The sequence below is a fragment of the Microbulbifer donghaiensis genome (assembly GCF_900129095.1).
GTDB lineage: Bacteria > Pseudomonadota > Gammaproteobacteria > Pseudomonadales > Cellvibrionaceae > Microbulbifer > Microbulbifer donghaiensis.
Window position 1 is genome coordinate 115,343 of record NZ_FQVA01000003.1, and the last position, 57,671, is coordinate 173,013.

A 57,671-nucleotide genomic window follows, 5' to 3' on the forward strand; every position below is an offset into this window, starting at 1 on the left:
GGGTCCGTGCCGGCTCTCGACCTCTTTTTCCCAGGCCGCAACGAAATAGTATTGAATCTCGCTGTCCGCAGGCTTCAGCACCAGGACCTGGTTGTGCTCGTCGCTGGTCACCTCGTCGATGGCCTTGCGCTTCACCAGCACGCCCATGCCCAGGTTGCTGCCCTCCAGCGACTGGGCACCGTAAGTGCCGATATAGGTCCAGGCGTGACCGGTAATATCCATATCACCAACAATCAGTTCGGTTCCCGGGTGGTCGACGATACCGGCCACCAGGTTTTCCAGCTCCGTGCTGGTTTTCGCATTCACTTCAACCAGACGGCTGCCGGCGTGCATGGACAGCACGGCACGCAAGTCCGTCTGCTTGTCTGCGGTCGGCTGCCACCCCTGATAATCCAGCACAAAGGACGAATAGAGGCCGCCATTATTGGCAACCTGTACGGACCAGTTCTGCACGTCACTGACGCGCACGACTTGTTCACCATCCCAGAAGCCGTAGCCGCCGACGCCCAGCGCACTGCCCACCTTCAGGATATCCATGCCCCAGTCGGACATTTCGTGGTAGGAGTCAAAGCCGTCCTGGCCAACGCCCTGCAACACCGGCGCCTGGGTGCGCTTGCCGAAAATATCGAAACCGTTGCGCCAGTCGAGATACACGCGGTAAGCGACCAGATCCGATTCGATCCCGGGTCCCTCGTAGCGGATAAAGAAAGAGTGGTCGGTGTGTTCGGCCGGCACTTCCAGTTTTTTTACGTTCTGGAAGCTGCCACCTTCATACTTTCTTTCCACCCACTGGCCACCGACCTTGTGGGAAATTTCCGCCTGCGTGCGCTTGTCCACCTCGGTAGCCAAGTCTGTTTCGACAAGACGTAAATTCAGGGTTTCGTCGACCCCCACGTCGACAGTAAACAGTATCCCGTCATTGCTGCCATCGGCATCCTTATCGATCGCCTGCACCGGGATCTGCTGCGCTTGGTTCCATATCGCAATCGGCACTGAAAAATTGCGCTCGAGACCGAGTTCGTAGTAGCTGAGATAGACCGCTTCGTCCAGGCGCGGGAAATCCGATGGGTTCGACAGTTCGAGGGTTGCGATGAAATCAGATTCCACCGGCGCAGACACCGCCTGTGGCGCACCGGACTCTGCAGTTGGTGCCGTTTTTTCTCCACAGGCAAGCAGGGTTGCTGCGGCGAGGGAAAACGCGAGCGCGTTGGCACCATATTTCAAAGCTGGCTTGCGAATCAGTTTCACTGACGTCTCCACGAATTCGGTTATTGTTCTGTATTTCTGACCCATGCATTTACGGACCAGATTGAAAAAACGGCCGCGTGCGATCTCGAACCCACCCTGTCCAGGGTGATTGGCTGATTCCCGCACTCGGCCGTTTCAGGTACCACTTTAAATGTGAGCCCGACGATACGCCGGGCTACAGTCTGCTCGGTGACAAGTTCCGATTAGAACTTGTACTGAGCACCTACGTAGTACTGACGACCGTAAGTGTGATCCACCACAATGCGGCCGGAACTATCGATCATCTGGCGATTGGGCTCGTCGGTGAGGTTGATACCCTCGAAGCTCAACTTCCAGTTATCGTTCAGGTGATAGCTGGCGACAAAGTCGATATTGGCGGTGCCTTCGGTGTACTCGGTGTCATTGCCGTTGCGAACACCAGCCGGAGATTGAGTCAGGTAGTCATCGCGCATCGCATAGGAAACCCGAGCACTAAAGTCATCCTTCTCGTAATAGACGGTGGCGTTGTAGGCATTTTCGGACATTCCCACCAATACGTCGTACAGCGGATCTTCCTTGGTGCCGTAGTTCATCTCTGAGTCTACATAGGTGTAGTTCAGGATCAGGCCGAAATTGTCGAAGAACACCTGCTGATATTGCAGCTCGATACCGGAAATCTCGCCGCCCTCGCCGTTGACGTTGCGGCTGATTGCCCAGGGGCTGTTCTCATCGTAGGTACCTTCGTCGCGCAGCAGAGAAGCGTCAAAGCCGGTATCCGCCCAGCTTCCCTCGTCAGTGGTGCGGGTAATAAAGGAATCCACATCTTTGTAGAAGTAGGCCGCGGCGAACACCGCCTCATCGGCGAAGTACCACTCGTAAGAGAGATCGAAGGCGCGAGCGCGGAACGGATCCAGTTTCGGGTTGCCGTAGCTCACGGTACCGTTGAACTGATCGATACTACCGCCCGGCGTCAGCTGACCGAGTTCCGGCCTGGCCATTACATCCGCAGCGGAGAAGCGCACCACCATGTCTTCGTGTACGTCCAGCGCCAGATTCAAAGACGGCAGGGTGTCGGTGTACTCGTTGTCTACACTCACCTGTATCAGTTCGTCGTTCAAATCCGTAAAGCCGGTGGAGTCCACTTCGGTCGTTACGTGGCGCACACCGAAGTTTCCGCGCAGGGGCAGGCCGGCCAGTTCGGCGTTCCAGCCCAACTGGAGGTAAACACCGGTGTCATCCTCTTTAACGTTGCGGATGTCCTGCGCGCGGGGCGCCATGCCGGCGGCGACCTGGGCGCTGTAAGTGCTGAGGGTAGAGTGCACGTCCGGCGAGAACCAGGTAACGCCGTTCATGCTGGTACTGCCACCCTTCAGAGTGGATGCGGAAATGTTGTCACTGCCAAACTTCGGTCCGGAACGGTTTTCTTCCACATCGAACTCGAAGCTCTTGCTGGAGACGCCACCCTTCAGGCTCATCTGATCATTCAGATCGAACTCCAGGTTGAAAGCGAGGGTGTCAAAGCTGTTGTCGACGCTCTGCGGGCGGTGGCGCAGCTCGACAAACTGGAAGTTATCCGGATTGGACGTATCGAAACCGCCGAAGTCGATACTGCCCTTCGAAGTGGTCGCGTTGTAGCTAAAGCTGTCCTGCACGTCGATGGCATCCACGATCGCGGTGGTCTGCATCGGGTTGTCAAAGCTGGACTCGGAGGCACCCCACAGCATATCGCCGCGCAGGCGATCACTAAAGTCGTGCGAGGCACGGATGGAGAATTGATCGAACTGGGTCTCCAGTTCGTCGTAGCGGTGCTCCACGCGCAGATCGTAATTGTCTACGGTCATCGAGGTAATGGTGCCGTTGCCGTCGATGGTGTAGTCGGTAACATCGAACTCCGGGTAGTTACCGCCGTCTTTGAGGCTCACGGAGACGAATTCTTCTTCGCGCGTGGCATCAAAACGGGAAGTCAGGTAATCCACCAGAATTTCGGTGCTGTCCGAGGGGCGGAACTGCAGGGTACCGGTAAAGCCCTGGCGCTCCTGCTCGTGGGTAAACTTGCCGTAGCGCGGAATACGCGGGAAAAAGCCTTCATTCAGCGCATCCAGTTCGCCCTGGTCGGCACAGGCGGAACAGTTGGCGATTTCTTCGCTGGCGGTCCAGCGCACGCTGGAGAAGCCCTGCTCCAGGGTATTGCGATTGGACTGCGAGTAAGTTGCCAGCCAGCCGATGGTGCCCGCTTCGTTTTTGCCGGCAACCAGGAAGGAGGTGCGCGGGTCGATTTCTTCGGACTGATCGTTGTAACCCATCTGGCCGTTAGCGGCGAAGGTGAAATTATCGGCGTAGTCCAGCGGTCTTCCGGTATTCAGGTCTACCGTGGCACCCAGGGAACCCTCATCCAGGTCGGCAGAAGACGTCTTGTGCACGGTCAGGTTGGAGAAGAGCTCGGAAGCGAAGGTGTTGAAATCAAACGAACGGCTGCGGTTGGCACCGCCGGAGGAGTCTGCGCCACCGGTGGTGGAGACGGCTTCCAGGCCGTTGATACGCACACGGGTAAACTGGGCGCCCAGGCCGCGCACGGAAATATTGCGGCCTTCACCGGCGTCGCGGGTAATGGCTACACCCGGAATCCGCTGCAGGGATTCCGCCAGGTTCAGATCGGGGAAATCCGCAATGTCCTCGGCCAGGATTGCATCCTTACTGCCTACAGCATCGCGCTTCTGATCGAGGGCTTTGGACAGACTGTCGCGGTAACTGGCGGTTACTTCTATTTCTTCCAGTAACTCACCGCTTTGCGATTGCGCCAGAGCCGGTACCGCGATGACGGTCATGGCCAGGGCAAGGGGTTTGAATTGGAACGTCTTCATGACTCTCATCTCCGCTTCTCTCTTTATTTTGGCAACCCGTTTGGTAATACCACTTATTATTAAAGCGAGCCGATAATGGCATATGGATGACCAACTGACAACTATTTGGCTGACCAATTATCATTTATTGCGTTTTCACAGTCCGACCAGTTGAAATGAGCGCCACCGCCGCCTCTGCTGGCTCTTCAGCCCGGCCGGAACAGCTCCCCGTTGATGGTTACACCCTCGGTGGTCAGGCCGCTTACCTGCTCGATCACACCGAGCGATGCCGCCCGGCGGATGTCACTGCGGGAGATATGCAGGCCGCGAATCGGCGCGCGGGCGAAGCCGCGAATATGGAAGGCGCGCTGTGCCTGCTCGCAGCGCAGGTTGTCGACATAGATGTTGTAGACCTGCGGGTCGAACTGCCCCTGATCGCCCTCCTCATAGAAGAAGTTGATCACAATGACGTCCTTGACCTCGCCGATACTGACGTTGCGCACATGGATATCGTGGATCTCGCCACCGCGCATGGCGTTGGTCTTGATGCGCAGGCCCCGCTCCAGGTTCGGGCTGCTCATCACGCAGTTTTCCAGGAATACGTTGCGCACGCCGCCGGAGATCTCACTGCCCAGCACCAGGCCACCGTGACCGTCGCGCATGCGGCAGTTGCGGATGACGATGTTCTCGCTCGGCGTGGCCAGGCGGCGGCCGTCGGCGTTGCGGCCGGACTTGATCGCGATGCAGTCGTCGCCGTTGTCGAACAGGCAGTCCTCGATCAGTACGTTGCGACAGGACTCCGGGTCGCAGCCGTCGGAATTGGGGCCGTGGCTGCGCGCGGTGACACCGCGCACGGTGACGCTGTCGCAGAGTACCGGGTGCATTACCCAGAAAGGCGAGTTCTCCAGCGTGACGCCCTCGATCAGCACATTGCTGCACTCGTAGAACTGCACCAGCGGTGGGCGCAGGTAGGCGCCTTCGGCGTAGTTGCGCTCGGAAACCGGCAGTCCCCTTTCCGCATCCTCGAACAGCGCCGTGCGCGCGGCGTGCTGGGTAGCCCCCTCATTCGAACTCTGCTCGCATTTGGTGTTCGCGCCTTTCCACGGCCACCAGGTAGCGCAGTCGGCACCACCGTCGATCACCCCTTCGCCGGTCAGCGCGACATTTTGGCAGCGGTGGGCGTAGATCAGTGGCGAATATCCCATCAGCTCCATGCCCTCCCAGCGGGTTTTCACCGCCGGCAGATAGCGCTCGGGCTCGGGGATAAAGGACAGGAGTGCGCCTTCCTGCAGGTGCAGTTCGGTGTTGGAAACCAGGTGAATGGGACCGCTGCGGTACTTGCCCGGCGGCACCACGATGCGGCCACCGCCGACTTCGCGGCAGGCCGCGATTGCCGCCGCAAAGGCGCGACTGTCGTCACCGGTGCCATCACCGCTGGCGCCAAACTCCTTCAGATTGAAATCTCGCGCGGGGATTTTGGGAACCTGGATAGCCGCGAGAATCTTCGGTACGGCGCTCCAGGCGCCGCTGTAATCGGCCTGCGGCCGGCTCATGGCGCGCGGCAATGCCGGTAATGCCGCAAGGGCCAGGGTCGACTGCAGAAAGCCACGTCTGCTCTGTCTCATCGTTCGCTTCCCCAAATTTATTCTTGTACTGGGAATTCCAACCCTGCCAAAGCGGCAAGACCAGAACGGGATTGCGCACCAGTTTGTCATACCAATTTGGCAGGGGCAATAACAATGGCCAGCGAAAGGGTAAAGGCGGGGAAAAGGGAAAGGAGGGCCGGTGACGATTGCAATCACCGGCCACGCAGTGGATCAGGGCAGCGCGAAGCGCTGGCGGGCGGCATTGACTTCGCGGCGCGCGGCCTCCAGGGCCTCGGCTTCGGTGGCATCCAGCAGCTGCTGCACTACCCGCTGCAAATGATCGCGCATCGCGTTGCGCGCGCCTTCGGCGTCGCGGTTCTTGATCGCATTCAGGATCTTGCGGTGCTCTTCGATGCGCGGCTTGGAACCCGCCTGGCGCACCTTCTCGAGGATGCGCGCGGATATCGACGAGTTGTTGCGCAGCTGCCACAGGTGCTCACACACGGAGACCACAGCGTCATTGTGGGTGCCGCGGGCAACCTGCAGGTGGAACTTCTCGTCCGCCACTTCGGCCGTTGCCTCGGTGGCGTTCTCGGCGATCATTTCCTGCAGAATCTGCTCCAGTTCGGCGATTTCCTCAGCGCTCATCTGGCGCGCGGCCAGGCCAGCGGCCTCACCCTCGAACATGATGCGCGCCTGCAGAATCTCAAAGGGGCCGATATCGGAATCGGTAGCCGTGAAGCTACCGGCATCGGCATCCACCACGTAGACACCGGAACCACCCTTCACCTCGACGCAGCCGGCAATCTCGAGCGCGATGATTGCCTCGCGTATCGTCGGCCGGCTGACCTCAAAACGCTCCGCCAGCTTGCGCTCCGCCGGCAGGCGGGTGCCGGGCGGGTAGTCGCCGGCGGCAATGGCGGCGGCCAGTTGCTCCGCCACCTGTTGATACAGTCGCGCACCCTGCATGCGGTGTGTCTCCAATTGGTCAATTTAGGCTGTCGCGCAGTTTAGCAGATGGGGCTTAACCGCAACAACAGATCTTCTGCCACAACAGTCTTACCAAAATTCAAAATATTCAGATTGCGGCCTTACCAATATAGTGCTAGATTGCAACCAATCAAAGTACATAGATCGACAACAATAATATTTCTGGCCGCGAAAGGCGTTGCGGAGTCAGTGTACCGATGGACCTTATTCATATTCACGAAGACGACAATGTCGCCCTGTGCCGCGCGCAACTGCCCGCCGGCAGCCTGGTGAACTGGCGCGGTTCCATGCTGGAACTGCAAACCGCCGTACCGGCCATGCACAAAGTGGCGGTACGCGACATCGCCTGCGGCAGTCCGGTACTGAAGTACGGCCAGATTATCGGCTTCGCCAGTCGCGATATCGCCGCCGGTGAGCACGTGCACGAACACAATATGGGGGTCGGCACACACAAGCCCGACTACGCTTTCTGCAGCCAGATACCGCCCACCGATTACGTCGATGGCGATGCCCGGGCCAGCTTTCAGGGCTATCGCCGCGCCAGCGGCCGAACCGGCACGCGCAATTTTCTCGCCATCGTCTCGACCGTCAATTGCTCTGTCACCGTCGGCCGCGCTATCGCCGCACATTTTCACAACAGCGGCATGCTGCGCGATTTCCCCAATGTCGACGGCGTTGTGGCGCTGGGCCATGACAGCGGCTGCGGTATGTCCACCAATGACGAGGGCTACCGCCTGTTGATGCGAACCCTGCACGGCTATATCGGCCACCCGAATTTTGCCGGCGTGCTGCTGATCGGGCTTGGCTGCGAGGCGATGCAGGTAGGCAGTTTGCTGCGCGAGTGCGGCCTGGAAACTGGTCCACTGTTCCAGACGCTGACCATTCAGGGGGCCGGTGGCACCCGTGCCGCGGTGGAAGCCGGTGTGGAAAAACTCACCGCAATGCTGCCCGCCGCCAATGCCTGTGTGCGCGAGGCGGTGCCCGCATCCGAACTGACGCTGGCAGTGCAGTGCGGCGGCAGCGATGCCTATTCCGGCATTACCGCGAACTCGGCACTGGGCGCGGCAGCGGACCTGCTGGTGCGACACGGCGGCACCGTAATCTATTCGGAAACACCGGAAATCTACGGTGCCGAACACCTGCTGACCCGCCGCGCAGTGTCACCGCAGGTGGCGCAGAAGCTGGTAGATCGGGTTCACTGGTGGGAGCACTACACGGAGATCAATGGGGTAGCGCTGAACAACAATCCGTCACCCGGCAACAAAGCCGGCGGCCTGACGACGATCGCGGAGAAGTCCCTGGGCGCGCAAGCCAAGGGGGGCACCACGGCGCTGCAGGATGTCTACCTGTATGCAGAGCGCGTGCGCAGTAAAGGCCTGGTCTTTATGGACAGCCCCGGCTTCGACCCGGTATCGGTTACCGGCCAGATCGCCTCCGGCGCCAGCGTGGTGTGCTTTACCACCGGGCGCGGTTCGGCCTTCGGCTCCAAGCCGGTGCCCTGCATCAAGCTCGCCAGTAATTCACAGCTGTTCGAACGCATGCGCGAGGATATGGATATCGACTGCGGCGGTATTCTCGACGGGGACTATTCTGTCGCCGAGTGCGGGGAAATGATTTTTCAGCGTATCCTCGCCATCGCCTCCGGCGAACGCAGTGCGAGCGAACAGCTCGACTATGGTGATAATGAATTCGCACCCTGGCGTATCGGGGCGGTGATTTGAATATTTTCGGTCACGCGGGGTGGCGCCCCGCCCCGGCACGCGTTTATTTCATTGCCCTAGTGGAGGCATGTCGCTACGGCGGGATGAATTAAGCGCAGATTGGCAGCACTGACAAACAGCGCCCCCGCCCACCCTTTCGAAATCTAATCTCCTGAACAACCAACTTTCTTTCCGCCTTTGCAGGCTGCCACGGCCGATGGAACTATTCGTGCTTGTATTGCGGGTCATTGTGGGTATCTTGTCTATTTCTTGATCTGCACGCGGTTCACCCGGATTTGCGCACGTTAGAATAGCTAGACTTCTATTCAGGAAAGGAGATTGCACCTATGAGAAGGTCTATTGCCCTGATTGCACTGCTGGCCTCCACGGCAGTTTTCGCCGCCGGTGACCCCGCCGCTGGCAAGGGAAAGGCGACATTGTGCGCCAGCTGCCACGGTGCCGACGGCATCAGCCCCAACGACCTGTGGCCGAACCTGGCCGGTCAGAAAGAGGCTTACCTGGTCAAGCAGATGAAGGCATTCCGCGATGGCACCCGCAACGACCCGATGATGGCGCCGATGGCAAAAAATCTGAGCGACGAAGATATCGCCGACCTGTCCGCCTACTACGCCAGCCTGAAGTAACCACAGCCCCACAGCGTCAGTCGGGCAAACACGCTGGCGCTGTTCTCACCAGCTCCATCACGAATAAAAAAACCGGCGCCACAGGCGCCGGTTTTGATTTGCGGAGCCAAACACTCAGTAAATATCGTGCTTGGTGTTATACACATTGAATTTTCCGGTGGGCGTCTTGATGCGTGGATCCTTGATGACCTTCTTGAGCTTGCGTGTCTTGTCGTCCACTACCACGATCGCCGATGGCTGATCGAGGCCGCTCCAGACCGAGAACCAGACTTCGTCACCAGCTTTGTTGTACTCCGGCTGCACAACCCGTGCCGGCCCCTTGTCTGCGACACCCGCCCACTCCGCGATAGGAAGCACCTCGTATCCGGCCTCCAGGTCATCGGCGTTGAACACGGCCACTGACTGGCTGATTTTTGCATCGGGGTTGAGCGTAGTATCTACCCACAGATTCTTTGACTTGGGATGGGTTTTCACAAACAGCGATCCGCCGCCCTGCCCCTTGAGCACCTTGACCGCCTTCCAGGCTTGCTGCGGGTGCTTCTCCGGGTCGGTGCCGATCAGGGTGATCTCGTCGCTGCCCAGTGCACTGGTCACCCAGACCGGGCCATATTTAGCCGTTTTGAGATTGGCACCGCGGCCCGGGTGCGGGACTTTGGTTACATCCACCAGTGCTTCCATCTCGCGCTCTTTCGAATCAACGACGGCAATCTTGTTTGACTGGTTCGCTGCCGTGAGGAAATAACGGTGTGTGGAATCCCAGCCACCATCGTGCAGGAAAGGTGCCGCCTCGAGGGTGGTTTCCGTCAGCGCATCCGGATTACTGTAATCAACCAACAAGACTTTGCCGGTCTCCTTCACATTGACGATAAACTCCGGGTGCTGGTGCGAGGCCACGATTGCGGCAACACGAGGCTCCGGGTGATATTCCTGGGTATCCACAGTAATTCCGCGGGTGGAGACGATTTTCTTCGGCTCCAGGTCGTCGCCCTCCATGATCACATACTGCGGTGGCCAGTAGGCGCCGGCGATGGCCAGTTTGTCCTCGTAGCCCTTGTACTTGGAGGTCTCAACCGAGCGCGCCTCGGTACCGATCTTGATTTCCGCAACGGTCTTGGGAACCTTCATGAAAAGGTCGATCATCGTGATCTTGCCGTCGCGGCCGATGGTAAAGATATAACGGCCGGAGCTGGATGGGCGCGAAATATGTACCGCGTAGCCGGTATCTACAATCGAGATAATATCCTTGCTGTCACCGTCGATCAGCGCCACCTGGCCGCTGTCACGCAGGGTGACCGCAAAGATGTTGTCGACATCGTAGTTGTGCTGCTGCTTCTTCGGCCGGTCTTCGGGCTTGACGTGCACTTTCCAGCTTGCACGAATTTTCTCCATACCGAATTCCGGCGGCGGCGAAGGATTATGCTGGAGGTAGCGCGCCATCGCATCGATTTGCTTGTCGGTCATCTCGCCGGAGCTGCCCCAATTGGGCATACCTCCCGGCGTGCCCATGTCGATCATCACTTTCAGGTAAGCGGTACCCTTTTGTTGCGTCAAATCCGGGGTCAGCGCCTTGCCGGTGGCCCCCTTGCGCAGCACGCCGTGACAGCCGGCACAGCGTTCAAAATAGATCTGTGTAGATTCCGCCCACTCTTCGGCGGTGATCTTCGGGCCATTGGGATGAATGGTCATCTCACCGGCTTCGGTCATATGCGGCGCCCCCATATAGCGCCGCTCACCCTCAGTGGTTCCCGGGTGATCCGTTTTCTCTTTTTCGTCCTGCTGCGCATAAGCGGCGCCGACAGATAACGTTGCAATCACCAGGGCCAGGGCACTCAGCCTGTGCGATTTATTTTTCATCACAGCTACTCTCCTTAGTTCTTCCACCATTAGATTTATTTTGTGGCTGCACACCAATTCAATCCTTGACCGAGATCAATATTAGGCAGCGCTTGCACCGGCTAACCACAATTAGTCAGTGCGGAAATCAGTAGGTACCTGTTTAACGCAACTCCCTGCTTGCGATTATGTTGCCGGATTGCTGCTTGCGTTCCCGCGCTTCTCTCCGCTTGCGCTTTTCCACCAGTGGCGGACAGGTGTACTCGTCCCAGTAGAGCACCTGGCAGCGCAGGCAGTAGTGACATTCCGAATCGATGATTTCCCCGGTCGGCTTTATCGCGTCCAGTGGGCAGGCCTTGGCGCACGCCTGGCAAGGATGCCCGCACTCTTTGCGCCGTCGCAGCCATTCAAACACATGGAAACGACTGAAAATGCTCAGTGCGGCACCGAGCACACACAGGTACTTGCAGTAAAACCGGCTGTTGAATGCGGCGGCCACCAACAGCCCCAGTGCATAGGCCACATAGACAAATTCACGCTGAAACAGTAGTCCAAAGGTAGTCTTAAATGGCTCGACTTCCAGTAGTGGTGCGACCCGTGCCATTGAGCCCAGTGAGACACCGACCAGAATAATCAGCAGAAAGTACTTGATCGCCCACAAGCGCTCATGCACTACCGATGGAAAAGTAAACTGGGGCACCTTCAGCTTGCGCGCAGCGTTGTATATCAGTTCCTGCAAAGCACCGAATGGACACAACCACCCGCAATATACCCCGCGCCCCCACAGCAGGATGGTACAGGCGACAAATGCCCACAACATGAAGATAGCGACATCGTAGAGCAGTGACTCCCAGAACAGCTGCTGCCCGAGACGCTGTGCGAACGCAAACAGGTTCACCGCCGACAATTGGGCACGCAGATAGATGCCGATATATAAGACGGTCAATATCAGATAGCCGGTGCGAACATATTCATATAACCGCTTTCTCTTCGCCAGCCAGTCCTGAAAGAAAAGAATGCCAAGCAGGAAGAGCAGTGCCGCTCCCAGCAGCGTTACCGTGGCGTAATTTTCCCGCAGGAAGTCGATATCGTCTAACTTCTCCGTCGAGACCCCTGCCGCCTCTGTCTGCTGCCGCGCCTGTTCGTCCGCGGGCGCGACTTTCGGCCGGCTGCGCACGGCATCCAGCACTTCCTTGGCCGAGCGGATTACAGAGTGGTTGATCACCATCGAGGTTATTGTCGCACCGGTTATGCCGTCGACACCGAGATAGCCCGGACGGTCGTGGGCGCCAATGCGGACACGCTGGTCGGCGTTAATGCCCGTGTACTGATCAATGAATTTCTGCAGGTGCTGATCTTCCACGCCGATTACCAGCACGGGCTCTTCATGGTGCAGTATTTTTACACCGCGGATTTCCCCATCCGCGGCCATACCCACTAATAGGGATATGGGCTTACCCGAGTAGGCAGGAATTGGCTTGATTTCATCGGTAATAAACAGGTAGCCGATCACATCGCCGCTATCAAATACCGGGCGCGCCGGGATATCATCCAGTACAGGCGCTAATTGCTGTGCATCCGGAAAAAAAATTCTGGCACTCTCGATGGAAAGGTCTTTTAGCGCACTGTCACTATCAGGTTCAGCCTGGGTGATACCGGCAGACAGCAAGAGCAAGAAGGTCAGGACGACACAAGCGATTTTGTGCATTTCGCAACTACCTGGTTAAGTTCAATGACTCTATACATAAAACCAGCGCAAAGGAAATGACTGAGATCAATGAAGCGTAACGCCACCCTGCCACCTGGTCGCCCTGCCGCACTTTCAATGGCGTTTATTTTTTCACACACCGGTTTGGTGGCGGCGCAGGAATCCACCAACAATCAGGACCTCGTCAACGAACGCCTGCCATACAGCGCCCGGCATATGGAACAGATGTGGAAGGTAGACTGCGCGCAGCTGATCACCACGCTATTGCAATGGCCCGCCGTCAGCCAGAACGGTGACTCGGCAACACTCCCCCACTCACTGTCCACGCAACTCAATTTATGCGGCTATATTCACAACGATCCAGGTCGTCGTTTTTTTCTCCACTGCCCAGATTATCGCGGCGCCTACCAGCTACTAGAAGCACAACAATTCAAACTCAGTGAAGCGTTGCTGGCCGAGTTGACAGAAAAGCTCTCGGACTGTCCCCAGACAGAAAAATAGAAAAGGAATCTCGCAATGCCCTCGAACGTATTTCCACTAAAGGCACTCGCTCTGACACTCGCCACAGTCAGCAGCTTCGCTCTCGCGCAGGAGCCGGAACTCGAAGAAGTTGTCGTCACAGCCACGCGCACCGAAAAGCCGGTATTTTACAGTCCGCGCGCTACCACGCTGATCAGCGCCGAGGAGCTGGCACTGAATACCGGGCAGAGCGTGGCGGAGTTGCTCAAGGACGTGCCCGGCGTCAATATCATCGATTCCGGCCAGGCCGGCATGCAGCGCATTCGCCTGCGCGGCGAGGACTCGTCACGGATTGCAATACTCGTCGACGGGCAACAGATCACCGATCACCGCGGCGAAGGCGTGCCACTGACGCTGGACATGAATACCATCGAGCGCATCGAAGTAGTCCGCGGTTCCGGCTCTGTGCTGTATGGCTCCCAGGCACTGGGAGGTGTGGTGAACTTCATTACCAGGAAAGGCGGCAGCAAAGCCGTCGCCGGCGATCTGGGCCTCGGCTACAACGGTGCCACCGGCGGCGAGACGTTCAGCGGTTCCCTCTATGGCCAGCTGGCCGGTACCGAATACCGCCTGAGTGGCATCAGCAATGACCTGGGGCTGCGGGATACGCCGGTGGGCGAGCTGGACAATACCGGAGCGGAAAGCAGCGCCTGGTCACTGTACCTGGGCCGACAGTTTGAAAAACACCGCCTGGAGGCGCACCTGGAAGATGTGGACGCCAATTCCGATGTGTATGTCGATCCCCAGGTGATCATCGATAACGGCCTGACCGATTACATCGTCGCCATCCCCCAGCGCGACCGGCGCAAGGCCGCCCTGTTTTACACGGGCGACAATCTCAGTCAGTCGCTGGTAAAGCTGCAGGTGAATGGCTATCGCCAGGTCAGCGATCGCATTTTCCAGAACGCCACCTTCTCTCCGTTCATGAACACCTCCAGCGACTCCGAGTCGCAACTGGAAACCCGCGGCGCCCTGCTGCAGGCGGACTGGGCACTGGGTGACAACCACTACCTGATCGCCGGCGTGAACAGCCTGCGCGACGACCTGATGCAAGACCGCCTGAGTAGCGTCAGCTTTCCCACCATGCCTTTTCTCGACCGGCAGACGCCCGGCCACGACGAAGCGCAGCTGAAGTCAGACGCGCTGTTTGTGCAGGACCAGTGGGCAATCACTGACGATCTTGAGCTGGTAGCTGGTGCGCGACACTATCGCATGCGCAGCGCGCTGCTGGAGACCGATCGCCCGGACCTGGACGTCGCCAGGCAACGGGATAGCAAAACCATCGAGGCGGTGTCGCTGGTATGGGAATTTGCGCCGCGGCTACTGCTGCGCACTTCCTATAACGAGGGCTACGTATTCCCCTCACTCCTGCAGACCGCGGTGGGCGCGCAGGCGGGCAGCCGCTATGTGAATCCGAACCCGGCACTCGAACCGGAATCCTCTGACAACTTCGAACTGGGGCTGCGCGTCGAACGCGATCGCTGGTCGCTGGACCTGTCAGCCTTTTACACCGACGCCGACAACTACATCGACCACCTGTACTGTAGCGCCGCGGATAACTGCCAGATACCGGGCTCAGCCAGCCGTCCCAGCAAGCTCTACAAAAATGTCGGGCGCGCCGAGACACAGGGTGTCGAAATGGTGTTGAGCTTCGATATCAGTGAGTCCGCCGAACTCTACGGCACCACCACATGGATGCAGCGCGAAATCCAGTTCAACACCACTCCCGACAGCGTCGCCACCGACAACAGCGGCATCCCGTCACTGCGCGCGGTCGCGGGCCTGCGCCAATCGGGTCAATTCGCGCAGTCTGACTACTGGTTGGACATATACCTGCGCGGCGAAACCGATTCCGCGGAAGAGGATGAGGTCGGCACCATAACGGAAAACGCCGGCTGGGGTACGGTGAACCTTGCCGCCGGCATCGAGTTCGGCAGCGAACAGCGCTACCGGCTGGTACTGCGGGGACTGAACCTGGGGGACAAACTCTATTCCAGCGCGACCGAAAACCTGCTGGCGCCGGGCCGGCACCTGCAGCTCAAATTCAGCGTCCATCTGTAACACGATGCGCTGCGTCTACTGCAATACCGAGAACGAGACCGGCAGTAAGCGCTGCCGGCACTGCGGAATGCCGCTGCCGGGAAAAGACCTGCGCGATCGCAAGCGTTTGCGCAGGCCATTCCTGTGGCTGTTCTGGCTGGTGGTGATATTCTGCGCGGTGATGATCCTTATTTTGCCACGCTCGGTCGCTTAGCCCGCACTACTATTCAGCGGGTGAGCTGGTGATACAGTTCCGGCAAGCGCAGCGGCAGATGTGCCGGATGGTTGAGCACGGTGAAACCATTCTGCCCGAACAGGTAGGGCAAATACTCCTCCGCCGTCCGATCGATCGTGATGCAGAACGGATGCAGGCCCGCACGGCGTGCCTCTGACAATGCCGCGTGGGTATCTTCTATGCCGTAGCGTCCCTCGTAGTGATCGATGTCATTGGGTTTGCCATCCGACAGGATCAGCAACAACTTCTTCTGCTGCGGCTGTTCGCACAGGATACGTGTCGCCTGACGCACCGCAGCGCCCATGCGGGTGTAGAATCCCGGCCGCATGGCGAGCAGGCGACCGCGCACGGCATCACCGTGGGGTTCGGCAAAGTTCTTGAACAGGGTAAAACGCACCTGCTGACGCCGCACCGAGGAGAATCCGTAAATCGCGAAACGGTCGCCGACACTGGCCAACGCCTCGGCGCACAGCAACAGGCCGTCGCGCACGACGTCGACGACGCGGTTGTGCTCGTCCAGTGCCGCGTCCGTCGACATGGACAGGTCCGCCAGCATCAGCGTGGCCATATCGCGATGGGTCGCACGAAACGACTGGTAGACACCGGGCTCCGGGGTGTGGCCGGCGAGACGTGAAGCACAGAAATCCGCCCACGCCTTCAAATCAATTTCCTCGCCCTGTAGCTGTGCGCGCAGCCAGCAGCGCTGCGTGCGCAGCTGCTCGAACTGGCTGCGCAATAAAGCCGCGCCGCGCCGCAGTCGCTGTGGTAATGGCGCCGGATCACCGTTGCGGGGATAGTAAGCCTGTAGGCACACGTGGTCTTGCAGCAGGCGCCCGCGGTGCCAGTCCCATTCGGGCAGGCGTATACCCTCCCCAAGCGGCAGGTCGTCATAGTCTGCCGATGGCAGGTCCAGACTAAGCCGGATGGAGGAGCTGCGCCGGTTGCGCTGCCGCGACAGCACAATTTTTTCCATATCCTCGGCGGCGGCCGCAGCGTCTTCGTCCTCTGTGTCGTCCTCGCTGCGCTCCAGGTTCACATATTCCGACCAGCTGAACAGGCTTTCCAGCCGGAATAACATCAGGCCGTCGCGCCGCTCGCGCTCCTCCGCCCGCTCACCGCGCTTGCGCTCGGTCAGGCTCGTAGTACTGCCGGTCGAGCAGTCGCCGTCTTCGTGTGTTTCGCCGGTGACCGCCAGTGGATTGTCGAGGGCGGCCTGCGGATAGAGCCACAGCGGTACCGGCTGCGGCGCGCGGTTGGCGCGCGGCAGCTCTACGGCAACATGGGGGTCGAGCAGCGCCCGGCGGATGGCCATTTCCAGCGCCGCCTCGTCCTCGGGCAGGGATTCCGCCACCGGGCGCAGCGGCAACAGCGCCTCGACCAGGCGCCGGTAGCGCGGCCGCAGCGCCGGAAACTGCGCCAACGCTTCGGTGACAAGGCGCTGATTGTCCAGCGCCCAGTTATGGTATTGGCGGGGACTGCGCGCGGCGAGTATCGCCAGCCACAGATAGAGGTCGCGGTTCAGTGATTGCTGAGGAAAGACCTGCAATACCGGCGGCAGGTACAGGGCATCGCCATCCTGCCAGGCGATCACCGCGCTCTGCGCACTGCCGGCGAGGCGTTGCAGCCAGCTGCGCCGGATGAACACCTCCTGGGCGCTGGCCGCCTCAACCCGCACGCCGGGCTCGCCGCCGAGCGCGCGGAACAGCACACCGATGGTCTTTTTTTCCGTCTCCAGTGCAACCGCCGCGGCGGGAAAACCGCGGTCGGCGCGGCGCGTAATGAACTGATGCCAGCGATTGCCGATCCACTCTTCCAAAATCCGCCCCAGGTAAGGCCGCCCCTCCGCCAAACGGAAGAGCGGTGACAAACTCAGATTTGCGCTCTGGCCCTGGCCGCCTTCATCGCGGTGACATCGGCCGCCTCGCCCTTGACGAAGAAGCTGGCGAAGTAGACCAGCAGACCGATCAGGAAAATGACCCCGGCCAGCTCACGCGCCCAGTAGAAAATGTTCAGCTGCTGCTGGGTATCCATAAAGCTGAGCGCCGCACCGCTCTCCGGCAGGCGCTGCAGCCACACCTGCACGACACCGGCGGCGGTGAGAAACAGGGTAATGAACACCATGGACACGGTCATCAGCCAGAAACCCCACATCTCGGTAATCTGCGCGCGATTGGGCGCGGCCTGTCCCTGCCCGCGGATGATGGGCATGGCATAGGAGATGATGGTCAGCACGATCATCGCATAGGCTCCATAGAAGGCCATATGGCCGTGGGCGGCGGTGATCTGCGAACCGTGTGTGTAGTAGTTCACCGGCGACAGCGTGTGCAGGAAACCCCAGACCCCCGCGCCGAGAAACGCCATGACACTGGTACCCATGGCCCACAGCACGGCGGCCTGATTGGGGTGTTCCTTGCGGCGGTGATTGATGGCATTAAACGCAAACAACACCATGGCGAAAAACGGCAGCGGCTCCAGCGCCGAGAATATCGAACCCAGTGGCTGCCAGTAGGACGGCGTGCCGATCCAGAAATAATGGTGTCCGGTGCCGATGATGCCGGTCATCAGTGCCAAACCGATAATGACGTACAGCCACTTTTCGATGACTTCCCGATCGACACCGGTGACCTTGATCAGGACGAATGCGAGGATGGCGCCGAGAATCAGCTCCCACACCCCTTCCACCCACAGGTGCACTACCCACCACCAGTAGAACTTGTCCATCACCAGGTTTTCCGGGTTGTAGAACGCGAACAGGAACATCACCGCCAGCCCCACGAGCCCGGTCATCATCACCACATTGATTACCGTCTTGCGCCCCTTGAGCACCGTCATGCCGACGTTGTAGAGGAAACCGAGCGCGACCACCACGATGCCGACCTTGGTGATAGTGGGCTGTTCGAGAAATTCCCGCCCCATCGTTGGTAACAGATCGTTACCGGTGATACTTGCCAGCGTTGCGTAGGGCACCAACAGATAACCGAGTACGGTGAGGGTACCGGCGACCGCGAAAACCCAGAACAATATCCAGGCCAGGAGTGGCGAATGCAGCTCCACGTCCGCCTCTTCCGGTATCAGGTAGTAGGCGGCTCCCATAAAGCCGAACAACAGCCACACAATCAGCAGGTTGGTGTGCACCATGCGGGCGACGTTGAAGGGAATTGCCGGAAACAGAAAATCGCCGATGATGTACTGCAGCCCCATAATCAGGCCGAAGACTATCTGGCCGGCGAACAGGATCAGCGCGAAGATAAAATAGGGTTTGGCCACGCTCTGCGAGGCGAATTTTAACGTGCTGGAAGCTGTCATTGCCTTATCCCTCCACATTCGGTGGCCAGTCTTGAGTGTCGATCTGCGACGTCCACTTCAGAAACTCCGCCAGGTCATCAACCTGCTGATCGGTCAGGTTGAACTGGGGCATCTTGCGCCGCCCAGGTGCCGGCAGCGGCTGTATTTTCATCCACGCGGCAAAGTAATCCTTGAAACTTGCATCACCCCCGCGCCGCACATAGACATTGCCCAGCTCCGGTGCATAGTAGGCGCCCTCACCGAGCAGGGTATGGCAGCCGATGCAGTTATTTTCTTCCCACACCAGCTTGCCACGCGCCACCGACTCCGTGAGATTTTCCGCGTGGCTGGTTTCCGGTGCGGCGCGCGTCGTATGTAAGGTGAGCGCGAGAAACAGCAAAATGAAAAACAGGCTGCCGCCATAATAGATATTCCTGGCGGCTCCCTTAGTAAATTTCTCTGCCATATCTACTCTCCTGAGAGTTGTCGAAAGGATATATGCTAGACGTCCAGGTCAATTCCGCCTTGACCAGCAATGGTTTCCCACCTTTCGCCGTTCATCGCGAGATGCCGGCTGCGCAGACCCCGCAACAAATTGCGCTCAGAATGCCGGCGGCCGATTACTGGCCGCGCGCATCAGACCATGGGCGCCGATCAGTACCAGCAGGCCGTGGATGCACACCCAGGCTGTCACCAGCAACGCAATCGCGGTAGTCGATTTCCCGGCAGTCAAAACGATATAAGCGAGCGGCACGATAACCAGTAAGCCACCACCGATCAGCGCCCACTTGATGGCGCTGGCGAGGTGCTGCCGCTGCAGTGACGCAGCCACAGGATCTGTGCGATACCAAAGTACAAGCAACAAAATAAAGGCGATACCCGGCAGCAATAGAAAATTGAGCAGGTACAGTATCTGTGCACGCATCGCGATACGCCGTTCGAATTTTGAGTTCCCGCTCCCGTTCCCGTGCAAGGATTACGTCTCGCCGAAGTGCAAATCGACTAACGCCATCAGCGCCTGCAGGACATCTGCATCGTCGGTCAGTGGCTCGATGATACAGCTGCGGCAGGCCCGCATCGGCGCCACACCACTATTGATCATACGACCCGCGTGAATCAGCAAACGGGTGGAGGCCACCTCTTCCAGGTCGTGCTGCTCAAGTCGCCGCAATTCGTGGCCAAGTTCCACCAGGCGCGCGGCAATATTTGATGCGACGCCCGCCTCTCGACAGACAATCTCTATTTCATGCTCCCTTTGCGGGTAGCCGAAGTTCAAACAGACAAATCGCTGCCGGGTACTGGGTTTCAGCCCCTTCAGTAGGTTTTGGTAACCGGGATTGTAGGACACTACCAGGGTAAACCCCGGTGCCGCCTTCAGCTCCTCGCCGGTGCGCTCCAGCGGCAGGGTGCGGCGATCATCCGCGAGGGGATGCAGAATCACGGTCGTGTCCTTGCGCGCCTCGACCACTTCATCCAGATAGCAGATCGCGCCCTCGCGCACCGCGCGCGTCAGCGGACCATCCTGCCAGTAGGTGCCCGTACTGCCGATCAGGTGACGTCCGACCAGATCCGCCGCGGTCAGGTCATCGTGGCAAGCGACGGTATAGAGCGGTCGCTCCAGCTTGCGCGCCATAGTTTCCACGAAGCGGGTTTTTCCGCAGCCTGTAGGGCCCTTGATCAATATTGGCAGCTGCTGTCGGTGCGCACTCTGGAACAACTCGATCTCATCGGCCTGCGGCTGGTAGTAGGGTTCAGACAATAGCGCTCCTCCTCACTCAGCCAGGCTGCAGCATGTCGTGCAACTGGGGTCTATCGAGAATTCGTATCCTCGGCCCATCCACTTCGACCAGCCCGCGGCTGCTCATCTGGTGTAGCGTACGGGACAGGGTTTCCGGTGTAATGCTCAGGCGTGAAGCCAGCACACACTTGGAGAGGGCGAGGACAATCTGATCCGAACTGCGACGGGCGCTCTCCTTCAGGACAAAGGCCGCGATACGCTCGGTGGCGGATTTCAGCGAATAGCTTTCGACATCGGCAATCAGTCCGTGCAACTGATGCGAGAGCAGGCACAGCATATTGCGCGCAAACTGCGGATCGCTGGCGATCCTGGCAACCACAAACTCGCGCCGGACAAAAATCACCAGTGACTCACACAGCGCCTGGGCCAGTACCGGGTAGGGCTTGCCGATGAACATGGCGGCCTCGCCAAAACTGCCGCCGTCGGTCACGATCTCAACGACCTTCTCGGCGCCGCGCGGCGCCTGCAGCGCGAGCTTGATGCGGCCATGCACCACTATATAGAAGCCGGTTGCCGCCTCTCCCTGCTGAAAAAGATGTTCGTTTTTAACAAGGTTGCGGGGTGTGCAATAAGCCGATAATTCCTCACATTCGGCATCGGTAAATTGCGAGAAAATGGGCTGGTGTTTCAGTATGCCTGCGTAGTCGATTGCGCGCATGGCTGCTCGTAGTGACTTTATTTTTAGCAATACTCATCGACTAATTGATAATTTTCAATTGAATGACGCAGAACTACCCATAAATTTCCTTATCGTTCGATATTCACACGGGATATGACGTGTATTTAAACCGGCACCAGAGTATCGCCTCCGCGATATATCCATCCAGAGTGGGCGTGCCAGGCTGAATACCCTGCCTGCAGCACACGGGATATTCCGCTAACTGTTGACCTATTACCTCATCGCCCAACCCCCGCCGAATGTTCCTCTTTCAAAAGAGAATCGACCTCTCGCAATGGATTTTGCAATGGGAAAGGTACCCCCGTCTGCGGCACATGAACTTGTAGGTAGCAATAACCGTGCGCCGAGATCGTGGCCATCCTCTGAAATTTCGATCCATCTAAGCTAGTTGGCGGTGCAGAATATCGACCGGGCACTTGCCGCTACTGATACTGGCAAAGCACCTTTTTAGCGCTTCTCGGTCTGCTCTCAGAAGTCGAAACCACCCAGATCCATGCCCATACCCATATCCCCGCCGAAATCCGGCATTCCCATATCGGGGGTAGACGGCAGCGTGACGGCTTCCGGCATGCGCGGGGCTTCCACGCCCCAGTCGGGATCGACTTCACGATCGCCCCTATCGATGCCGCCACCGCCACCGGGGGGCACCACGACGACCGGCCGGCGAAACCCTATCCACGGGCTCCACGAGTGGCCATAGTAATGGCGAGCGCGCGCACCGGTCCGCGCCCTCGACGCGCTTGTTACCTTGGTGCCGCTACTCTTGTAGCCACTGCCGCTACTGCCGGAGGCACAGCCGCCGAGTGCAAGGGGCGCGATCATTGCTGCGGCCGCAACCGCGACCGACAAACTCTTCAGAGCGTTCATGCTCAGTCACCTCCCGCCTGTATCGCGAATACACCGCCGGTGGGATCGGCGACGATGGCGATATCGTCGTTCAAATCGCCTTTCATCGGCGGTATCAGTACTCTGCCGCCGTTTTCCACCACGGCCCGGGCAGTTCGGTGAACGTCTCTGACTTTCATATACAGAAGCCAGTTTGACTCGACATCGGGTATCGGCGTGCGCAGGATAGTGGCGCGCGCGACGCCGTCGCGGCCGAGGATTCTGTAATCGTGCCCCTTCTGGCCCCGGTGCGTGACGGCCTTGTAACCCACGACCTTGTCGTAGAACTGCGCCGTGGCATCGGGGCGGTCCGTCCACAATTCCGGCCACAGCCACTCGTTATGGGCGGCAGGACCATCGGCCGGGTCGCCGTTGTCATTGCGCAGCATCATTACGACTGCCCCGTTGGGATCCTCAATGACCGCAGCCCTGCCGATTCCCGGCACATGCTGCGCGGCCTCGAGTACTTTGCCACCGTTGCGCTTCACGGCCCGCACTGCGGCATCCACATCTGTGACGGAAATAGACGGCAACCAAATGGACCCGTCCGCCGGCGCCTTCGAGTCGCTGTAACTGGCGAAGGTGGCAACCGGTTCGCCGCGAATAAAAGCGTCGATGTAGCCCTCGGCGTCGTGGCGCTGCAGCCGCCAGCCAAACACTTTGTTGTAGAAGTTGGCGGCGGCATTGAGATCAGTCGTCAGCAGATCGGCGCGCACAATCTTGCCCGGCAGATAAGTCGCCGCCGTTAACTGCGGTGTCGATAAGACTGCGCCCAGCAGCGCAGCGATTGTGATGAATTGCCGCAGCCATGAGCGGTGCAGGCGGGCAGTATCCATACATGCCTCCAGTAATACTCTCGACGGTAGCGCAGTATTAGGTATAGACGGCCAGGCCACTGCACTCAATGGCGGCGCAGTGCTGACGCTGCAGCACTCGTAGAACTTTGTGCGGAAAAATGATTGGAGAGACAGGGTCGCGCCGCGGTGCCGCCGCAAAAACGGACGGCACCGAGCAAAAACTTACCGACGTTTACAACCAGGCCAGGCTACTGAGAACCGTGAAAGTTGCACCCAACGCCAGCAGAACAGAGTAACTGACGCCGAGGACAAGGAATTTCACCAGGGTAGAACCCCAGCCCTGCCCGTATACCCGCTTCTGCATCAGCAACAGGTATATCGGCATCCACAGGCACAGCAATCCAATTGCCCAGGCGCAGACGGCATCGATCAGCCCATAGGTCTCCAGCCAGGCCTGGACATCCGCCAGCAGCGTCACCAGCAGCAATGCCAGGCAGAGGAAGGCGTGGCTGTGCAGCGCCACGATCAGGTGTTCCATATACAGCCGCCGCTGGAACAGGTAGAGCACCCACAGAATCAGGGCAAACAGCGGCAGCAACACGATGAGCGTAGACGGAATTGCACCGAGAAATGCTTTCTTGAAGCGATTCGGTTCCTCGCGGGTTATCCGTAGATTGTTGTTGGCTTTAACCGCCTGCACGGTCAGCCAGTCATTAACGGCCGTCGGCAGGCCGTCGATATTGACCGGCTCTGCACCCGGATCCCAGCAGCCGTCGCCGAGACCGACGAGGCAAAAATCATCCGCGTCGGTATCCGCTGTACTCTCTCCTTCACTCCCTTCTGTACTCTCTTCGCCGATGAGTTCTTTGCCCTGCAACTGTGCGATACGCACGTCGGCCTGCTGCCGCACTTTTAGCTCAGCCAGTTTCAGGCCTTCCCGGGCCGCCGCCACCTCGTCGCTGTCCGCCCTCGCCTTCGCCAACTCCGCCAGGGTTTTATCGCGCAGCTGCTCCACTTCCTCGACCGAAGCCGCCCGTGACATTTCGCTGTCATAGTCCGAGATATTCCAGTCACTGCTCAGCTGCACGATAAAAAACGTGGTCAGACACAGAAAGATAAACAGCCTTACTGGACTCACATAGCGCACCCGGCGCCCGGCAAAATATTCAGCGGTCAGGTAGCCCGGACGGGAGATCAGCGGCCCCAGGGTGCGGGTAATACGGGAATCCAGGGCCAGCAGCGTATCGAAGAAATCGCCGAGAATACTGGAAAAATGCCGCACCAGGCCCTTCACCGGCTGGCCGCAGGCGTAGCAGTGGGGACCGAGGAGTTGCGTACCGCAATTGGCGCACTGCGCCGGCGGTTGCGCGGGGGAGCCCGCGGCTTCTGGTGAGCTGCTCAATTTTCTCGTTGTCTTTTTAATTGAAAACCAAATCGGGGGGGGGGAACTGTGCCATCCAGCCGGAGTGGCGCGCCCGGCTTTTCCGGGCGGGGGATGGTACTCCGATTTCATCGGCAAGCCTACCGTGACTCCAGCCGACAGCGGCGCACAAAATATTCAACTGCGGAGACTTGCGAAGAGGAGCAGCGGAATGTTTTCGACGGCGAAAGTGCTGACGGGCGCCGCAACCACGGATTCGGCTGCGGCGCCCCATCAGTCAAGGAAAGCTACTCGGTACGGCTGTACCTCAGGCTTCCTGCAGGAAACGGGCGATGGTACGCAGACCGTGCCCCTTGGCGCCCTGGGCCCAGAGATCATTGGCACCCGGCTGGTAGGAACCGGACAGGTCCATATGCACCCAGTGACGCCCCTGGTCGCGCACGAAGCGCGCCAGGAAAGCCGCCGCCGTGGAAGCGCCGGGGCTGCCGTCGATACCGACGTTGGCAATCTCGGCGAAGCCGGATGGAATCTGCTCCAGGTGGAACGGCTCCAGCGGCAGGCGCCAGGCTTTTTCGTTTTCCGCCGCGGCCGCGGCCAGTACTTTCTGCGCGGTGTCGTCCTCGAAGCTGAGCACCGAGTTGTAATCCCGTCCCACCGCCATCTTAGCGGCACCGGTCAGCGTGGCGGCGTCGAGAATCCAGCGCGGTTCCTGCTCCGAGGCCGCGATCAGGCCGTCGGCCAACACCAGGCGCCCTTCGGCATCGGTGTTCAGGATCTCCACCGTCACGCCGTTCTTGTACTTGATGATATCGCCCAGCTTGTAGGCGTGGCCGGAAATCAGGTTTTCCGCACAGCACAGGTACAGCTTGACGCGCTTTTGCAGGCCGCGTGCGATGGCCAGCGCCAGGCCGCCGGTGACCATGGCCGCGCCGCCCATATCGGATTTCATCGTCGCCATGCCGGCAGACGGCTTGATGCTGTAGCCGCCGGAATCGAAGGTGATGCCCTTGCCCACCAGGCAGATATCCACCGGCGCGCCGTCGTCACCGGCGGGGTTGAAGTCCAGCTGCAGCATCACCGGCTCGCGCACGCTGCCGCGGCCGACGTTGTGAATACCGACAAAGCCCTCCGTCAGCAGGTCGTCACCGGCGATGATCTTGTAGCTAACCGCGTCCGGCGCCAGCTTCTGCAGCATTTCTGCGGCGCTCTCGGCCAGCACTCGCGGCGACACCTCATCCGGCGTGCCGTTAGTGATTTCCCGCACCCAGCGCGCCGCCGTCTCACGGGCGGCGAGTTCTTTCAGCTCCGCTGCCTTGTCCGTGCCCCAGTCGAGCCGGTTGTCGTTGCGCGGATTGAAGTATCCAGCCCAGAAGGCCCAGCGGCGCTCCAGATCCCAGCCTTCGCCGCTGAGCGAAACGGCGGCGATGCCCATGCTGTCCAGCCGTCGCGCCGCGCGCTGGGCGGCGACTAATGGTGCGCCGGTGGCCTTGGTCGCGTGCACCGTGGCGCCACGACTGGTAAAGCTCAATAACGCCTTCTCCCCCCAGGCGTCCGTCGCCGCGGTTTCAACCAGCTGAACCTGCATTGCCTTTGTCATACAACACCTTTTCCTAAAAAAACCTTGTGCAAATTATGCGAGCAATCCGCCGGCATTCTAACAGGCCGCCGGAATTACAACGATGTTTGCGCCGCCAGGACCGCCGCGGATAAACTGACGGCCAGGGAATAACAAAAGCATAGGGAAGTCATCATGGCCGAATCCTGCAACTATCACGCTGCCGCCGAGGCCGCCTGGCACTGCCAGCCCTGCAGCCGCCACTACTGCAGCACCTGTATCCCCGGCGCCAGCGCCAACTACCACAACGGCCGTCCCGATTGCCCCCTGTGCCGCAAGTCGATCGACTATATCGGCGCCAGTAACAGCGCCAAGCCCTTCTGGCAGATGGGGCTGTTCTACTTCAAGTACGCACTGCAGCCCGGACCGCTGACCGTGCTGGCTCTCGCCACCGGCGCCAGTCTGCTGATTTCCGGACTCGGCATCCTGTCGCTGGCGCTCCTGCTGGCTACCATCGCACTGGTTACCCGCTACAACCTGCTGGTGATCGAGCGCCTGGCCGGCGGCCAGCTGCAGGCACCGGCGTTCGGCGATGCGCTGGACGGCAACAGCGCGCCACTGTTCGTGAAAGTGATCGGTATGACACTGATCGCCGGCTTCGTCGGCTACCAGTTTATGAAACTCGGCACTGGCGCCCTGCAGCTCTACTCCATCGCCTTATCGCTGCTGGCGCCGGCGGCGATGATCGTACTGGCACTGGAGAAAAGCCTGCGCGCCGCCATCAATCCACTCAAGCTGCTGCAGTTCACCCTGATTATCGGCTGGCCCTACTGGCTGCTGTGGCTCGCCACCAGCGCCGTTTCCGCCGCACCCGGCTATCTGCTACTGCTGGTCGGCGACAAGCTGCCACCCTGGGCCATTGTCCCCGTCGTGGCGGCCAGCACCAGTTACTTCTATATCGTCACCAGCGCGATGATGGGCTATATCTGCCTAGCCCGGCAGCAGCGCCTGGGTATCAGCGCCGAACACGACGATGCCGACAGCTACTTGGAAGAACGAGAGTTCGAGCGCGCACGCACCCTGGCGGATGTACAGATACTGATGCGCGAGGGCGACTTCAAAAATGCACGCCGCACGCTGGTGGAGTGCCTGCGCCGCTACCCGGACGATATCGCCCTGAACGAGCGCTACTACCGACTGCTGCTCGCATCCCAGGACAAGAAGGCGTTGCGCGAACTGGGCCCGCACCTGCTGGAAAAATTCATTCGCATGGAGCGCGCCCACAAGGCGGCGGAACTCTACCTGGCCACCGACCCACTGCCCACGATCGACAAATCCCACCTGCGCCATGGGCTCGCAGAGGCGCTCTACCGCCAGCAGAAATACCGCCCGGCGGCGCAACTGCTGAACAACCTGCACAAGGAAGACTGGGACTACCGCCACCTGGATGCGGCCTACTTGCTGCTGGCGCAGATCTATATCGACGGCTTCAACCGCGAGGATATGGCGAGAAAACTGCTGGCCTATGTAAAGCAGAAGTTCCCGAACAGCAGCCTGCGCAAGCAGGTGGATACGCTGGAGCAGATTCTCAAGGGTGCACAGGTAGCGGGCTGATAATATTGCCTTTTCTAAATCTCATTCGCGCACCTGAAGGGGAAATCCCCTTCGATGATGGAGGCCTTGATGCCGTTGCGGCCTGCCCTCTCTTCACATGTATCACAACGGCTAAAGCTATGAACACTGTGATTTGCGACGAAAATAGATAGGAGGCAATCATTGAAGAGCACTGAACTTTTAGGCGTTGGTCTTCGATTAGTTGGCGTATACGGAATAGTAAAATCAGCCCAATTTTTGGTGTCCGCTGTAACCTCCCTTTCTTCATATTTCAGCGCGGAGTACGGAGAGCAGTTTAATGGCTGGTTTCTGATGCATGCTGGAGCATTACTATTCATGATTGCATCTTCTGCAATCCTGATTAATTTTCCTGGAACTGTGGCGATTTGGCTGCTTCCGAAGACCGAAACCTCCGGTGCGGATCTATCGCAACCCGCCAAAGACCTCCAAACAACCGGTTTAACGATCTTGGGTTTCTTTGTGCTTACTTACGCAATACCAGAGTTTGTACAAAATTTGTATATGTGGTGGCAGGCAAAGGGAATTACCGTATTAAACGAGATTGTAAAACCCAGAGAGCGATTCGCTGAGGTCTTATACTCCGGTATACAGCTAGCACTGGGCCTATTCTTAGTGTTGCAAGCAAAAGGCATTTCTGCGCTGGTAGCCCGGCTTAGATATGACGGCACTTACTCCCAATAGCTCTCGGCTGTGGATTTCTGATATTCAGCGCTTCGTAAGACTTGCACAGTCATTCGATCTCCTCAGCGCAGAAATTAGATATTGGCGATACAGAAAGAGAATCCATGAAAACAATCGGTTTGCTCGGCGGCATGAGCTGGGAGAGCACGCTCGGTTACTACCGCGCAATTAACGAGGGGATCAAGCAGAAACTTGGCGGCCTGCATTCGGCGCAGATCGCCATGTACAGCGTCGATTTCGATCCGATCGAAAAGCTGCAACACGCCGGCGACTGGGATGGCACCGCCAAGATCTTGTGTGAGGCGGCAAAGAGTGTTCAGGCTGCCGAAGCCGACTTCCTGCTGATCTGCACAAACACCATGCACAAGGTGGCGCCGGAGATAGAAGCGGCAATAGATATTCCCTTGCTGCATATCGCCGATGCCACCGCGGAAGTTCTCGTCAGTGACGGCATAAAGACGGTTGGCCTGCTGGGTACTGCCTTCACCATGGAGCAGGATTTTTACAAAGGAAGGCTAGAAAACAAGTACAACCTTAGAGTAGTGGTACCAAACGAAGAGGACCGACAAATCGTTCACCGGGTCATTTATCGAGAACTCTGCCAGGGAAAGATCGAGCCGGATTCGAAAGCGGATTACCTGCGTATCATCGAGGCGCTGGCAGCTCAGGGCGCAGAGGCCGTGATTCTCGGCTGCACGGAGATTGGAATGTTAGTCAGCCAGGCGGATACCAATGTAAGACTACTGGACACCACCGCCATCCATGCAAAAAACGCCGTGGAGCTTGCCCTGGCATCGTAAAGGGCCCGTAGTGCGCCCCGCCAGCCTACGCACCGTCCCGGGATTTTCGGAAGCATTCATTGCCCGGAAACCCAAATGGGCGGCGACGGGGCTGGAATCTCTTAAAAATACGACTCAAGGTCTTAGCTGCAGAATCATTAGAAAATGTCCAGATTCAGCCATTTATTGCGCTGGCAAAAAGGCCGGCAGCAGACCGGTTACGAGAAGATGCTGCTCCTGGCAGCGCGCTGGCCGGTGAAGTTTGACTGCTATCTGCTGCGATTCCCCCAGGGCTGCGAGGTGCCACCGCACAGGGATAAGGTAACCGGCGGCCGCCACTACCGGCTGAATATCGTGTTAAGGAAGGCGAGAAAAGGTGGGGAGTTTGTCTGCGCTGCGCCGATCTACCAAAGCCACCGAATCAAATTCTTCCGGCCGGACATCTGCGAGCACTCGGTAACAAAAGTTGAGCAGGGTAACCGCTATTTGTTGAGTATCGGCTGGGTCAGAAGCGTTTAGGCGACGCGACGGTTGCGCTGCCGGAAGGACACGGGCAACCCATCCCGCTCGCACCAATCACTGCTGGGCAGTAACCTCTCCCCCCGGGAAAAGATGCAACGCCTCGCGCGCACGGCTCTCATCGCCCAGGCGCCGGTAGTGGCCAACCAGGGCCATGCTCAGTTTCGGCAGTAGCGGGTGTTCCACCTGCTGCTGTTGCAGTCGGCGCAGCAATTCCTCCAGCCACTTCCAGTCCTTTTCCTGCGCGGCGCGGCGGGCCAGCAGCAGGCACACCTTGGTGGTCAGTGCCCGCGGCTGGGCAGCCTGCTGCAGGTAGCGGCGGTAACCGTCGGCCAGGGTATGGCCGTCGATCGCGATATTGCTGGCCTGGGCAAACAGCGCCAGGTTGGCGCGGTGGAAGGCCTCGCTTGCCGGGGCCGCGGCGGTCAGTTCGATGGCGCGCTCGATCAACACCAGTGACTGCGGATACTGGCGCACTGCCGCGGTGGCGGCGTCGGTGGCTTCCAGCAGCTTGCCCTCCTCCTGGAAGCGGTCGATACGGGCTAGAGCGCGCTGTTGCGGTGACGGCGCTTCCGCCTCCACCGGCAGCTGCTCCAGCGGCGGGCGCCGGCTGAGCAACAGCAGCGTGGCGACAAAACCGGCCAGCAGGCCGCCGGTGTGGGCCCAGTAGGCGATGCCGGCGTCGCCGTAGAAGTAACCGAAGATTTCCTTGCCCAGCCACAGCGGCAGCACCAACAGTGCCGGCGCACTGAACTCGCCAAACACAAAGCCGACGGTGTAGAAGAAGCGCAGGCGGCGCACGCCGTAGATGGCCACGAACATGCCCATTACCGCCGATACCGCGCCGGAGGCGCCGACCATCGGCACCGGGCTGCCCGCCTCGACCGCCATATGCAGGCCGGCGGCGGCGAGGCCGCCGAGCAGGTAGAGGCCGGCAAACCAGAGCCCGCCCAGGGCCAGCTCCACCGACAGGCCGAATAACAGCAGGAACAGCATATTGCCGATCAGGTGATCCCAGCTGCCGTGCAGGAACATGTGACCGAACAGACCGCCCACATTCGGCTCCGCCGGCGTCAGGCCCATGGCGATACTGCTCAGGCGATCGCGCAGCTCGGCGAACTGCTGGCGCTGCGCCAGCCACTGGGTCTCACCCTCGGCGCGCAGCTGCGGCAGCAGCCAGTGGTGGAATTCCGGGTTCCACAGCAGTTCGCGGTAGACGAAATCCTCGCCCTGCACGTCCACCTGCATGCGCCACTCCGGGTGCAGCTCGTCCACATAGACGAGGAAACGCTGTTCCTCGAGCGCCGGCAGGTCGCTGGAAAAGTAGTAGTCCTCCGCCTGTTGCCAGCGCGCCTCATCGCGGCCCTGGTAGAGCACGAACACCAGCAGGTTCAGGGCGATCAGGGCAAAGCACATCAGCGGCGGCCGGCGCCAGTCGGGCTTGTTCTGGATGGGAATGATTAGCACTACGGCCGGCCTTAAACTGAGGGTTGCAATGACCCCCAGAATACAGGGGCACCGTTCGGATAACAAACACTCCGACTGAAATTTAACCGAGCGGCGAGCGGCCGATATGCTCCACCAGCCGCTCCAGCGCCCAGCTGGCGACGATCGAATTGCCCAGGCTGTCGAGTGCCGGCGACCAGGCGCAGACGGTGAACTCCCCCGGCAACACTGCCAGCAGGCCGCCGCCAACCCCGGACTTGGACGGCAGACCCACCTGGGCGGCGTAGGTGCCGGACGCATCGTAGAGGCCGCAGGTCAGCATCAGGCCGTTGACGCGGCGCGCCTGCTCGCGGGTCAGCAGCCGCTCGCCGGTAGTCGCGTTGACGCCGCCGTTGCAGAGGAAGTTGCAGCAGCGCGCCAGCTGCGCGCAGCTCATATGCAGGGCGCAGAAGTGGCAGTAGACCTCGAGGACCCGCTCGACGCGCCCGTTCAGGTTGCCGAAGCTCTTGAGCAGCCAGCCGATGGCGGCGTTGCGCGCGGTGTTGTCCAGTTCCGAGCGCGCCACCCGCACGTCGTAGCCAATGGTGGGGTCGTCGCAGAGGGCACGCGCGAACTCGCGCATCCGGTGCAGCACCAGGAACTGTGCGTCACAGAGAATATCCACGACCACCAACGCGCCGGCATTGACGAACGGGTTGCGCGGAATGCCGTTTTCACTCTCCAGCTGCACCAGTGAGGCAAAGGCCATGCCGGACGGTTCCTGGCGCACTCGCTGCCAGAGCTTGCGTACATCGGTACTGCGCATCGCCATCACCAGCGCCAGTACCTTGGAGATACTCTGGCTCGAGAAACCGGTGTGCGCGTCACCGGCGGTCTGCAGGCGTCCGTCGCGATAGCAGATCGCCAGGCCGAACTGGTCCGGGCGCACTTCGGCGAGTGCCGGGATATAGCGCGCGACCCGCCCGCGGCCGAAATGCGTGCGCGCATCGCGGGCAAGCTGCTGCAGAAATTCGTCACTAATCGGTTTCGGCAGTGCCACGACCTATTCCGTTTCCCCGCGCTATTTCTGTGAATGGCGACTGATCGGCAGTGGCACATCCCAGCTGCGCACATGCAAGTCGCGCTGCGGGAAAGGCACTTCGATACCCTTTTCATTCAACTCGCGCAGCAGCTCGAGGTTGTACAGCGCATAGGGGTCACCCAGGGGCGAGACCATATTGCTGTTGATCCACACCACCAGCTTGAAGTTCAGGGAGTTGTCGCCGAACTGCATCAGCCAGACCTCCGTTTTGCGCTTCCAGTCGGTGTGGGTAATCGTGACCCGCTCTGCCGCCGCCATCGCCGCCTCGCGCACCAGGTCGGGATCGGAACCGTAGGCCACACCGAAGGGAACATGAATACGGCGCACCGGATCGTCCAGGGTATGGTTGATCACGCGCCCGGCAACGAACTCGGTATTGGGCACCAGTATGTCCACGTTGTCGCGGGTGGTGATTCTGGTGGAGCGCACATTGATATCGCGGATGCGACCGAACACACCAGACTCCAACTCCACCAGGTCACCGACGCGCAGCGGCTGCTCGAACAGCAGGATCAGCCCGGAAATAAAATTGGAGAAAATCGCCTGCATCCCGAAACCGATACCCACCGACAGGGCACCGGCCACGAGCGCCAGCTTGGAGGTGTCCAGCCCCAGCATACTCAGCACTATGATGATCGCGATGGCAATAATGCTGTAGTGCAGCACGCGCCCGAGGTTGTACATCGAGGATTCACTGGCGTGCTTCTTGCGCACCAGGCGGTTGAGGAAACGCCGGGTAAAGCTGGAGATCAGCCAGGCGCACACCATGACGAAAATAATCTTGGCGATATCCCGCAGCGTGATCGGGTTCTGCGCGATGGTGAATAACTGGAAATCCGCCAACTGGCGCCAACGCTTGTAGGCCTGGTCAATCATGAGGCTCGTGCGTTCGCGCACCGTCGCCCACCAGCCCTGGCGCTCCTTGTAGACCTGCAGTTGTGCCACTTCGTAGCGCAGGATGTCTTTGACCAAATCTTGGGCGTTGTTGAGCCCGCTGTCGATGCGCTCGAAATAGCCCCACCAGCGGCTCAGGTCCGGGCCTTCTTCGCCCTCTTCACCGCGCCAGGCGGAAACCTGGCGCTGGCGGAGGTTCAGTTCCCGCGAGGTGCTTTCGATGATGGTGCCCGCCGTCTCCAGCAGGTCGCGGCTGACTATCAGCTGTCGATCTTCCTCATCCTTTCCCTCCATCAATACCCAGTTCATCGACTGCAGCAGTTCGGCCTTGCGCCGTTTCAAATGGCCCTCGAGCAGGTCGACTTCCAGCTGCATCAGGGTCAGGTCTTTCTGCAGGCCCTTGACCGGGTCGGTGCGCAGCTCAGGAGAGCCCTGGATACTGGTGCGCGTCGCACCGATTTTCTCGATCGCATCCGACTGTGTCTTGATCTCTTTTTCCAGTGCCTTGGCCGCCTCTTCGCTGTATAGCAGCGAGTCGAGCATACGTTTCAGGTGGTCCTCGGCCGAATCAATTTTCTCCTGCCAGGTGCCGAGAAACTCTTCCAGCGAATCACGCTGCTCGATGATATTCAGGTGGTTGATCTGCGTTCTCAGCAGCGTCAGGGCGGTCGCTTCCCGGTCCTCTGTGTCACGGGCTTCACGCAGCAGTATTACCTGTTTGCGCAGTTGGCTGAGTGACTGGCCGAGTGTCTGGTCGAGCTGGCGGGCTTCCAGCTGGAAGCTCGTCATCCGCTGCCGGCCGCGATTGATTGCGCCGTCCGCCTTGGCCCAGTCCATCACATCCGGCTTTTCCGGAAACTTAATATCCGGCAGCAGTGTGACTTTCTGGTATTCCTGGTTTCTCTTCCAGGTTACCTCGATGCCCTGGAGGCTCTGGCCAATCGAGGTGGCGCGTTTTTGCAACGCTTCGTCTTCAGGCAATTTCTCCCGCCATTCTTGCCAGGCTTTGGTCAAGGCCTCCAGCCACTGCTGGCGCTCTTCGCTGGAAGCTTCTGTCCACTCGGTCCACCAGTCCGCAGACGGAGCGGCAAAGTCCGGAATTACCGGTTCGAATTTTTTGGGTTCACTGCCCGGAAGCTGGGCACTGGCAATCAGGGAGCTGCAAGCAAAGAGAAGAGACAGGAAGAAAGTCAGCAGTATGCGCGGCACACTGCGATCACAGCGCGCAATTCGAAGGGGGGAAAAACTACAATCACCCGCCATAGTGCGCATCTATCCGTGAAAAATTCTCGACGCGATAAACAACACGAATTCCGCGGAATCCATCCTGTTCAGTGTAGTCGAGGCAGGCTGCGACTTTTTTGCGCCGCAGCCGCCAGCAGTCACAGCCGGGGGCTCAGCACAACGGTTACGCTATTGACCGTCATCGCACCGCCACCTGTCACCCAGCCGCCCTCGGCGAATAGCCGCTGCACCCTTGCGCCGTCGATCAGGCGATCGTTGAGGTCGATGACAAACTCACTGAAGTCGGAATACATGAAGACGATGTCGTCCTCGGCCAGTGCGTACAGTCCGCCGTCCTCCTCCGGCACCGGCTGCAATCGTGGCACCGTGAACAGCGACAACAAATCGGTGACCACGGCGCCGCGGCGAATAGTGTGATCCAACCCCAACAGGTCCGGCGCCAGGTTGACGGTTATGCCGCCGGCATCCAGGGTCAGGAACGGGATGTCGCTGCCGCCCGGTATCCAGCTCACCAGAAATTGCGCGCCATTTACGCTGAAATCCTGCAGCGAGTCGGCGGAGAAATCCGGCGGCGCACGACCGAAGGACGTCACGTAGCCGTGGAAGCGCAACGGCGTGCCCACCGCGAGCGGCGGCACCGTCAGCGCACCGATATCAACCTGGTAGCCGTCGGGGTTGGCATCCTGGTCCTCGCTGTTGGAAGTGCCGCGATAGTCGAACAGCAGCGCGTCGCGCCCGCCGAACTCCAGTGCGGTGACATTCATCTCATCGCTGACACGGGAGTTCAGGAAGGAATCCAGCGTGGTCGACAGCAGGCGCACGCGCCCCTGGTCCAGGTCCAGGCTCAGCAGGCCATCGTTCCAGTGACCGAGGGCGGCAATACGCTGGCCGATGGAAACCCCACTGATAATTTCCTGCCGCAGCGGAAAGCGCGGCACTGTGACCTGCGTGGTGTCCGTCAGCAGCAGTTCCAGCTCATCGCGAAAGGAAACACTGCCGTCGGCGCGGATCACTTGCGCGCCGACAATCGTCACGAGATTGCCCCGGCGCGCCAATACGTGACCTTTGACGGTGTCCAGTGTGTCGCCGGGAACGCTGCTGCCGACATAAACCAAATCCGTAATAAAGCGGCGGGTACTGCGGTCGAACACGCCGAACGCCAGTGTCGCAATATCGGCGGGCAACTCCGCCAGTGCGGCGAGCCCGCTGGCACCAAAAAAGCGCTCACCGTTGATTTCCCAGTCGGTTTCACCGCTAATCTGGATATTCACGCCACCGTATCGCTCGGTGTCGCTATAGAAGGGCTGCAGCGCAATACGGAAAGACACCTCTCTTTCGTCCACGCTGATCAGTGGCCCGCGCATGCGGAACGGTTTCAGGAGCAGCGGGTTGGCCGCCGCGGTCGCCGCCGGCAACAGGGTCACCTCCGGCGGTTCCACGACGGTATCGACGCTGTTGGCGGCCACCAGGTTAAAGTCGAGTTGCAATAGCGCCGGTATATCCGGCACCACGACGACGGGTCGCAATGGATCGAATTCCAGAGCCAGCGTCACCTCGCGGACCCGCGCGCCATCCTCGAATCGCACCCGTGCCCGTTCGGCAAAGCCGTCCACGTCGACGCGAATATCCGCATCGCTGTAATCTAGGGTGATTTCTCCGCGCACATAATTGCCCAATTGCAGGGTCGCCGCGGTAACCAGCTCCGTGCGCTCGCGATACTGAACGAAATCCACGGCGTTCGCCGCCGGCAGCAGCTCGACCCAGGTGCCGTCGAAGCGCTGCAAGCGCAGGGAGGTAACGTCCACCTGGTAGCGGATAAAGTCCCCCTCCAGATCCGTCAGGCCGATATACAGCTGCCCGCACTGTTCGGACGAGGGTTCGTTATCACCAGTGGCACAGATTGGTGCTGGTTCAGCAGTGCTGGACGAGCGCGTGCTATCGACACCGCCATTCCTGTCGCCACCACTGCCGCTTCCACAAGCACAAAGTATCGAGGCGAGGAGCAGGGCGACACAGCTTCGCCAGCCCGCGAACAGATCCCTATTCATTGGTATGTACTTCCCTTTAACCACCCAGCCGTCGGTGTCCACGCGATGGCAGCCATCCGCATGGCTGCCCCGGCTATTACGAGAGCATCCGTTAAAGACTAGGGCATAAGGGGGGAGAAATATGGCAGGCTATTCAGCGGCGTCAGCTGGTTCACCCGGGAAGTGGCCATCAACCATTAGCGCGTGGCGCACAGGTATCATTTATGGCGTCCCGATGGTGCTATCCCCACGCTCTTTTCAATCGCCGCTGGCCATCCCGATCGGCGGCCAGCGGCTCACATGTGAATCGTTTCCGAAGGGCTACTAGCGCATGCACCGATTGTACTCATCCCAGTAGCTGCCCGGCTGGCGGCGGTAAGGACCGACGTCACCGCGACGCGACTGGTCCCTGGCGATACGGCGGCAGGTCGATCTGAGTTCGCGGTAGCTCAGGTCGGCAATATTGTCGCGGTAGCCATAACGGCCGTAGTAACCATAGCCCCGGAAATAATAATCGCCGCGATAGCGCCCATAGTAGCTTTCCGGGCGGTATCTGGGTTCAGGCGCCGCATAGATACGGGGGGTCACTGCCGGGGGCTGCGGCGGCGTCGGGGCTGCAAGCGAGCGGAGTTGCGGCTGCTCTCTGTAGTATTCGCGCCAGCCCGAAGGCGGGGTTATGACCGCGAAGTCGTCCCCTCGCGGGTCGTACAGGAAAAAGGTACCTCTGGAGACGAAATAGCGCTCGCCGCCCATGGTAAAGGTACTGCTGCTACCGGGTACATTAGGCACCCGTGCGCCCAGCGGCGACTCTACACGCAAGTAACCCCCTTCGCCCGGCCGGTAGAAGGATCCGCGCCAGTAGTGATACGTTTGGCCGCCCACCAGGATTTGCGAGGCGCCGGAAGGCAGAGATCTCAAGCGATCCTGGGCCCAGGCAAGCGACGCGGCGAGACTGAGCAGGAGTGCAATGGCGTAGTGCATGAGCGCATCCCCTCTCTTGCAAACTACCAGAAGTTTATTCAGCGGCGATGCCCATCCCAAATTGGGGTCGCACGGCTCGGGCCTTCGCTAGGACCAGCAGTCGAGGCATCACTGGCGCGCTCTAGCATCGCGGCCGTGACTAAGCATTTGAAGACACCAGCAAAATAACGTGAGTCACATCACCAAGAAAGCTTGAAAAACAACACGGAAATACGCTTTCAGTCGCGCCCTGCCCTCCTACAAATGATAAAAACATCGACTAACTAACCGTCAAAGCAAAGGGAACGGCATGATTCGCATCAAACTATTTATCCCGATACTCGTCGGAGCACTCTTAACCGCTTGTGGCGGGGGCGGTGGTGGCGGAGATGGAGAGACCCCGACCCCGGACCCGGTGACTGATCCTACGGGGAGCAGCAGCGGTGGCGGCGTCGGGACCAGTAATGACAGCGATGCTCCTGTCGCGTCCATAATGTTCCCGTGGACGGCCGCGCGCACCAGCTCGAACAGCCTGACGGTAAAGGGTATTGCCAGCGATAGCGGCACGATCAAAGCGGTGCGGGTCAATGGCAAGAGCGCGACCCTGACCCGGAATGCCACCGCTATCTCCACATCCGGACTGGCCATCCGTTCCTCGAATCCCGCCCGCCTGCTTTCCGACGGCAGCGGCACCGATACGAGTGACGCAGGCGATGTCGTGGAGTGGGAAGTGACCATCCCCGTCCCTGCTGCGGATGATTCAACCGTCGTGGTAGAAACAGAAGATGAGGCCGGCAATGTGGACCATGCCGCAGCTAAGGCCAGCGTCCTGAATCGGGCGGTACCGACGTCATTCGAGATCGACCCGGTAAACAGGCAACTCGTGGGACAAGCCTGGCACGACCTGTTTGTGGTCATGGGACTCGATGACGATAGCTATAGGACCGTATCCGTCCCCGACCACCCATTCTGCGGCGGCTTCGCGCTCAAGCCCGACAACAATGCGATTGTCTGTACCACCCTCGCCGACAATCAACTAAAGATAACCAGCTTGTCACTGGACACCGGCGCGCAAAGCTTCCTGTTTGAACAAAACCTAAACCTGGATCCAGCGGAGTGGCTATTCGCCAGCGTCTGGGAGGCAGAGGTTTCCGCCGACAACAGCAGTCTCTATTTACTGGTGCAGTACTTTTCCGCCGTCAGTTACGATGACAACAAGTCCGTCATCTACCGCTATGATTTTGCCGGCAACACTCTCACCCCGTTAGTGGATGGGGCGACGCAATCGGGAAGCAAATTTGCCGCGAATACCTTTGCCCTTGCCAACTCAGGCATCATGGCGATCAATACCAGAGTTGCCGGCGATTTGGGTGGTGACGACAGCCTGAATCTAATCGACTACGCAGGCGCCGACTCAACGAGCGTCACCGAAGCCTTCAACCTGACCCTAAATCTTGTCGATGTCAGCGCCGATGATACGACCGCTTTTGTCGCTGGATATGATGGCATAGCAAAAGCGGATATTCCGACCGGGACCAGGGAGATTCTCTCGCTGGAAGCGAACGAACAACTTTTCAATATCGACCAGCTGGATGCCATCGCCCTCGATGAAGCCAACAACCGGCTGTTAATTGGCGACTCCGGATTTGGCTATATTTTTTCCGTGGATACCGATACCGGCGCGCGCACCGAGTTTGCTGCCAATGGCTTGGGTTCCGGGAAACACCTGCTGGCGCCGCGCGCAATCGAACTCGACGAACCCAATGGTCTGGCCTACGTCCTCGATGACGGCGGCAATGCCGGCGAGAACCTGATCGAAGTCGACCTGGCGACAGGCAACCGATCAGTGCTCGCACATTTCGATTTCCCCTACAACTACATCGCGCAGGACCTGATTCTGGATTCTGCGGGTGGTCGCCTGTTTGCGGTATTCGAGCACGAGATTTTTGCGGTAACGCTCGGCGACGGAGCCGTTACGCCACTCGCATCTTCTGGGAGCGGGTATAGCTTCACCGGAGGAACCCTGGATGAGTCGGGCAATCGATTGCTTATCACCGAGACCTCGACGGACTCCGTATTGACCCTGGACCTGTCGACCTATTCGATGACTGAGCTTTATTCATCAGCGACAATCGATGTCCCCGTCGACGTCGAACTGGATGAGTCATCCGGGCAGATCTATATCCTGTCCCAAGCAAACGGTGAGTTGCACGCCTACGATCCCGATAGCGGTGAGACAACGTTGCTGCTTAATAACTGCGTGGAAGACCAGGGCCGAAATGCACTGGATATCAATGTCGGCAGCGTCCAAGGCTTGCACCTTGATCCCAATAAGCGGTGGATGTGGATTTCCGGAGACTACCTGATGCGATTCGACCTTGAGAGCAAGGCCTGCTCAGTCATGCCGTGGAAGTATTACGGCTACGGCCTCGGAAACAACATCAGCATTCTCGACGTAAAGGCGACATCGAACGGGCAACTTCTGGGCACCAAGTTCAGGAACCTGATCCAGATCGATTTTGAATCCGGTGAACTCGTCACGCTATCGCGATAAGGTCTCACAATGAAAAAAACCGCTCTTGAAGAGCGGTTTTTTTATATGCTAGAGAAATGCCACCGTCACTCAGCTTCCCGCCTTTACCGGGTCATCTGTCGAACCTCGCACTACTTCCGACAATACTTTGACCGCCTGCCCCGGCTGCAGCCGCTCGGCGCCGCGGACGATAACCCGATCGCCATCTGTCAATCCGCCGAATACCGCGATCCACTCACCGTCACCGCTGCCGGTGGTCACCGGCATGCGTTCGGCTTTGCTGTCAGCGTCGACGCGGAACACGAAGGCGTCACCGTTGCGCAGCACTAGGGCATCGCGCGGCACGGCCACCATCCGCTGTGTCGCCGCTACCGGCACGGCCACCTGCACCGGCATGCCCACAATCCAGTCCGACTGCTCCGGCAGTTGCACCATCAGTTTTACCCGGCGCGAATTGGCGCTGGCTACCGGTACAAACTGGCGCACGTGGCCCTCAAGCATCTCACCGCCCTCACGCGCCTCTTCGGCCTGAGAGATGACATCGCTGCGCAGCGCAACCGGCTCGCCGGCACGCAGCAGCGGCAGCGCAATAAGCGGGATATCCGCCTCCACTTCCAGCTGCGACATATCCAGTGCGCGCAACAGCTCGCTGCCGGTGCGCACATACTCTCCGGCCTGGTGCTCACGGCTGACGACCAGCGTATCGAAGGGTGCATTGATCGTTGTCTTGGACAGCTCGTACGCGCGGCGGTCCCGCTCGATACGCGCGGCCACCAGGTCCTGGGCCATGGCCTCGCGCTCGGCCTGCTGCTCCTCCAGCGCGGAACGGGAGGTACTGTTGGTTTCGGCGAGTTTGCTCAGGCGTTCGAGCTGCGCATCCAGATAAGTGAGGCGGGCACGCAGCTGGGCGATACGGCTGTCGCTGTTGCGCAACTGCAGGCGCCAGTGGGTCCCATCGAGCTGCGCCAGTCGCTCGCCTTTCCTGATCAGGCTGCCGGGCTCGGCAACGAATTCCAGTGCGCCGTCGAGCTCGGCAGAGATGCGGATATCGCGGCGACTCACCACCTTGCCGGCGGACCACTGGCTCGGGGCGATTTCGCGCAGCTGGGCACGGTCGACCGTGACAGCCGCCTCCTGCTGCTGGGCCAAAGCGGGCGCCGCGAGCGCTACGAGCAGTGCGGCCGCAATCAGTTTTTTCATAGGGAATTCCTCGCAACCAAACGGGCGCGCAGGCGCGCGAATTTCGGCAAAGTTATAGATCCGGTCTGCAGCAGCGCCGGCAATAGCACCAGGGTAAACAGGGTGCTGACGGCCATACCGCCGACAATGACGGCCGCCAGCCCGCGGTAAATGACACTGCCCTCACCGGGGGCGACCAACAGCGGCAACATGCCAAACACGCTGGTCAGCGTACTCATGAAGATGGGCCGCAGGCGCAGGCGCAGTGCCTGCTCGACCGCTTCGACGCGGCTGGCACCTTCGTCCTCGGCGGCGCGCGTCTGGTGCACCAGCAGGATGGCATTGTTGACGACCAGTCCGAGCAGTATCACAAAGCCGATCATCGTCAGCAGGTCGAGCGGCTGGAAGCCGATCAGGTTCAGCAGTTGCAGCGCCAGCACACCGCCGACGGTGGCCAGCGGCACCGTCAGCAACACCAGCCCGGCGTCGCGCAGTGAGCGGAACAGCGCGCTCATCAGCAGGAATAAAATCAGCAGCGCCAGTACGAAGTTCTGCGACAGGGATACCAGGGCCTTGTCCAGATCGCTGGCATTGCCGCCGATAAGAATGCTGCCGTCCGCGGGCATGGCGGCCTGGATTTTTGGCAGCACCTCCGCTTCGATCTGCGCGCGCACCTCTTCCAGAGAGACATTGTCCGGCGGCACTATGTTGAGGGTAATGGTGCGGCGGCCATCAACCCGCCGCAGACTGCCGGGACCGACGGTGCGCTCGACACTGGCCAGCTGGTTCAGCGGCACGATTTCGCCGCGCGGCGTCATCAGCGGGGTATTCTGCAGCTGCTCCGGCGTGCTCCACTCTTGTGCCTTGAAAATGACATCGAGGCGTTTCTCACCGTTAAAATATTCGCCCACATAGAGACCGTTGCCCAGGGCGCGAATCAGCCCGCCCATATCCTGGCGATTCCAGCCCTGCTCATGCATGGCGCGGTCGTTCGGGTAGACGGTCAGTTCCGGCTCGGACAGCGACAGTCCCGGGTTCGGCTGTACCGGCACACCCGGCATTATCTCGCCGACCACCTCCACCCCGCGGGCGGCAGCTTTCATCAGACCGTCGGCGTCGCGGGACTGCAGGTGCAGTGCAATCTGGCGATCGCCACCGAAAGCGCCGAACAGGTTGCCGCGCGCGGCAAAGCCCTGGAAGTCCGGTATATCCACCAGCACTTCCTCGCGCAGGATTCGCTCCATCTCGGCGGCCTTGTCCATATCCTTGACGCGCACCCCCATGGTGCCGCCATTGGGCCAGGTAAGAATGTAGTAGTTTTTCAGTGCCGGCTCGCGCTCACCGCTCATATACGGCGCCATGCGCCTGTCCAGCTCGGCGACGATCTCGTGCTTAATGGTGTCGGTGTTGGTAGCGGCGGGGAAATTCAGCCAGACGTCCACCGCGTCCCGTTTTACCGGCGGCAGGTAATCCAGCTTCGGCAGCAGCAGCCAGGTCGCCATTAGCGGCAGCAACAGCAGTGCGCCGATCACCCGCCAGCGCCGCGCAGCGGTGCTGGTCATTCCCATCACCCTGGCAGTGATTCTTTCCCACAGCCCGGCGAGGCGATCGTCGCTGGAAATTTCCGGCAGCCACTGTCGCGCCGCCGTCGGCACAACGGCCACCGCGACCAATAGGGAAAACACGACGGCGACGGCGATCGTCAGCGCAAGATCACCGAATACCTGCCCCTCGACGCTGTTGAGGAAAAATACCGGCAGGAAAATCGCCACCGTAGTGGCAGTACTGGCGAGCAGTGCCCCCCAGACCTGGCCGGCGCCCTGCTCCGATGCGGCATTCGCATCGAGGCCTTTTTCCCGCAGGCGCACTATGTTTTCCAGCACTACGATTGCGGCGTCCAGCACCATACCGGTAGCGAAGGCGAGCCCCGCCAGTGAAATCACATTGACACTGCGCCCGGCGGCGGACAGCACCACGAAGGTGGCCAGCAGGGAGATCGGAATTGCCGCGGCGACGATCAGCGTGGCGCGCATGCGGCGCATGAACCACCAGAGCACGCCGACCGCGAGCAGGACACCGAGCACCATGTTGCCACCGAGCAGGTTCAGCGCGCGGTAGACAAACACCGAGGCGTCGAAGGACTGCACCAGCACCAGTTTTTCCGGTCCCAGTTTCTGCTCGTTGAGCTGCGCGACTTTCTCTTTGACCCGTTCCAGTGTCGCGAGCATATTGGCGTCGTTGGATCGGTTGATACGCATCGACACCGCCGGGTTGCCATTCTGGGTCGCGGCGCCGTTGCTGTCTGACGGCGCCACCTTGACCTCGGCGATATCGCCGAGGCGCACCGGGCGCCCGTCGCGCCACTCCAATACCAGTTCCGAAAGTTTCTGCGGGTTGTATTCACCGGCAAAGCGCAGTGTGTAGCGGCGCCGGCCGACGTCGGTGAAGCCGCCGGACACGTCCCGCGCCGAGGCGAGTTGGCTGGTCACCATCGGCAGCTGTATGCCCAGCTCCGCCGCCTTCCAGGGATCGAAGATAACCTGTAGTTCCTCGCGTCCGGCGCGACCGTTCTGCGCCTCGACGCTGGCGACGCCCGGCACGCCCTCCAGCTCCGGGCGAATCACATCGTCAATCAGTCCGGTGTAATCCTCGAGGGTGTTGGGATTGCCCGGCAACAATTGCAGGAAGAAATAGGTCAGTGCGGGCGTGCCGCCGCCCCAGCCACCGAGCATCACCCGCGGCGGTTCGGCGTCCCGCGGCAGCGGCGGCAGGCTGCTCATGCGGCTGATGACGTCGATCAGCACCTTGTCCATATCGGTGCCCATGGTGAATTCCAGATTCACCCAGGCGCCGCCGCGGCCGGCATTCACCTGCATCTGCTCGAGCCCGGTGAGTCCCTGCAAAACCGACTCGATCGGCTCGACGATTTCCGCCTCCACCTCTTTCGGTGAAGCCGCGCGCCAGCCGGCCTGAATGGTGATCTGCGGGTTTTCGATATCGGGGAAGAGTTGCACCGGCAGGCGGCTGGCGAGAAAGGCGCCGAGTAGCACGGCCAGTACTACGGCCACCGCGGTGGCGGCGGGATTTTTTAACGCTGCGTTGGTGAGCGCCATACCCTGTACCTTATGTATATTTTTAATTGAGGATAAGGCTAAAGGGTTGCGGGATTAGGACAAGGCGATTGCGATCAACCGCCGGCTTTTGGCGGCGGGCGCCCGGCAAATTTTCGGGCCCCGCACCGGTGATACTCTACAGAAAGTGCTGGACCTTGTTTTTATAACTGCGGCTCATCTTCAGTCGCTCACCGTTGTTCAAAACCAGGTGGTACTCGCCGTTGATATGCGCGCAGATTTCGCGCACGCGACTGAGGTTGACGATGGTCGAGCGGTGAATGCGCTGGAACAGCTTCGGATCCAGCTGCTGCTCCAGCTCCTTCATGGTGATGCGCATGACGTGCGTCTCGCCGTTGGCGTGCACGCACATATAGTCGCCGGCGGCGTCGATCCAGTCGATTTCCCGCGCCGGCACCAGCGTGATCTTGCCGGAGTCCTTGATGGCAATTTTTTCCGGATAGGCACTGCCGCCCAGCTCACCCGCCGCCAGCTTCTGCGCCAGCGCTTCCGGGGATTCTTTGGTCAGGTCCGCCACCGCTTCCAGCAATTGCTCGCGCTGGCTGGCGATATCGGCGCTGGCCAGTTTGTCCCGCACCCGCCCCAGCGCCAGCGCCAGGCGCTGGTCCTCAATGGGCTTCAAGACATAATCCACGGCGTTGATTTCGAAAGCCTCCACCGCGTACTGGTCGTAGGCAGTAACGAACACCACCTGCGGCAGCTGCTCGACGGGAATCTGCTGCACCATCTCCAGGCCGTTGACGCCGGGCATCTGGATATCCACGAACACCACATCGGGGTGCAGCGCCAGAATCTGTTCCCGCCCCTCGCGGCCATTGCTGCACTCGGCGATGACTTCGACATCGCCGAGCTGCTCCAGTCGCAGGCGCAAGCCGCGACGCGCTAAGGGCTCGTCGTCGATAACAATGGCTTTCAACATGCCTGCAGTCTTGGGAGAGTCAGCCGTACCGGTCATAACTTTATTCCTGTTCGTAGGGGATCCGTATATGCACCGCCAGACCGCCTTCCGGACGGTTGCGGAAGCGCACCTTCTGCTCGTCGCCATAGAGCGCGCGCAGGCGTTCACAGGTATTGCGAATACCGACGCCGTAGCCTTTGCCCAGTTTTGCCAGTTCTTGTTCCGGCATGCCCGGACCGTTGTCGCTCACTTCCAGCAGCAGCTCACCGGCAAAGACCCGCGCCTTGATTATGATTTCGCCGCCCCACTCCCGCTGCGAAATACCGTACTTGATCGCGTTTTCCACCAGCGGCTGCAACAGCAGGCTGGGCACCAGCGCCCGCGGCGAATCGCCTTCCAGGTCCAGGTTCACTACCAGGCGGTCGGCGAAGCGCACCTTCTCGATATCCAGGTACAGCATCAGCGCCTCGACTTCCTTGGCCAAGGTCACCTTCTGCATCGGGTCATTGTCCAGCGAGTGGCGCAGGAACTGGGACAGGCGCGTCACCATATCGTTGGCCGTGCGCCCCTCGCTGTCGAGAATCAGGGTCGAGATCGCGTTCAGTGTATTGAACAGGAAGTGCGGGTTCAGCTGATAGCGCAGCATTTTCAGCTGCGCCTGGTGCGCCATGGATTCCGCCCGCAGCGTTTTTTCCTGCTGCAACAGCGAGGCCTGGTAGTACTTGATGCCGTAATACAGCGCCGCCCAGGTCATCAGGATCAGGAAGGAATAGGAGAACCAGTAGATCGCCAGCACCGCGGGGTGCTCGTCACTCTCCTTGCCGTAGAGCCACAATGAACCGCCGAATTTGATTGCCGCCCACAGCGCCGCCGCCAGTATCACCACCACCAGTGAGCCGAACAGGCGCGTAGCCGGCGGCTTGTCCCATAGTTTCTGGAAGCCGCGGCGCATGGCCTCGGACAGCAGTACGCCGGAGGCTGTGGCCACGGTGATATAGCCGGTGTGCAGCCAGTGGTCCTTCACCCAGAAAAAGCTGCCGACAAAGGTCAGCAGCGTATAGCCGCCCCAGCCAGACAGCTGCAGCGCCCAGTACTGCCACTGCTGCATCGCCAGCCGTTCGGACAGCCACTGAAATGCGTTGTTACCCATAGATTCCCGATTCGCGGCGCCGACTTGCGGCCGCCGATTTGACACTTTCGTATGGCTTCATACTAAATGGCGGCTCCCGCTGGTGAAATACCAACCGGCGCAGCAAATGGACAGACTGCCGCATGAACTTCTGGTTATTCAAGTCCGAGCCGGACGAATACAGCATTCACGACCTCGCCGCGGAGCGGGGCCACACCGGCCGCTGGGACGGTATCCGCAACTATCAGGCGCGCAATTTTCTCCGCGATCAGGTACAGGAGGGGGATGGCGTACTCTTCTATCACAGCGCCTGCAAGGTGCCAGCGATAGTGGGTACCGCCGAGGTGGTGCGCGCGGCCTACCCGGATCCGGCCCAGTTCGACCCGGAATCCAAGTACTTCGACCCCAAGGCCAGCGGCGACCAGCCGCGCTGGTACTGCGTCGATATCCGCTGGCAGAGCAACTTCGCGCGACCCGTGCCGCTGGCAGAGATCAAGCAGAACCCGGGGCTGGCGGAGATGGTGCTGGTAAAGCAGGGGCGCCTGTCCATTCAGCCGGTCACAGCGACGGAGTGGAAGACCATCGCGCGGCTGGGCCAGGCCGCGCGTTGACAAAGCGCGGCTATGTGCGCGGAGTGCGCGGAGTTGCGCCCCGCCAGGGGCGGCGGGCACTGAACTCACAGCCCGCACGAACTTGTCAGGCGCCCTCCGGCGCATTGCGGCCCACACTGTACCAGTCCAGTTTGCGCGTCAGCACCATGATGCAACCGAGCACACCGAACACCAGCAGCGATCCCATCAATAGGGCGTAGTCCTCGGCACTGAGCAGGCCGTAGAGCAGTCCGTAGAGTGCCGCCAGCAGCGCCGCAAAGCCCAGCCCACGACGCCAGCTGCGCAGCACGAAACTGACATAGAAGCCAATCAGGCCGACACAGGCGGCTGCGGAAAGTCCGTAGGCCCGCGCGAAGGCAATGTGCTCGGACAGCGACAGCAGCAACAGGTAAAACATGGCCAGCGCCAGCCCCACCAGGGTGTACTGTACCGGATGCACCGCCAGGCGTTTCAGCACTTCGAACAGGAAAAAGGTGGCGAAGGTCAGAGTGAGAAACAGCAGCGCGTATTTGATCGCCCGGTCTGTCTTCAGATATTGATCCACCGGATCGAGGAAGCTCACGCCGAAACTGCGCTGCCGCAGGCTCTCGCACTCCCTGTCCTGTCCGCATCGCTGCAGCGCCTCCTCCAGGTTGGTGGCAAAAAAGCTGGTCTGCCATTCGGCGGTAAAACCGCGATCGGTCACCTCGCGGCGGCTCGGCAGGTACTCGCCGACGAAACTCGGGTGCGGCCAGTCGGCACTCAGCATCACCCGGCTGTCGCGGCCCACCGGCACCAGGCGCAGGTGCTCGGTGCCCTGCAGTTTGAGATCGAAGGCAAACTCCAGGGTCTGGCCACCCTCGCGCTCCAGCGCCGGCAGCTGCGCGTGTACCCCGGAGCCAAGCATGGGTGTGCCGCTACCGGGGGCGAACTCCAGCGTCTGGCCGTTCAGGCGCAGCCGCAAGTCATTGCGGATGCCGCGGATATCGCTGATGCCAACGGAGAGAAAGGGTTTCTCGAAATGGTACTGCGCCAGCTCCTCGCCCAATCCCAGCCGCGCCGGCAAGCGGAACTGGCCGCTTACCCGGCTGTCGCTGTGATACAGCAGCGCCTCGTAGATACCCCGCGCGCGTCGCTCGGTGGTCAATTCGGCATCGAAGGCAAAGCGGTCCGGCAGAAAGTACAGTTGCCCGCTCTTTTTTCGCTGTTCCGCGTAGCGCTCGCCAGTCTTGTCGTGGATTTTCCACTGCTGGATCGTCTTGACGTAGGGCACCACGAGAATGGGGCCGATGATCTGCTGGCTGTAGCTGGAGCTGCGGGCAATATCCTGCAGTACTCCTTGCTGGTAGTGCTGCCGTTCAGTAATCAGGCCGCCGATCATACTCAGGGGGATCAGCAACAGCAGTATCAGCAGGGCGATAGCGCCCAATTTGAAGGCCAGGGTTCGGTTCATGGTTCAGCTCTCCGTGTCGATTAATGTCGATGGCACAGAGTGTGAATTGCCAATATGGGGAGCCGATGGCGGGGAGATGGAGCGAAGATGGAGACTTTGTGGAGATTCGGCGGTCGCAGAGCTGCCGCTCAGGCTCCCGGCAGGCTCAGGCGCACCAGCACACCGCCGTCTACGTTGCCGACGGCCAGCTCGCCGCCGTGCAGCGCGGCGACCTCCTGCACAAAGTTGAGCCCCAGGCCGGTGCTCTTGCGCCCGCCGTCCGGCCGCGGCAGGGAGTAGAAGCGCTCAGTCAGTCGCTCCAGCGCATATTCGGGAATCGCCGCACCCTCGTTGAACAGGCCGATTTCTACGCGGCTCCCATGCCGCTCGGCGCTGAATCGAATCAGCCCGCCGGGCGGCGTAAAGTCCAGCGCGTTGTCGAGCAGGTTGGCCAGCGCCTGCCGCAACAGAAAGCGCTCGCCACACAGCTGCAATGTCGGATCCAACGAGCGCTCCACCCGCAGCTTGCCCGCGGTGATACGCGCCTGCTGGGCCGATACCAGTTCTTCCACCAGGGCCGCCAGCGACACTGCCACCCGCTCCTCCAGGCCCTGGCGCTGTTCCACCTGGGCGAGGTGCAGCAGGCGTTCACTCAACTGCTGCAGGCGCGCGCTCTCCTGCTGGATATTGCTGACGAAACGCCGGCGCTGCTCCGCGGGCATCTCGCCGTCGAGCGACTCTCCACCGAGCAATTCGGCGGCGCCGCGAATCGCCGCCAGCGGGCTCTTCAGCTCGTGGGTCAGGGTGTGCACGTAGCGCTCTACATAGGCCTTGCCCTCCAGCTCGGTGCGCATATGATCCACCGCCATCGCCAGCTGCCCCAGTTCGCCGCTGGGCAGCCGCGGCGGCTCGGCGCGGTGTCCCTCACTGACAGCCTGGGCGTAGTGGGTCAACTTGCCCAGCGCGCGGCTGAGCCACCACGACAGCAGTGCGCCGACCAGCAGCCCGAGGGTAATCAGGCCGGCACCGAGCCAACTCAGGCGCCGCTGCGAACGTTCGATATAGGGCTGCAGGGTGCGGTTGGGCTTGGCCACCGAGACCACACCGATAATCTGCTCACCATCGAGGATCGGCGCCGCCACATACATCACCGAGGATTCCGGGTTGTCCGGGTCCTCGCGGGTGGAGCGCGCACCGTAGTCGCCGCGCAGGGTCAGGTACACGTCGTTCCAGCGCGAATAGTCCTGGCCCAGCGCCCGGCCGCTGGAATCCAGCAGTACGGTGCCGCGGGCGTCGGTCACGTAGATGCGGTGGTTGACCTGGTTTTTCGTCAGCCCCCAGATATTGGCCTGCGGCTGGCGCCGGCCGTAGGCCTCCAGCAGCGCGGGCAGATGGCTCTGTGCCAGGCTCCCGGTGCTGACATCTTCGCGCAGGATTTCGGCCAGCAGGTTGGCGGTATCCACCAGGGTCTCCTCGGTGGACTGGCGCACGCCGGGGCGGATCTCGTCCATCACCGTGCTCTGCACGAACCAGCCGGCCAGGCCCACGAACAGGAAGTAGACCGCAAAGATGCGGACCCCGAGCGGCATCTCAGCGCTCCAGACTGCAGCTGTAACCCAGCCCGCGGTGGGTCTGGATCGGCTTGGCGGCGGGCGCCACCGCCCGCAGCTTGGCACGCAGGTCCTTGATATGGCTGTCGATATTGCGCTCGTAGCCGGCCTCGCTGGCCACCCCCAGGGCATCGAGCAGTTGCTCGCGGGAGAACACCCGCCCCGGTTGGCCCAGCAGGGTTTCGAGCAGGCGGAATTCGTGGCGGGTCAGCGGCAGCAGCTGATCGTGAAAATGAATCTGGTAGCGCATCAAGTCGACGCGGAAATACCCCGCGGGCTCGCCCGCCGCCGATTCCATCGCGGTGCGCGGTGCCACGCGCTTGAGGATGGCCTTGACGCGCGCCGCCAGCTCGCGCGGGCTGAAGGGCTTGATCACATAATCATCTGCGCCGATTTCCAGGCCCACCACCCGGTCTATCTCCTCGTTGCGCGCGGTGAGGAAAATTACCGGCACCTCGGAGAAACGGCGCAGGCGTTTGCAGGCTTCAAAGCCGCTGATATCCGGCAGCCCGACGTCCAGAATCACCAGGTCAAAGGGTTCACTTTCGAGCAGCGCCAGCGCTTCACCGGCGACCTCCACCCAGCGCGTGACAAAGCCCTCGGCCTGCAGGGCATAGACCAGCGTATCGGCGATTGCGGCTTCGTCTTCGACGATCAGGATTTTTGGCATCGGGCCCAACGCTCAAGTTCTGTCAGTTTGTTCAATTGCACCGCCCACTGGTCGGCGCACCTACAGCGAAATTGCCAGCCCGGGGGCCAGAGTGCCTCACACGAAATCCGCGATTTCCGCCAGCGGCTTCTTGTCGATCGCCGGAACCTCGGCATCCTGCGCCGGCAGGCCCGCCACCAGGATCATGTAGGGCTTCTCCGTCGACGGGCGGCCGAGGATCTCGTTGAGGAACTTCATCGGGCTGGGCGTGTGGGTCAGTGTCGCCACGCCGGCATTGTGCAGCGCGGCGATCAGCATCCCGGTGGCGATACCGACGGATTCGGCGGTGTAATAGTTTTTCAGCTTCTCGCCGGCGTCACTGTTGGAAAACTTCTTCAGGAAGATCACGATCAAATAGGGCGCAGTTTCCAGAAACGGCTTGTCGGCGTCGGTACCCAGCGGCTCCAGCGCACTGAGCCACTCCGCCGAGGCGCGGCGCTGGTAGAACTCGCGCTCCTCCTCTTCCGCGGCCAGGCGTATCTGCCGCTTGATCTCCGCACTCTCGACCACGACGAAATGCCACGGCTGCATATTGGCGCCGCTGGGCGCGCTACCGGCAGTGCGGATGGCCTCTTCGATCACCTGTCGCGGCACCGGCTCGGCGGAGAAGTCGCGCACGCTGCGGCGGCTGCGCATCAATTCGGTGAACGCCCGCGCGCGCTCGCACATTTCCGCCTCCCCGAGGCGTTCGAACTGCAGCGGCAGAAAGGGTTTTTCCTGATTCATAAGGCTCCTCAGACTACGCCTTTGGTGCGCGCGATAAAGATACTGACCAGCGACAACAGGGTCAGAATACCCACGATCACCAGCAGTAACAGCAGCGGCCGGAACGGTTTGCGCTCCACCTTGTTGATACCGCTGTGCAGGTAGTTGTCGACCTTGGCCTGGTCTTCGTCAGAGAGTTTCTTGTGCGGTTGTTCGGACATATGGCAGTGGTGCTCGTTATTCTTTGCCACGAGTCTAGAAGATAGCGCCGGCCGACAAAAGTGCCGCAAGCCATTCAGCGCACGGCGGAAACAAAAAAGCCCCGCAATGCGGGGCCTGATCGGCAGATCAAAAAGTGAATCAGTGCTGTCAGAACAGCTCGTCTTCGATATCCATCAGCGTGGCACTGCCGGCATTGACGCTGGCGGCCAGGGCCTGGGCCTGCGGCAGCAGGCGCGCGAAGTAGAAGCGCGCGGTTTTTACCTGGCCCTTGTAGAAGCTGTCCTGCTCGACCTGCGGCAGCGCCACCGCGGCCACCTTCGCCCACATAAAGGCGTAGGCCACATAGCCGAACAGGTGCAGGTATTCCACCGAGGCGGCACCCGGCGCGTGCGGGTCCTCCTGCGCTGCGGCGATCATCTTGTCGGTGGCGTCTCTCAGACGCTGCAGCTCCGCTGCCAGCGGCTGCACAAACTCTGCCATCTCCTCGCGATCGACTTCCGCGTCGATAAACGCCTGCACGTCGGCGGCAAACAGCTCGAACAGGGCGCCGCCGTTGGCGACGGTCTTGCGGCCCGCCAGGTCGAGCGCCTGGATGCCGTTGGTGCCCTCGTAGATCTGGGTGATACGCACATCGCGCACCAGCTGTTCCTGGCCCCACTCGCGGATATAGCCGTGGCCGCCGAACACCTGCTGGCCGATCACGGTACAGTCGAGGCCCTTGTCGGTGAAGAAAGCCTTGGCGACCGGCGTGAGCAGCGCGACCATCGCCTCTGCATTCTTCTTCTCCTCACCCTCGCCGAACTTGGAGATATCCAGCCACTTGGCCACATAGGTGGACAGCGCGCGGCCGCCGCCGATCAGCGCCTTCTGGGTCAGCAGCATGCGGCGCACGTCCGGGTGCACGATAATCGGGTCGGCGGCCTTTTCCGGCTGCTGCGCGCCGGAGGGCGAGCGGCTCTGCACGCGGTCGCGGGCGTATTCCAGTGCGTTTTGATAGGAGCGCTCGGACGCGCCCAGGCCCTGGATACCGACACCCAGGCGCTCGTAATTCATCATCGTGAACATGGCGGCGAGGCCCTTGTTCACCTCGCCGACCAGCCAGCCCTTGGCACCGTCGAAGTTCATCGCGCAGGTGGCGGACGCCTTGATTCCCATCTTGTGTTCGATGGAGCCGCAGCTGACGTGGTTGTGCTCGCCAAGGCTGCCGTCTTCATTGACCAGGAATTTGGGCACCAGGAACAGGGAGATGCCCTTGGGCCCCTTCGGTGCATCCGGCAGCTTCGCCAGCACCAGGTGAATGACGTTTTCCGACAGGTCCTGATCGCCGCCGGTAATGAAAATCTTGCTGCCGGTAATCTTGTAGCTGCCGTCTTCCTGCGGCTCCGCCTTGGTGCGGATGATACCCAGGTCGGTACCGGCGTGCGGCTCGGTCAGATCCATGGCGCCGGACCAGGTGCCCTCGTACATCTTCGGCAGGTACTGCTGTTTCAGCGCCTCGCTGGCGTGGGCGTCGATGGCCAGGCAGGCGCCGTTGGTCAGCACCGGGTAGAGCGCGAAGGAAATATTGGCGGAGTTGATCATCTCCTCGACCTGGGCGCCGAGCATCTTCGGCATACCCATGCCGCCGTATTGTGGGTTGCCCAGCAGCGCGCCCCAGCCGCCCTCACAGAAGGTGGCATAGGCCTCCTTGAAGCCCGCGGGCGTGGTGACGACACCGTCGTTCCACTGACAGCCCTCTTCGTCGCCGCTGCGGTTGATCGGATCCAGCGTATTCGCGGCGAGCTTGGACATCTCCTCGAGAATCGCGTCCGCCGTTTCGCGGTCCACCGCGCCCGCCAGTCCGGGCAGCTGCGCCCAGAGTTCTTCCGCAGCAAATACTTCGTGCAGCAGGAAATTCATCTCCCGCAGTGGCGCCTTGTACTCGGCCATGCTCCCGGTCCTCAATCAAGTGTTTCAAACGATTGTTTGAATCTAGGCGCGAAGCGACCTCTTGTCAACTGCGCTGACGGACCGAAGCTGGTGATTAATTCGCCGTTATGGGGTGGGTGTGAGCGGCCCCAGGTCGAGCAGGTGCGCCGCCCGCCGGTAGTCGGCCCGCTCGTCGAACGGCAGCGTGCCCAGTAGCGGCGCCGGCAGCAGCGCCTTCAGAGTCGCCAGATTCTCCTCCGGCCGCGCCATGCCCTCACGTGCAAAGTTCGCCACCCAGCCCGCCAGCGGCAGGCCGTCGCGCCGGATCGCCTCGGCGGTCAGCAGCGCGTGGTTGATACAGCCCAGCTGCATGCCAACGACCAGAATCACCGGGATATTCAGCTCCCGCGGCAGCTGCGACAAAAATGCCCTGGGGCCGAGCGGCGTGCGCCAGCCGCCGGCGCCCTCGATCAGAACCAGGTCGGCACCGGTGGACATGACGCCGCGGCAGACTCCGGCCATGCGCGACAGATTCAGCGATTTACCCGCTTCCATCGCGGCGATGTGCGGCGCTATGGCCGGTTCCAGCGCAAAAGGATTGACCTGCTGGTAGGGCAGCTCGAGGGTCATCGCCTCTTGCAGCAGCAGCGCGTCGGCATTGCGCAACCCCGCGTCGGTGGACTCGCAGCCGGAGGCCACGGGCTTCACCGCCGCTGTCTTTAATCCGGCATTTGCGGCACTTGCGAGCAGTGCTGCGGTCACATAAGTCTTGCCGACTTCAGTATCGGTTCCGGCGACAAAATAGGTTCGAGTCACAACACCACTCCTCAGGTCGGGAAATTTCGACTTTTTGTTTGACGCCTCTTTAAACGCCGACTAGTTGATGATAAATTACCCACATAGAGCAATTTTTAACCACTTTCGAAAGTGTTTTCACATCGGGGTTGGGATAATTGCCTAAATATACGCCCCGATTTGCATCGGGCTGGCAGAGAAAGACAACGCTGTCAAAACTTTTTCCCAAAGGGGAAGAGGGAGAGCACGGAAGCTACCGGACCGACGGAAAAACTGAAAACTATTTAACTTGCTTATTGAGACCATGCGATACCTGATTTTTGCCCTGCTTCTGACGGCGCCGCTGTTCGCCTCCGCCACAGTCAAACCGGTCGACCATGTGGTCGTGTACAAATCCAAAGGCCTGATGCAGCTAAAGCGCGACGGCCGCGTAGTCAAAAGCTACAAGGTCGTCTTCGGGGAAAACCCCAGGGGCCACAAGGTTCGCCAGGGCGACGAGCGCACGCCGGAAGGCCGCTACACGCTCGACTGGAAAAACCCCAAGAGCCGCTTCTACCGCTCAATCCACATTTCCTACCCGAACAAGCGCGACCGTGCCCGCGCCGCCAGAATGGGCGTCAACCCGGGCGGCGACATCATGATCCACGGCATGAAACCGCAGTGGGTCGGTATGGAAAAGTACCTGCAGAAGATGAACTGGACCGACGGCTGCATCGCGGTGACCAACCGCGAGATGGACGAGATCTGGGCGATGGTGAAAACCCCGACGCCGATCGATATCTACCCCTGATATCCGACCCAACTTCCAATATCTGCGCGGGCCAGCTGGCCCGCGTTTTCGTTTCCAGAGAGCGCCGTCAGGCGCGCCCCGCCAGCTGCCCCTGCGCGTCGCGCAGCAGCTTCAGGTAAATCACGTCATAACTGGCCGGCAGCCCGGCGCGACCGCGCAGCGACTCATAAGCCGCAGCGAGCCGGCGCAGCTTGGCGCGTCCGGTCATACCGCGGTCCGCGCCGCGGTTCACATTGTGCGCGCCGACACTCTTGAGCTCGTGCATCAGCTGGCGCACGTTGTCGAAGTGCAGCACCCGCTCCTCAGTGCGCACGTCTCCCGGCAGCCCGCTGTGGATCGCCGCTTCCTGCCACTGCTGCAGTGGCAGGAAGCGGTTTACGTGTACAGAGTCGTCCACCTGCGCCCAGCTGTCTCTCAGTTCCCGCAGGGTGCCGGGCCCGAGCGTCGCCACCAGGCAGCGACCGCCGTCCGCCAGCACCCGGTGCAGCTCGGCGAACAGCTGCGGCAGGCGATAACACCACTGCAGCGCCATGCTGGAGAACACCAGGTCGACACAGCCATCCGCCAGCGGCAGCTGCTCGGCATCGGCGGCGATATAGCCGTCGGCCACCGGGCGCTCGCTGCGCGCGTACTGCAGCATGCCCTCGGCCAGGTCCAGGGAAAGAATCTGCGCCTGCGGAAAGCGCTGGCGCAGCAACTCGCTGCCATAGCCGGTGCCGCTGCCCAGATCGAGAATGGTTTTCGGCGCCCAGACACTGTCCGCCTCGCGCAGCAGCTGGCGGCACACGGCCCGCTGCAGGTGCGCACAGGCGTCGTAACTGCTGGCGGCGCGACCAAAGGATCTGGCCACCGCACGCTTGTCGAACGGGGTTTCGCCGCCGTTCAGGTCGCGCAGGAAATGGCGGATTTTTTCCGCAACCAGCTCCGCGGCGGACAGCTGCGGTACGTGACCACAGCCGGCCAGCACCTCGATAGCCCCCGCCGATACGCGCAAGCGCTCCGCCGCCGCGACCGGCACCAGTGCATCCCTGTCGCCAAAAATATGCAGCGACGGCATCGACATTCGCGACAACAGTTCGCGATTATCCAGGCGCGCGAGGCAGTCCAGTGCCTGCCCCCAGGCATCGCCGATACTTTGCGGCGGCCACTGTTTCAGTTGTTTCAGCACCGCGCGCATCGAACTATCGCCGCGCGCCTGCAGGCCGCAGAATTTCTCCCAGGTCGCCAGCGGCTCGGCCGTCAGCGACTGGCGGAAAGCGGCGAAGGTCTGCGGATGCATACCCGGCCAGTCGTCCCGCTGCAGGAAGCTGCCATTGGCAGCGATGGTGATCAGCCCGGCAATTTTCTCCCGCCCCGCCCCGGCGGCGAGACACGCGGCGAGCATGCCGCCGAGTGAATGCCCGACCAGCACACAGTTGTGCGGCAGCTGTTCACAGAGCTGTTGCAGCAATTGTTCGTCAGTCGGCCAGGCGCGGTCGGACGCGTCGCCGAAACCGGGCAGTTCTAGGCTGCTGATCGCCAGCGGGCCGTTTTCGCCCAGGGCGTCGAGCAGCGGTTGCCACAGGCGCCGGTCGCCGCCCCAGCCGTGCAGGAATACCAGATGCGCCACCGGCTTCACGGTGCCTCCGCGGAATAGTCGCACAGGCTTGCGGCCAGTGCGGTAAGCAGCTGGTCGATCTGCGCCTCGCTGTGGTTGGCACTGAGGGTGATGCGCAGCCGCGCCGTGCCCTCTGGCACCGTCGGCGGGCGTATCGCGCCGACCAGGAAGCCGCGCTGCTGCAGCTCGGCCGCTATCGCCATCACCGCAGCTTCATCGCCGAGCAGCAGCGGCTGTATCGGGCTAGCGGATTCCACCAAGGGTAGCCGCAGCTGCGCGGCGCGCTTGCGGAAGAAGCCGATATTGCGTTGCAGCCGGGCGGAGCGTTCCGGCTCGCGCTGCATCACCTCGAGTGCGGCCAGTGCACCGGCCGCCACCGCCGGCGGCATCCCGGTGGTGTAGATATACGGGCGTGCGAACTGCACCAGGTAGTCGATCAGCTCCCGCGAGCCGGCCACGAAAGCACCGGCGTTGCCGGCCGCCTTGCCGAGGGTGCCCATCATGACCGGCGCGTCATCCTGCCCCAGTCCGGCACTGGCAATACTGCCGGCCAGCGGCAGCTGTGGGCTGCCCATCACGCCGAAGCCGTGGGCTTCGTCGACCATCAGCCAGGCATCGTGGCGGCGGCAGAGTTCGGCAATGCCCGCCAGCGGCGCGCAGTCACCGTCCATGCTGTAGACACCGTCGACGACAACAAGAGTATTGCCGCCATTGGCGGCCGCGCGCTGCAGCTGGCGCTGCAGCCCGTCGAGATCGTTGTGGGCAAAACGCAGGCTGTTGGCGCCGCACAGGCGCGCACCGTCGATCAGGGAAGCGTGATTGAGCCGATCGGAGATGACATTGTCGCCGCGGCCCACCAGCGCACAGATGGTACCGACATTGGCCATATAGCCACTGGAAAACACCAGCGCCGCCTCGCGCCCGGAAATCTCGGCGATCTTGCCTTCCAGGTCCCGGTGGACCTGCAGGTGGCCGTTGACCAGGTGGGAGGCGGTAGCGCCGGCACCCAGTTTGGCGCCGGTCTGCTGGGCGGCAATGACGCCCGGGTGGGTGGCGAGGCCGAGATAGTCGTTGCTGCTGAAGGTCAGCAGCTCGCGGCCGTCCACCAGTGCCCGCGGCCCCGGCGCGGCGGCCAGGGTCTTGAGTTCACGGTACAGGTTGCGCCGACGCCGCTCATCGAGGCGCTGGCGCAGGGTTTGATTCAGGGTCATTTGGCCGCGTCGTAGAAAAACGGGTCGTTCTGCTGTTCGGTAATCTGCGCCGCCAGCTCGGCCTCCACCGCGGCTTCATCCGCATACTGCTGGTACTCCTCCGGCTGGATACCGAGGCGCTGGAACAGCTGCATGTCCTTGTTGGCTTCCGGGTTGGCCGTCGTCAGCAGCTTCTCACCGTAGAAGATAGAGTTGGCGCCGGCGAGGAACGCCATCGCCTGCATCTCGTCGCTCATCGCCTCGCGGCCCGCGGACAGGCGCAC

47 protein-coding genes (2 of these 47 running past the window's edge) are annotated in these 57,671 nt (G+C 60.8%); 12 read left to right on the forward strand and 35 right to left on the reverse strand.

Annotated features, from left to right (window positions below; translation table 11 throughout):
• The 4 genes from BUC36_RS12610 to BUC36_RS12625 all read right to left on the reverse strand — a co-directional run.
• A protein-coding gene (locus tag BUC36_RS12610; protein ID WP_200797271.1) for a glycoside hydrolase family 88 protein crosses the window boundary here: on the reverse strand, nucleotides 1-1,248 show its 5' end (the start). It extends 1,266 nt beyond the left edge of the window; the window shows 1,248 of its 2,514 coding nt (coding positions 1-1,248); its start codon is at nucleotides 1,246-1,248; its stop codon lies off the left edge, out of view.
• Between the two features lie 203 nt (nucleotides 1,249-1,451).
• A complete protein-coding gene (locus tag BUC36_RS12615) occupies nucleotides 1,452-4,088 on the reverse strand; it encodes a TonB-dependent receptor (RefSeq protein ID WP_073275702.1) in 2,637 nt (878 codons plus the stop codon).
• 185 nt (nucleotides 4,089-4,273) lie between these two features.
• Nucleotides 4,274-5,692 (reverse strand): glycoside hydrolase family 28 protein, encoded by a 1,419-nt coding sequence (locus BUC36_RS12620; RefSeq protein ID WP_073275704.1) that lies wholly within the window; start codon nucleotides 5,690-5,692, stop codon nucleotides 4,274-4,276.
• A 192-nt stretch (nucleotides 5,693-5,884) separates the two neighbouring features.
• Nucleotides 5,885-6,622: a FadR/GntR family transcriptional regulator gene (locus BUC36_RS12625; RefSeq protein WP_073275706.1), complete on the reverse strand. Its 738-nt coding sequence runs from the start codon at nucleotides 6,620-6,622 to the stop codon at nucleotides 5,885-5,887.
• 218 nt (nucleotides 6,623-6,840) lie between these two features.
• Here BUC36_RS12625 and BUC36_RS12630 point away from each other — a divergent pair, with 218 nt between their 5' ends.
• Both BUC36_RS12630 and BUC36_RS12635 read left to right on the forward strand, forming a co-directional pair.
• Entirely contained in the window at nucleotides 6,841-8,364 is a 1,524-nt protein-coding gene (locus BUC36_RS12630; protein WP_073275709.1) for a UxaA family hydrolase, read from the forward strand.
• 326 nt (nucleotides 8,365-8,690) lie between these two features.
• On the forward strand, nucleotides 8,691-8,987 hold the full coding sequence (locus tag BUC36_RS12635) for a c-type cytochrome (protein ID WP_073275711.1): 297 nt from the start codon (nucleotides 8,691-8,693) through the stop codon (nucleotides 8,985-8,987).
• A 114-nt stretch (nucleotides 8,988-9,101) separates the two neighbouring features.
• Here the strand turns inward: BUC36_RS12635 and BUC36_RS12640 are convergent, their stop codons facing one another.
• Complete coding sequence (locus BUC36_RS12640) at nucleotides 9,102-10,841, reverse strand: nitrite reductase (protein WP_073275713.1); 1,740 nt, start codon at nucleotides 10,839-10,841, stop codon at nucleotides 9,102-9,104.
• Nucleotides 10,842-10,983: 142 nt separating this feature from the next.
• Nucleotides 10,984-12,528 carry a NosR/NirI family protein gene (locus tag BUC36_RS12645; RefSeq protein ID WP_073275715.1) on the reverse strand — a complete coding sequence of 515 codons (1,545 nt, stop codon included), beginning with the start codon at nucleotides 12,526-12,528 and terminating at the stop codon, nucleotides 10,984-10,986.
• Nucleotides 12,529-12,597: 69 nt separating this feature from the next.
• On the opposite strand from BUC36_RS12645, the gene BUC36_RS12650 reads away from it, so the two are divergent.
• From BUC36_RS12650 to BUC36_RS19235, 3 genes are read left to right on the forward strand one after another with little or no spacing between them, the layout of a single operon-like run.
• Entirely contained in the window at nucleotides 12,598-13,029 is a 432-nt protein-coding gene (locus BUC36_RS12650) for a hypothetical protein (protein WP_143186984.1), read from the forward strand.
• Nucleotides 13,030-13,044: 15 nt separating this feature from the next.
• Entirely contained in the window at nucleotides 13,045-15,108 is a 2,064-nt protein-coding gene (locus BUC36_RS12655; RefSeq protein WP_073275719.1) for a TonB-dependent receptor plug domain-containing protein, read from the forward strand.
• Between the two features lie 4 nt (nucleotides 15,109-15,112).
• Nucleotides 15,113-15,301: a zinc-ribbon domain-containing protein gene (locus BUC36_RS19235; RefSeq protein WP_073275721.1), complete on the forward strand. Its 189-nt coding sequence runs from the start codon at nucleotides 15,113-15,115 to the stop codon at nucleotides 15,299-15,301.
• 13 nt (nucleotides 15,302-15,314) lie between these two features.
• Here BUC36_RS19235 and BUC36_RS12665 read toward each other — a convergent pair whose 3' ends face one another.
• The 10 genes from BUC36_RS12665 to pepB all read right to left on the reverse strand — a co-directional run bounded on the left by BUC36_RS12665 (nucleotide 15,315) and on the right by pepB (nucleotide 25,744).
• Complete coding sequence (locus BUC36_RS12665; protein ID WP_200797272.1) at nucleotides 15,315-17,138, reverse strand: nitric oxide reductase activation protein NorD; 1,824 nt, start codon at nucleotides 17,136-17,138, stop codon at nucleotides 15,315-15,317.
• Nucleotides 17,139-17,191: 53 nt separating this feature from the next.
• The gene (locus BUC36_RS12670) at nucleotides 17,192-18,628 is read right to left on the reverse strand and encodes a cbb3-type cytochrome c oxidase subunit I (RefSeq protein WP_073275723.1); all 1,437 of its coding nucleotides are present in this window, start codon (nucleotides 18,626-18,628) and stop codon (nucleotides 17,192-17,194) included.
• A gap of 4 nt (nucleotides 18,629-18,632) precedes the next feature.
• Nucleotides 18,633-19,073 (reverse strand): c-type cytochrome, encoded by a 441-nt coding sequence (locus tag BUC36_RS12675; protein ID WP_073275725.1) that lies wholly within the window; start codon nucleotides 19,071-19,073, stop codon nucleotides 18,633-18,635.
• 135 nt (nucleotides 19,074-19,208) lie between these two features.
• On the reverse strand, nucleotides 19,209-19,532 hold the full coding sequence (locus BUC36_RS12680; RefSeq protein ID WP_073275727.1) for a hypothetical protein: 324 nt from the start codon (nucleotides 19,530-19,532) through the stop codon (nucleotides 19,209-19,211).
• Between the two features lie 51 nt (nucleotides 19,533-19,583).
• Nucleotides 19,584-20,366, reverse strand: coding sequence for a CbbQ/NirQ/NorQ/GpvN family protein (locus tag BUC36_RS12685; RefSeq protein WP_073275729.1), 783 nt, complete (start codon nucleotides 20,364-20,366; stop codon nucleotides 19,584-19,586).
• Nucleotides 20,367-20,382: 16 nt separating this feature from the next.
• Nucleotides 20,383-21,063: a Crp/Fnr family transcriptional regulator gene (locus BUC36_RS12690; protein ID WP_073275731.1), complete on the reverse strand. Its 681-nt coding sequence runs from the start codon at nucleotides 21,061-21,063 to the stop codon at nucleotides 20,383-20,385.
• A 489-nt stretch (nucleotides 21,064-21,552) separates the two neighbouring features.
• On the reverse strand, nucleotides 21,553-21,951 hold the full coding sequence (locus tag BUC36_RS12695) for a hypothetical protein (RefSeq protein WP_073275732.1): 399 nt from the start codon (nucleotides 21,949-21,951) through the stop codon (nucleotides 21,553-21,555).
• Nucleotides 21,952-21,953: 2 nt separating this feature from the next.
• Entirely contained in the window at nucleotides 21,954-22,805 is an 852-nt protein-coding gene (locus BUC36_RS12700) for a VOC family protein (RefSeq protein ID WP_073275734.1), read from the reverse strand.
• A gap of 193 nt (nucleotides 22,806-22,998) precedes the next feature.
• Nucleotides 22,999-24,168 (reverse strand): DUF3667 domain-containing protein, encoded by a 1,170-nt coding sequence (locus BUC36_RS12705; protein ID WP_073275736.1) that lies wholly within the window; start codon nucleotides 24,166-24,168, stop codon nucleotides 22,999-23,001.
• 286 nt (nucleotides 24,169-24,454) lie between these two features.
• Complete coding sequence (gene pepB / locus BUC36_RS12710) at nucleotides 24,455-25,744, reverse strand: aminopeptidase PepB (RefSeq protein WP_073275738.1); 1,290 nt, start codon at nucleotides 25,742-25,744, stop codon at nucleotides 24,455-24,457.
• Nucleotides 25,745-25,897: 153 nt separating this feature from the next.
• On the opposite strand from pepB, the gene BUC36_RS12715 reads away from it, so the two are divergent.
• The 4 genes from BUC36_RS12715 to BUC36_RS12730 all read left to right on the forward strand — a co-directional run bounded on the left by BUC36_RS12715 (nucleotide 25,898) and on the right by BUC36_RS12730 (nucleotide 29,316).
• Nucleotides 25,898-27,316: a tetratricopeptide repeat protein gene (locus tag BUC36_RS12715; RefSeq protein ID WP_073275740.1), complete on the forward strand. Its 1,419-nt coding sequence runs from the start codon at nucleotides 25,898-25,900 to the stop codon at nucleotides 27,314-27,316.
• A 162-nt stretch (nucleotides 27,317-27,478) separates the two neighbouring features.
• On the forward strand, nucleotides 27,479-28,018 hold the full coding sequence (locus BUC36_RS12720) for a hypothetical protein (protein ID WP_143186985.1): 540 nt from the start codon (nucleotides 27,479-27,481) through the stop codon (nucleotides 28,016-28,018).
• Between the two features lie 104 nt (nucleotides 28,019-28,122).
• Complete coding sequence (locus BUC36_RS12725; RefSeq protein WP_073275744.1) at nucleotides 28,123-28,818, forward strand: aspartate/glutamate racemase family protein; 696 nt, start codon at nucleotides 28,123-28,125, stop codon at nucleotides 28,816-28,818.
• Nucleotides 28,819-28,962: 144 nt separating this feature from the next.
• Complete coding sequence (locus tag BUC36_RS12730) at nucleotides 28,963-29,316, forward strand: 2OG-Fe(II) oxygenase family protein (protein ID WP_073275746.1); 354 nt, start codon at nucleotides 28,963-28,965, stop codon at nucleotides 29,314-29,316.
• Between the two features lie 57 nt (nucleotides 29,317-29,373).
• On the opposite strand, the gene BUC36_RS12735 is transcribed toward BUC36_RS12730, so the two are convergent.
• The 5 genes from BUC36_RS12735 to BUC36_RS12755 all read right to left on the reverse strand — a co-directional run bounded on the left by BUC36_RS12735 (nucleotide 29,374) and on the right by BUC36_RS12755 (nucleotide 36,990).
• Nucleotides 29,374-30,783: a rhomboid family intramembrane serine protease gene (locus BUC36_RS12735; RefSeq protein ID WP_073275748.1), complete on the reverse strand. Its 1,410-nt coding sequence runs from the start codon at nucleotides 30,781-30,783 to the stop codon at nucleotides 29,374-29,376.
• 82 nt (nucleotides 30,784-30,865) lie between these two features.
• Entirely contained in the window at nucleotides 30,866-31,801 is a 936-nt protein-coding gene (locus tag BUC36_RS12740; protein ID WP_143186986.1) for a glutaminase, read from the reverse strand.
• A 21-nt stretch (nucleotides 31,802-31,822) separates the two neighbouring features.
• Nucleotides 31,823-33,946 carry a mechanosensitive ion channel domain-containing protein gene (locus BUC36_RS12745; protein ID WP_234994985.1) on the reverse strand — a complete coding sequence of 708 codons (2,124 nt, stop codon included), beginning with the start codon at nucleotides 33,944-33,946 and terminating at the stop codon, nucleotides 31,823-31,825.
• A 173-nt stretch (nucleotides 33,947-34,119) separates the two neighbouring features.
• Nucleotides 34,120-36,030, reverse strand: a complete 1,911-nt coding sequence (locus BUC36_RS12750) for a hypothetical protein (RefSeq protein ID WP_073275750.1) — start codon at nucleotides 36,028-36,030, stop codon at nucleotides 34,120-34,122.
• Nucleotides 36,031-36,333: 303 nt separating this feature from the next.
• Nucleotides 36,334-36,990, reverse strand: a complete 657-nt coding sequence (locus tag BUC36_RS12755; protein WP_073275752.1) for a DUF6515 family protein — start codon at nucleotides 36,988-36,990, stop codon at nucleotides 36,334-36,336.
• A 289-nt stretch (nucleotides 36,991-37,279) separates the two neighbouring features.
• On the opposite strand from BUC36_RS12755, the gene BUC36_RS12760 reads away from it, so the two are divergent.
• On the forward strand, nucleotides 37,280-39,523 hold the full coding sequence (locus tag BUC36_RS12760) for an NHL repeat-containing protein (protein WP_143186987.1): 2,244 nt from the start codon (nucleotides 37,280-37,282) through the stop codon (nucleotides 39,521-39,523).
• Between the two features lie 69 nt (nucleotides 39,524-39,592).
• Here the strand turns inward: BUC36_RS12760 and BUC36_RS12765 are convergent, their stop codons facing one another.
• From BUC36_RS12765 to BUC36_RS12780, 4 genes are all read right to left on the reverse strand, one after another.
• Nucleotides 39,593-40,702, reverse strand: coding sequence for an efflux RND transporter periplasmic adaptor subunit (locus tag BUC36_RS12765; protein WP_073275756.1), 1,110 nt, complete (start codon nucleotides 40,700-40,702; stop codon nucleotides 39,593-39,595).
• Nucleotides 40,699-43,794, reverse strand: coding sequence for an efflux RND transporter permease subunit (locus tag BUC36_RS12770; protein ID WP_073275758.1), 3,096 nt, complete (start codon nucleotides 43,792-43,794; stop codon nucleotides 40,699-40,701). The genes BUC36_RS12765 and BUC36_RS12770 overlap by 4 nt, the downstream gene beginning before the upstream one ends.
• Nucleotides 43,795-43,930: 136 nt before the next feature.
• A complete protein-coding gene (locus tag BUC36_RS12775; RefSeq protein WP_200797273.1) occupies nucleotides 43,931-44,767 on the reverse strand; it encodes a LytR/AlgR family response regulator transcription factor in 837 nt (278 codons plus the stop codon).
• Between the two features lie 4 nt (nucleotides 44,768-44,771).
• Entirely contained in the window at nucleotides 44,772-45,860 is a 1,089-nt protein-coding gene (locus tag BUC36_RS12780) for a sensor histidine kinase (protein ID WP_073275760.1), read from the reverse strand.
• A 122-nt stretch (nucleotides 45,861-45,982) separates the two neighbouring features.
• Between BUC36_RS12780 and BUC36_RS12785 the strand changes: the two genes are divergently transcribed.
• Nucleotides 45,983-46,450, forward strand: coding sequence for an EVE domain-containing protein (locus BUC36_RS12785; protein ID WP_073275762.1), 468 nt, complete (start codon nucleotides 45,983-45,985; stop codon nucleotides 46,448-46,450).
• Between the two features lie 85 nt (nucleotides 46,451-46,535).
• Here the strand turns inward: BUC36_RS12785 and creD are convergent, their stop codons facing one another.
• From creD to bioD, 7 genes are all read right to left on the reverse strand, one after another.
• Complete coding sequence (gene creD / locus BUC36_RS12790) at nucleotides 46,536-47,882, reverse strand: cell envelope integrity protein CreD (protein ID WP_073275764.1); 1,347 nt, start codon at nucleotides 47,880-47,882, stop codon at nucleotides 46,536-46,538.
• Between the two features lie 128 nt (nucleotides 47,883-48,010).
• Entirely contained in the window at nucleotides 48,011-49,450 is a 1,440-nt protein-coding gene (gene creC, locus BUC36_RS12795) for a two-component system sensor histidine kinase CreC (RefSeq protein ID WP_073275766.1), read from the reverse strand.
• A gap of 1 nt (nucleotide 49,451) precedes the next feature.
• Nucleotides 49,452-50,141: a two-component system response regulator CreB gene (gene creB, locus BUC36_RS12800; protein WP_073275768.1), complete on the reverse strand. Its 690-nt coding sequence runs from the start codon at nucleotides 50,139-50,141 to the stop codon at nucleotides 49,452-49,454.
• A 96-nt stretch (nucleotides 50,142-50,237) separates the two neighbouring features.
• Nucleotides 50,238-50,906, reverse strand: coding sequence for a nitroreductase family protein (locus BUC36_RS12805; RefSeq protein ID WP_073275770.1), 669 nt, complete (start codon nucleotides 50,904-50,906; stop codon nucleotides 50,238-50,240).
• Between the two features lie 8 nt (nucleotides 50,907-50,914).
• Nucleotides 50,915-51,106 (reverse strand): DUF3094 family protein, encoded by a 192-nt coding sequence (locus BUC36_RS12810; protein WP_073275772.1) that lies wholly within the window; start codon nucleotides 51,104-51,106, stop codon nucleotides 50,915-50,917.
• A gap of 148 nt (nucleotides 51,107-51,254) precedes the next feature.
• Nucleotides 51,255-53,036, reverse strand: coding sequence for an acyl-CoA dehydrogenase C-terminal domain-containing protein (locus BUC36_RS12815; protein WP_073275773.1), 1,782 nt, complete (start codon nucleotides 53,034-53,036; stop codon nucleotides 51,255-51,257).
• Between the two features lie 105 nt (nucleotides 53,037-53,141).
• Entirely contained in the window at nucleotides 53,142-53,831 is a 690-nt protein-coding gene (gene bioD / locus BUC36_RS12820; RefSeq protein WP_073275775.1) for a dethiobiotin synthase, read from the reverse strand.
• Between the two features lie 283 nt (nucleotides 53,832-54,114).
• Between bioD and BUC36_RS12825 the strand changes: the two genes are divergently transcribed.
• A complete protein-coding gene (locus BUC36_RS12825; RefSeq protein WP_073275777.1) occupies nucleotides 54,115-54,600 on the forward strand; it encodes a L,D-transpeptidase family protein in 486 nt (161 codons plus the stop codon).
• A 67-nt stretch (nucleotides 54,601-54,667) separates the two neighbouring features.
• On the opposite strand, the gene bioC is transcribed toward BUC36_RS12825, so the two are convergent.
• The 3 genes in view from bioC to bioB are tightly spaced (each overlapping or abutting the next) and all read right to left on the reverse strand, a layout consistent with a single transcriptional unit that may run on beyond the window.
• A complete protein-coding gene (gene bioC, locus BUC36_RS12830) occupies nucleotides 54,668-56,218 on the reverse strand; it encodes a malonyl-ACP O-methyltransferase BioC (protein WP_084535998.1) in 1,551 nt (516 codons plus the stop codon).
• Nucleotides 56,215-57,408 carry an 8-amino-7-oxononanoate synthase gene (gene bioF / locus BUC36_RS12835; RefSeq protein ID WP_073275779.1) on the reverse strand — a complete coding sequence of 398 codons (1,194 nt, stop codon included), beginning with the start codon at nucleotides 57,406-57,408 and terminating at the stop codon, nucleotides 56,215-56,217. Before bioF ends, bioC begins: the two co-directional genes overlap by 4 nt.
• Nucleotides 57,405-57,671: the final stretch of a biotin synthase BioB gene (bioB, locus tag BUC36_RS12840; RefSeq protein WP_073275781.1), read on the reverse strand. 801 nt of this gene lie beyond the right edge of the window; 267 of the gene's 1,068 nt are visible here — the last part of the coding sequence; the start codon falls outside the window, past its right edge — the gene reads right to left on this strand; it ends in the stop codon at nucleotides 57,405-57,407. Before bioB ends, bioF begins: the two co-directional genes overlap by 4 nt.

What these genes read in the sequence shown, in the direction of transcription:
- BUC36_RS12680 (WP_073275727.1), bottom strand. Translation starts at nt 19,532, where the DNA reads ATGCGTGCACAGATACTGTACCTGCTCAATTTTCTATTGCTGCCGGGT.
- BUC36_RS12655 (WP_073275719.1), top strand. Translation starts at nt 13,045, where the DNA reads ATGCCCTCGAACGTATTTCCACTAAAGGCACTCGCTCTGACACTCGCC.
- BUC36_RS12750 (WP_073275750.1), bottom strand. Translation starts at nt 36,030, where the DNA reads ATGAATAGGGATCTGTTCGCGGGCTGGCGAAGCTGTGTCGCCCTGCTC.
- BUC36_RS12770 (WP_073275758.1), bottom strand. Translation starts at nt 43,794, where the DNA reads ATGGCGCTCACCAACGCAGCGTTAAAAAATCCCGCCGCCACCGCGGTG.
- BUC36_RS12725 (WP_073275744.1), top strand. Translation starts at nt 28,123, where the DNA reads ATGAAAACAATCGGTTTGCTCGGCGGCATGAGCTGGGAGAGCACGCTC.
- BUC36_RS12805 (WP_073275770.1), bottom strand. Translation starts at nt 50,906, where the DNA reads ATGAATCAGGAAAAACCCTTTCTGCCGCTGCAGTTCGAACGCCTCGGG.
- BUC36_RS12645 (WP_073275715.1), bottom strand. Translation starts at nt 12,528, where the DNA reads ATGCACAAAATCGCTTGTGTCGTCCTGACCTTCTTGCTCTTGCTGTCT.
- BUC36_RS12630 (WP_073275709.1), top strand. Translation starts at nt 6,841, where the DNA reads ATGGACCTTATTCATATTCACGAAGACGACAATGTCGCCCTGTGCCGC.
- BUC36_RS12775 (WP_200797273.1), bottom strand. Translation starts at nt 44,767, where the DNA reads ATGACCGGTACGGCTGACTCTCCCAAGACTGCAGGCATGTTGAAAGCC.
- BUC36_RS12825 (WP_073275777.1), top strand. Translation starts at nt 54,115, where the DNA reads ATGCGATACCTGATTTTTGCCCTGCTTCTGACGGCGCCGCTGTTCGCC.
- BUC36_RS12765 (WP_073275756.1), bottom strand. Translation starts at nt 40,702, where the DNA reads ATGAAAAAACTGATTGCGGCCGCACTGCTCGTAGCGCTCGCGGCGCCC.
- BUC36_RS12785 (WP_073275762.1), top strand. Translation starts at nt 45,983, where the DNA reads ATGAACTTCTGGTTATTCAAGTCCGAGCCGGACGAATACAGCATTCAC.
- BUC36_RS12650 (WP_143186984.1), top strand. Translation starts at nt 12,598, where the DNA reads ATGAAGCGTAACGCCACCCTGCCACCTGGTCGCCCTGCCGCACTTTCA.
- BUC36_RS12730 (WP_073275746.1), top strand. Translation starts at nt 28,963, where the DNA reads ATGTCCAGATTCAGCCATTTATTGCGCTGGCAAAAAGGCCGGCAGCAG.
- BUC36_RS12700 (WP_073275734.1), bottom strand. Translation starts at nt 22,805, where the DNA reads ATGGATACTGCCCGCCTGCACCGCTCATGGCTGCGGCAATTCATCACA.
- creC (WP_073275766.1), bottom strand. Translation starts at nt 49,450, where the DNA reads ATGCCGCTCGGGGTCCGCATCTTTGCGGTCTACTTCCTGTTCGTGGGC.
- BUC36_RS12625 (WP_073275706.1), bottom strand. Translation starts at nt 6,622, where the DNA reads ATGCAGGGTGCGCGACTGTATCAACAGGTGGCGGAGCAACTGGCCGCC.
- BUC36_RS12690 (WP_073275731.1), bottom strand. Translation starts at nt 21,063, where the DNA reads ATGCGCGCAATCGACTACGCAGGCATACTGAAACACCAGCCCATTTTC.
- BUC36_RS12760 (WP_143186987.1), top strand. Translation starts at nt 37,280, where the DNA reads ATGATTCGCATCAAACTATTTATCCCGATACTCGTCGGAGCACTCTTA.
- BUC36_RS12695 (WP_073275732.1), bottom strand. Translation starts at nt 21,951, where the DNA reads ATGAACGCTCTGAAGAGTTTGTCGGTCGCGGTTGCGGCCGCAGCAATG.
- BUC36_RS12620 (WP_073275704.1), bottom strand. Translation starts at nt 5,692, where the DNA reads ATGAGACAGAGCAGACGTGGCTTTCTGCAGTCGACCCTGGCCCTTGCG.
- BUC36_RS12715 (WP_073275740.1), top strand. Translation starts at nt 25,898, where the DNA reads ATGGCCGAATCCTGCAACTATCACGCTGCCGCCGAGGCCGCCTGGCAC.
- creD (WP_073275764.1), bottom strand. Translation starts at nt 47,882, where the DNA reads ATGAACCGAACCCTGGCCTTCAAATTGGGCGCTATCGCCCTGCTGATA.
- BUC36_RS12755 (WP_073275752.1), bottom strand. Translation starts at nt 36,990, where the DNA reads ATGCACTACGCCATTGCACTCCTGCTCAGTCTCGCCGCGTCGCTTGCC.
- bioF (WP_073275779.1), bottom strand. Translation starts at nt 57,408, where the DNA reads ATGACCCTGAATCAAACCCTGCGCCAGCGCCTCGATGAGCGGCGTCGG.
- BUC36_RS12615 (WP_073275702.1), bottom strand. Translation starts at nt 4,088, where the DNA reads ATGAAGACGTTCCAATTCAAACCCCTTGCCCTGGCCATGACCGTCATC.
- BUC36_RS12670 (WP_073275723.1), bottom strand. Translation starts at nt 18,628, where the DNA reads ATGACAGCTTCCAGCACGTTAAAATTCGCCTCGCAGAGCGTGGCCAAA.
- creB (WP_073275768.1), bottom strand. Translation starts at nt 50,141, where the DNA reads ATGCCAAAAATCCTGATCGTCGAAGACGAAGCCGCAATCGCCGATACG.
- BUC36_RS12815 (WP_073275773.1), bottom strand. Translation starts at nt 53,036, where the DNA reads ATGGCCGAGTACAAGGCGCCACTGCGGGAGATGAATTTCCTGCTGCAC.
- pepB (WP_073275738.1), bottom strand. Translation starts at nt 25,744, where the DNA reads ATGACAAAGGCAATGCAGGTTCAGCTGGTTGAAACCGCGGCGACGGAC.
- BUC36_RS12635 (WP_073275711.1), top strand. Translation starts at nt 8,691, where the DNA reads ATGAGAAGGTCTATTGCCCTGATTGCACTGCTGGCCTCCACGGCAGTT.
- BUC36_RS12675 (WP_073275725.1), bottom strand. Translation starts at nt 19,073, where the DNA reads ATGGCAGAGAAATTTACTAAGGGAGCCGCCAGGAATATCTATTATGGC.
- BUC36_RS12810 (WP_073275772.1), bottom strand. Translation starts at nt 51,106, where the DNA reads ATGTCCGAACAACCGCACAAGAAACTCTCTGACGAAGACCAGGCCAAG.
- BUC36_RS19235 (WP_073275721.1), top strand. Translation starts at nt 15,113, where the DNA reads ATGCGCTGCGTCTACTGCAATACCGAGAACGAGACCGGCAGTAAGCGC.
- BUC36_RS12640 (WP_073275713.1), bottom strand. Translation starts at nt 10,841, where the DNA reads ATGAAAAATAAATCGCACAGGCTGAGTGCCCTGGCCCTGGTGATTGCA.
- BUC36_RS12780 (WP_073275760.1), bottom strand. Translation starts at nt 45,860, where the DNA reads ATGGGTAACAACGCATTTCAGTGGCTGTCCGAACGGCTGGCGATGCAG.